The sequence below is a fragment of the Streptomyces sp. NPDC005151 genome (assembly GCF_053599875.1).
Genome location: NZ_JBSFYR010000019.1, coordinates 56222 through 100717, shown reverse-complemented (window position 1 = coordinate 100717; position 44496 = coordinate 56222). Strand labels below are relative to the sequence as shown.

Here is a 44496-nt window from a genome sequence, read left to right as displayed (position 1 = left end):
ATCTCCCCGGCCCATTCCCCCTGCATGCTCACAAGACTGGCCCCGGACCTGCCGGTCCGGGGCCAGAACGCAAAAGATTTTCAGCAGTCTTCTAGCATGAAAGTGATGACTCCGGCCCCGGCACGTGGACACAGACGAGGAGGAGCGAGCGTCATGACCATCGCCCCCGACGACGCACGGCGACGGAACGCCTCCCTGTACCTGACGATGCGGGAGTTCGTCTCCTCCATGGACGACGCCCTCCCCGGCAAGTTCGAGATCACGAAGGAAGGGATCGTCCACGACATGATGGCGCCCGCCGGCCCGCACGAACTGACCGTGCTCCGCGTGCGGAAGCGGCTGGAGAGCGTGATGCCCGACGAGCTGGTCGCCCACACCGGGACACCCGATGTGGAGGATCCCGCGGAAGGGATCATGCGTCATCCGGATGTCATGGTGATCGCCGAAGCGGACATGGAGGGTCAGGGGTCTTTCGACCCCCGCTCCCTCATCGCCGCAGTCGAGGTCGTCTCGCGGTCCAACCCGGACAACGACTGGGTGGGCAAGATGCGCGACTACCCCCTGTTGCGCATTCCCGAGTACGCAATCTTCGATCCGCGTACGGGATCGGGAGCGGTGTTCTCCGACATCCACCCGACTCCGGACGGTCCGCGCTACGCCACCCGCAAGGATTTCGTGTACGGCGAGGACATCACCATCGGCGAGTGGACCATCTCCACCGAGGACCTCCCCCGGTACGCCCCCGAGGCCCAACAGGGGGGGTAGCCCCACTGTGCCGGGCCCCTTCGCTCCGTACCGTAGGAGCATGGAAGCCCGTGACTCCGAGCTCAAGAGCGAGCTCAATGCCACCCTGCAGGCCCGCAGTGAACTGGGGCCGGAGTACGAGTCCGCGCTCATCGACTCGTTCCTGGAGAAGGTCGACCAGCGTCTCGACGTCACGCTCGACCGGCGGGTGCGGCGGTATCTCGCCGAACAGCAGCTGGTGGTCGCCCGGGGGGCCCGGGCGCCCCAGGCGCCGCTGGGGAACTTCGGTGAGCGGTTCGGGTTCGGGGTCATCTCATTGATCCTGGCCGTCCCGCTGTCCGCAATCGGGGTCACGAACGCCGGGATCAACGGGCTCGTCGTGGCCTGGCTGGGGATCGTTGGGGTGAATGTCGCCCAGGCCGCCCGTAGCCGGCCGTTGTTCCGGCGTTCGGAGGAGCGCACGAAGTCCGACTGGGAGGACTGACGGCCTACCGCGGGGGAGGCCGTGAGCGGCCGGCGGTTACGCCTGGCGCGTGGGGAGCACGATCAGCCGGCGCAGGTTGACGTGACGCGGGCGGCCCCCGACCAGTCGCTGGTCGTCTATACCCCGGAGCCGGATACCGAGACTGCGGAGCGGATCGCGCTGCTGGCGAGCCGGGCGGTCGCGCCCGCCGGATGAGCGGCCCTTGGCCGCTGGTGGACGCCCATAGAGGTATGTCGCGAGGACCGCCGCACCCCCGGATTCCCAGGGGGCGGGACGACGGCGGTCCCCGCGAGGGACGCGGGTCCGGGTCAGGGCCGGGTGCGCGCGTCCTGGCGACAGTGGAGGTCCGGGAGCCGCTCCGTAGTCCGCGTCGCCGTCTTGGGTGCCGGCGGGTTTCCCTGCCGGCACCCACCAATGTGCCGGAGCCGTGTTAAGCCGGTGCTGCGCGTACGTGTCGTGCTCGTACCGTTTTCGCGAAGCCCCGAATCGCTCCCTACTGCTTCGGGCCGGCGTCCTTCGCCAGGAACGCCAGCAGGTCCTGCCTGCTCACGACGCCCTTCGGCTTGCCCTCCACCAGCACGATCGCCGCGTCGGCACCGCCCGCGCCGCCGAGCACCGACATCAGGTCCTCGACCGGTTCGCCGGAGCCGACCTGCGGCAGCGGCGGCGACATGTGCTTCTCCAGCGGGTCGGTGAGCGAGGCGCGCTGTGCGAACAGTGCGTTCAGCAGTTCCCGCTCCACGACCGAACCGATGACCTCGGCGGCCATCACGTCCGGGTGGCCGGCGCCCGGCTTCACGATCGGCATCTGCGAGACGCCGTACTCGCGCAGGACGTCGATCGCCTCCCCGACGGTCTCCTCCGGGTGCATGTGGACGAGCGTCGGCAGCGGACCGTCCTTGTGGTCGAGCACGTCGCCGACGCGGGCGGACGTACCCGTGTCGTCCAGGAAGCCGTAGTCGGCCATCCACTCGTCGTTGAAAATCTTGCTCAGGTAGCCGCGGCCGCTGTCCGGGAGGAGCACGACGACCACGTCGTCCGGTCCGAGGCGCTGCGCGACCTCCAGGGCCGCCACGACCGCCATGCCGCAGGAGCCACCGACGAGCAGCCCCTCCTCCTTGGCGAGCCGCCGGGTCATCTGGAAGGAGTCCTTGTCGGACACGGCGACGATCTCGTCCGTGACCGTCCGGTCGTACGCGGTCGGCCAGAAGTCCTCGCCGACGCCCTCGACCAGGTACGGACGACCGGAACCGCCGGAGTAGACCGAGCCCTCCGGGTCCGCGCCGACGATCTTGACCGAGCCGCCGCTGACCTCCTTCAGATAGCGGCCGGTGCCGGTGATCGTGCCACCGGTTCCCACGCCCGCCACGAAGTGGGTGATCTTCCCGTCCGTCTGCTCCCACAGCTCGGGACCGGTGGTCTCGTAGTGCGAGCGCGGGTTGTTCGGGTTCGAGTACTGGTCGGGCTTCCAGGCACCCGGCGTCTCCCGGACCAGCCGGTCCGAGACGTTGTAGTACGAGTCCGGGTGCTCGGGGTCAACGGCCGTCGGGCAGACGACGACCTCCGCACCGTAGGCGCGCAGCACATTGATCTTGTCCGTGGACACCTTGTCCGGGCAGACGAAGATGCACTTGTAGCCCTTCTGCTGGGCGACGATCGCCAGGCCGACGCCCGTGTTGCCGCTCGTCGGCTCGACGATCGTGCCGCCGGGCTGCAGCGCGCCGCTCTCCTCCGCGGCCTCGATCATGCGCAGGGCGATCCGGTCCTTCACCGAACCGCCGGGGTTGAAGTACTCGACCTTGGCCAGCACCGTCGCCTGGATGCCGGCCGTGACACTGCGCAGCCTCACCAGCGGGGTATTGCCAACGAGACTGATCATCGAATCGTGAAATTGCACCGTGTTACTCCGGGGTCTCCGAGATGGTGCGGCCAGGGTATGCGTACGGGCATGAGATTGGGCGAAGCGATTGGGCGACGGTCGTTACGGGGCAGTTAGCTGTAAGTACGGCGGTACGGCAACGAGGAGGTGGACCGGACTGTGTCGAGAGCAAGGGTGGCACGGCGGATCGCGGCGGGCGCGGCCTACGGCGGCGGCAGCATCGGACTGCTCGGCGCGGCGGCGGCAGGCGTGTTGGTGGCGGAGGTCCAGCTGGCGAAGCGGCAGGTGGGCGGCGGTATCGCGCCGGTTCCACCCAGTGCGGACGGGCGGTACGGGGTGGCGTTCACCGGGCCTGCGGAGCCGCTGCGGCTCGGGCTGCTCGGTGACTCGACCGCGGCCGGCCAGGGGGTGCGCAGGGCCGGGCAGACGCCCGGGGCGCTGCTCGCCTCGGGGCTCGCGGCGGTGTCGGAGCGGCCGGTGGATCTGCGGATCGTCGCGCAGCCGGGGGCCCGGTCGGACGATCTGGAGCGGCAGGTCTCGCTGCTGCTGGCCGACACGTCCCGTACGCCGGACGTCTGCGTGATCATGATCGGGGCGAACGATGTGACGCACCGGATGCCCGCCACCCAGTCGGTGCGGTACCTGACCACCGCCGTGCGCAGGCTGCGTACGGCGGGTGCGGAGGTGGTCGTCGGGACCTGCCCGGATCTGGGCACGATCGAGCCGGTCTACCAGCCGCTGCGCTGGCTGGCCCGGCGGGCGAGCCGTCAGCTGGCGGCGGCGCAGACGATCGGTTCGGTGGAGCAGGGCGGGCGGACGGTGTCGCTGGGCGACCTGCTGGGGCCGGAGTTCGAGGCGAATCCGCGCGAGCTGTTCGGCCCGGACAACTACCACCCGTCGGCCGAGGGGTACGCGACGGCGGCGATGGCACTGCTGCCGACCCTGTGCGCCGTGCTGGGGCTGTGGCCGGAGTCCGACCGTCTCGACGGGTCGCGGCGCGAGGACATGCTGCCGGTGGCCAAGGCGGCGTCCCAGGCGGCCCGGGAGGCCGGTACGGAGGTCACGGGGGCGCGGGCACCGTGGGCTCTCCTCAAGCACCGCAGGCGCAGGCGTCTGCCAGCGGCCACGGAGCCGCATCCGCACCCGGAGCCGGCTGTACGACACTCGGATACAGAGCACCTGGACGGCCGGCACCCGGAGGTCCAGCCCCCGGAGGTCCAGCACCTGGACGGCAAGCACCTGGACGGCCTCGTCCCGGACGGGAAGCGCCCGGACGTGCCGCTGGACAGGGACCCTCGCGCAGGCGGGGACGCGGGCACGGACCCCGCGCCCCGGACCGCCTGAGCGGTCGCTTAGAAAAGAGGCCCGCATCACACAGCCTGCCGGGTGACCTCGGCGATACGTACAGGTAACTTCCAAGACAGTCCTGCTGAGCTTTGCTCAGCCTGCCGAGCCTCCCGCTCGGTCCTGCTCAGCTCAACAGCCGGACAGCCCAACAGCCAGACAGCCTTCCAGCCCTCATGGAGCCGCGTGATGCCCGAAGCCGTGATCGTCTCTGCTGCCCGTTCCCCCATCGGCCGGGCCTTCAAGGGGTCGCTGAAGGACCTGCGGGCGGACGACCTGACCGCCACGATCATCCAGACCGCGCTGGCCAAGGTCCCCGAGCTGGACCCGGAGGACATCGACGACCTGATGCTCGGCTGCGGCCTCCCCGGCGGCGAGCAGGGCAACAACCTGGGCCGCATCATCGCCGTGCGGATGGGCATGGACCACCTTCCCGGCTGCACGGTCACCCGCTACTGCTCGTCCTCGCTGCAGACCAGCCGCATGGCGCTGCACGCCATCAAGGCCGGCGAGGGCGATGTCTTCATCTCCGCCGGTGTCGAGATGGTGTCCCGTTTCGTGAAGGGGAACTCGGACAGCCTGCCGGACACGCACAACCCGCTCTTCGCCGAGGCCGAGGCCCGTACCGCCGCCCGCGCCGAGGAGACCGGCGCGGGCTGGCACGACCCGCGCGAGGACGGCCTCGTCCCGAACGCGTACATCGCGATGGGGCAGACCGCCGAGAACCTGGCCCGGCTCAAGGGCGTCACCCGTCAGGACATGGACGAGTTCGGCGTGCGGTCGCAGAACCTCGCCGAGGAAGCCATCAAGAACGGCTTCTGGGCGCGCGAGATCACCCCGGTGACGACCCCCGACGGCACCGTCGTGTCGCAGGACGACGGCCCGCGCGCGGGCGTCACCCTGGAGGGCGTGCAGGGCCTGAAGCCGGTCTTCCGCCCCGACGGCCTGGTCACCGCGGGCAACTGCTGCCCGCTGAACGACGGTGCCGCCGCGCTCGTGATCATGTCCGACACCAAGGCGCGCGAGCTGGGTCTGACCCCGCTGGCCCGGATCGTCTCGACCGGCGTCTCCGGCCTCTCCCCGGAGATCATGGGGTACGGACCGGTGGAGGCGAGCAAGCAGGCACTGAAGCGTGCCGGCCTCACCATCGACGACATCGACCTGGCCGAGATCAACGAGGCGTTCGCCGCCCAGGTGATCCCCTCCTACCGCGACCTCGGCCTGCCGCTGGAGAAGGTGAACGTCAACGGTGGCGCCATCGCCGTCGGCCACCCCTTCGGCATGACCGGTGCCCGGATCACCGGCACGCTGATCAACAGCCTGCAGTTCCACGACAAGCAGTTCGGTCTGGAGACCATGTGCGTGGGCGGCGGCCAGGGCATGGCGATGGTCATCGAGCGGCTGAGCTGAGCTGCAGCGGAGGGTAGGGGGCGCCTGAGGTACGAAGGCGACACCTGCCCGCAGCGGAAGCGAACGCGACCGCGGGTTCGAGCGGCTGAGCTGAGCCGGCGGCGCGCCACTGAGCGGGTGTCCCGAGCCGACGAGCCGGCCGGTTCCGAGCCCAGACCGTGACCGAATCTCCCCCAGGATGTGACCTATCTCCTGGGGGAGAGCCATTTCCGCAGGTCACACCCGCATCAGGGGTAAACCCCAGGCATAAAGACCTGTCCAATTCGTGACGTAATGCACTGACACCGGGCGCAGGCAGAGGACAAGCTGATGTAGGAAGTCGGGGGATCGATTGAAACCGGGAGTATGTCAGTGAGCGCCATGCCTCTTGCCCTGTTGCTGACCACCGCCGCTGCCACGGCCGTGGGCGCTGCTGCTCTGCACGCTGCTCACGGGCTGCGCAAGCAGGTCACGGCCCTGCGGATGGAGCTGGCTGCCGGCCGCGCCCGTACCGCCGCCGTGCCCCAGCAGGTCCGCAGCACCGCCACCCCCGCCGCCGAGATACGTGCGGCCGTGGCCGAGGCACTCGCCGAGGAGCGTGAGCGCGAGCTCGCCGAGGCGCGTGCGTTCTGGGCCTCCCAGGAGGCGCGCGACGCCGCGGACGCCCCGTCCCTGCTGGGCGGCCTGTCCGGGATCGGCGAGGACGCGCCGTTCTTCATGCCGCGCCAGGCGGACTTCGCGGGCCTTGAGGCGATGGACCTCGACGCCACCGAGGCGCTCGAGGAGCTGACGGAACTGGCCGAGTCGGCCGACACAACCGAGTTTCCGGAGATAGTGGAGTTCGCCGAGGACTCCCCCGAGCTGGCGGCGGCCCGTCGCCGTCACCCCTCGCACCCCGACTTCGTACCGGTGCAGACCCCGGTCGTCACCGACCACGAGCGCACCGTGAGCCGACTGGAGGAGCTCGCCGACAGCCGGACCGAGCTCGCCGACGTCCGCCCCGGCCCGCTCGGCACGCTCGATGTCTACGTCTTCGCCGACGGCACCACGCTCTGTATGACCCCCGGCCACCGCGAGACGGCCGAGCGGCTCGCCGAGGCGCTGCTGGCGGGTGAGCACCCGGTACTGCTGGGCGGTTCCGGTGTCTCCGGCGCGTACGCCCTGACCTTCTCCTGCGGCAGGGAGAACGTCTACATTCTCGCCGACCGCGTCATCGCCTCGCTCTGACCCGCGGGAACCCCCGGTTCCCGCGCAGCGACCCTCGTCGGCCGCTGCCACGACCTCCCGTACGGGACGGCCGCTACGCGAAAGCCCGGGCGGTCGCTTCCTCGACGAATCGCACGGCCTCGTCCAGTTCGACGGATGGGGCCCTTTCCAATGCCACTGCCAAGTCCCGGCCCGCGACCGCGACTTGGTCGCCGATCGCGAACATCCCCGTGTCCGGCATGATGCGCGGCTCGCGGCCCGGTGCCTCAATGCGCTGGGCCCGTACGGCCAATTCCCTGGCCGCGGCCAGCCCTTCGACGGCCGCTCCGCGCTGCAGCCTGCTCTGCGGGGCGGCGCGCAGCCGGTCGGCGAATCGGTCCACGACGGTGACCAGCGGGGTCGTATCGAGCATGCCGCGACCCTACGCGCCCTTCCCGTGGTGGTTGCCAACGGGCCGACGCTCAGGCACGGTGTCGGGAAGGACCAGCAACGCGCAATGCGTCGGAGGCGCCGATGACCCATGTCTTCTCCGAAGAGACCCATCGCAATCTGCTCTCCAGAATCCCTCACTGCACCGGTCGTGAAGTATCCGACTGGCTCCGCACCGTCGAAGACGGCCCTGCCCTCCGGTTCGACGAGAAGGTCAGCTGGCTGCGGAGCGAACACGACCTCGCCTACGGACACGCGAAGGCGCTCGTCCACGAGTACGACCTGAGGCGGGCGGCGCGAAAGCTGCTCTAGGCGAGCGGAACCCGGACCGACGGAAACGGCCCGCAGGCGGTGAGCCTGCGGGCCGTTCCGTTGGGCGGAGCGTGCGTACGGTCAGTCGTCGCCGCTCAGGATGGAGAACAGGCGCAGCATCTCCAGGTAGATCCACACCAGGGTCATGGTGAGGCCGAAGGCCGCCAGCCACGACTCCTCGCGCGGGGCGCCGAACGCGATGCCGTCCTCGACCTGCTTGAAGTCCAGGGCCAGGAAGCATGCGCCGAGGATGATCCCGATGACGCCGAAGAGGATGCCGAGACCGCCGGTGCGGAAGCCCAGGCCGTCACCTCCGCCGAAGACGGAGAACAGCAGGTTGACCACCATCAGGAGCATGAAGCCCACGGCGGCGGCCATCACGAAGCCGTAGAAGCGACGGGTGACGCGGATCCAGCGCATCTTGTACGCGACGAGCACACCGGCGAAGACACACATGGTGCCCAGCACCGCCTGCACCACGACGTCCATGCCCAGGGCGGCGTTGACCGCGCTGGAGATCACCCCGAGGAAGATGCCCTCGAAGGCCGCGTACGCGATGATCAGCGCCGGAACGGGCCGGCGCTTGAAGGACTGGACCAGCGACAGGACGAAGGCCACCAGGGCGGCGCCGATCGCGATGCCGTACGACTTGCCGATGTTGGCGGGGTCGACCGGCAGCAGCGCCCAGGCGAGCGCCGCGGTGAGAACGACGGTGCCCAGCGTCAGCGCCGTACGCGACACGACATCGTCGATCGTCATCGCGCCGGTACGCGCGGGCGCCTGCGGGGCGCCGTACTGGGCGTCCGGCTGGGCGTAGGGATTGGTGGCGTACGGGTTGGCGGCGGTGCCCTGCGCGAACGGGTTGGCGCCCGCGGTAGCGGCCCCGGCCTGCGGCGCCGCGTTGAAGCCCGCGTAGCCGTTGTCGCGGCTGAACCCCCGTCGCGAGAAGACCGGGTTGCTGCTCCTCATCTCACTCCTTCATGGCCACCCTGCGTGGCCTTGCCACAAGAGTAATGGGTAGGCAAAAGAAGCACCCTAGTGCCAGAGGAGGATCTTTATGGAGGTTGATCGCTGAAGTAACGTCCGGTCGATCGGCACCGTCACTGAACGTCGCAGTGGTGCCCGGAGCCGGACTCGAACCGGCACGCCCCCGAGGGGCAGCGAGGTTTAAGCTCGCCGTGTCTGCGTTCCACCATCCGGGCTTGGCGCGCGGCTCCACGTTGGCACCTGACCCTATCCGGGGGTGTCCCCCGATCAGCGGAACAGTGGCGCGATGTTGTCTTATTTTATTGACAGTTTGAGGGGCCGTCAGCACAGCATGAAAGGCATAGTCACCTGCCTGGGCGGGGCGGCGGGCGTCCGGACCCATAATCGGGAATGACGGAAACTCGCCTCCCCAGGACGCCCCTGAGTGCCATGGGCCCGCCACCCGCCGGGCAACGGCCTCACCGGCACTTCTCGCTCCCGGACGATCTCCGGCACCCGTGGGGCCGCGGACACACACGTGTCACGTGGATCACAGCACCGGCCCCGGGTCTGCGACGCACCTCCTGACCCGTCCGCCCCGTCGGGCGGAATCAGCCGATCGAGCGACGCAGTCATGCGTCGGCACAGTCGTGCGAGGGGTGAGCGGGGCGCCGCGCCCGGTCCGCCCGACCCTCACTCTGTGTGATCTTCGGATCCGGGTGTGCGCGCTGCGGAGGGACCGGTTCGGCGTACGACAGGCTCTCAGGGTCGGTGTCATACCCGAGGAGGACGAATCACCCCTCCGGTGCGACTCAAGTGGCCCTCCGGAACGGGCACGGGGACTGACGACCGGCAGCGGATCAGCGCCGACGATGGAGTAGTCCGCTTCCGGACCCCAAACCGAAGTCCTGAACAGGAGTGTCCCCGTGACCATCACCTCCACCGCTCACCGCGCCACCGCGGTGGCTGCCCGCGCCACGGATCTGTCCAAGGTCTACGGACAGGGCGAGACCCAGGTGAAGGCCCTGGACCGGGTCACCGTGGACTTCCCGCAGGGCGAGTTCACCGCGATCATGGGCCCGTCCGGCTCCGGCAAGTCCACCCTCATGCACTGCGTGGCCGGTCTCGACAGCTTCAGCAGCGGTTCGGTACGGATCGGCGAGACGGAACTCGGTTCCCTCAAGGACAAGCAGCTCACCCAGCTCCGCCGGGACAAGATCGGTTTCATCTTCCAGGCGTTCAACCTGCTGCCCACGCTGACCGCGGCGGAGAACATCACGCTGCCGATGGACATCGCGGGCCGCAAGCCCGACGCCGAGTGGCTGCACAAGGTCATCGAGATGGTGGGGCTCTCCGACCGGCTGAAGCACCGGCCCACCGAGCTCTCCGGTGGCCAGCAGCAGCGTGTCGCGGTGGCCCGCGCCCTGGCCTCGCAGCCGGAGATCATCTTCGGTGACGAGCCCACCGGCAACCTGGACTCCCGCTCCGGCGCCGAGGTGCTGGGCTTCCTGCGCAACTCCGTGCGCGAGCTGGGGCAGACCGTGGTGATGGTGACCCACGACCCGGTGGCCGCCTCCTACGCGGACCGGGTGATCTTCCTGGCGGACGGGGCGATCGTCGACCAGATGATGCGCCCCACCGCGGACGGGGTCCTCGACCGGATGAAGGCGTTCGACGCCAAGGGCCGTACCAGCTGAGCACGGACCACCCCCGCGCCCTCTTCCGGAACCCCTCCCCATCCCAGGACTGACAGACATGTTCCGTACTGCCCTGCGCAATGTGCTCGCGCACAAGGCCAGGCTGCTGATGACCGTTCTCGCCGTGATGCTCGGCGTGGCCTTCGTCTCCGGCACCCTGGTCTTCACCGACACCCTCGGCAACGCCTTCCGCAACCAGTCGGCGAAGAGTTACGACGACGTCGCCGTCGCCGTCACCACCCACGCGGACCAGCGCGACGACAAGGCCTCCGGCATCGACGCCGCCACGCTCAAGAAGATCCAGGGCCTGGACGGGGTGGCCACCGCCACCGGCCGGGTCTCCGGCTTCGCCGGGGTCGCCGACCCGGACGGCAAGCTGATCGGCAACGGCTGGTCCAACACCGGCGCCAACTTCTCCCCCGGCAAGAACGGCAAGGACGCCTCGTACACCTTCGTCGACGGCACGGGTCCGGCCGGCGACGACCGGATCGCGCTCGACAAGGAGACCGCGAAGAAGGGCAAGTACCGGGTCGGCGACCGGATACGGGTCGCCACGAACGGCCCGGTGAAGGAGTACACCCTCTCCGGTGTCTTCACCACCGAGGACGGCGCGGTCAACGCGGGCGGAAGCCTGGTCCTCTTCGACACCCCGGTCGCCCAGCAGCTCTACCTCAAGCCCGGCTGGTACCAGGACGTCACCGTCACCGCCGCGGCCGGCGCCTCCGACCGGAAGCTGCTGGACGCGGTGGGGCCGCTGCTGCCCAAGGACGCCACCGCCCAGACCGGCCAGGTCCTCGCCGATGACCAGGCGAAGCAGATCGAGAGCGGCCTGAGCAACCTCAACACGATGCTGCTCGCCTTCGCGGCCATCGCCCTGTTCGTCGGCATCTTCCTGATCGCCAACACGTTCACCATGCTGGTCGCCCAGCGCACCAAGGAACTGGCGCTGCTGCGCGCCGTCGGCGCTTCCCGCCGGCAGGTCAAGCGCTCCGTACTCCTCGAAGCGGCCGTGGTCGGCGCGCTCGCCTCCGTGATCGGCTTCCTGCTCGGTCTCGGTCTCGCCACCGGACTGCGCTCGGCGATGAGCCTGATCGGCGGGAAGATCCCGGCCGGACCGCTGGTGATCTCTCCCGTCGCGGTCGGCGCCGCGTTCGGCGTCGGCATCCTGATCACCGTGCTGGCCGCCTGGCTGCCGGCCCGCCGCGCCGCGAAGATCCCGCCGGTTGCCGCGATGAGCAGCGTCCACGCGGTGGCCACCACCAAGTCGCTGGTCGTACGGAACTCGATCGGCGGGGTGCTCACCCTGCTCGGCGCGGCCGGGATCGTCGCGGGTGCGGCGGCCGGTTCGGACGGCCGGACGTTGATCGGCATCGGTGCCTTCGTGGCGCTGATCGGTGTCATCGTGCTGATCCCGCTGCTGTCGCGGCCGGTCATCGCCCTGGTGCGGCCGATGCTGCTGAAGCTGTTCGGGGTCTCGGGCAAGCTGGCTGCGCAGAACGCGGTCCGTAACCCGCGGCGTACCGGGGCAACCGCTTCCGCTCTCGCGATCGGTCTCACCCTGGTCACCGGCATCTCGGTGCTGGGCGTCACGCTCGGCCAGGCGGTCGACCGGATGACGACGGACAACATCAGGGCCGACTACTTGATCTCGATGGCGAGCGGCGACTCGCTCGACGAGTCGGCGCTCACCGCCCTGGAGAAGTCCGACGCCGTCGTCGCGGTCTCGCCCCAGCAGGCCGCCTCCATCAAGGTCAAGGGCACGTACCACTCGGTCTCCGGGGTCACGCCCGGCGATGTGCAGAAGGTCTTCTCCCTGAAGACGGTCTCCGGTTCGCTGGACTCGCTGGGCGACGGCGAGATCGCCGTCGGTGACAAGACCGCGAAGTCGAACGGCTGGAAGCCCGGAACCTCCCTCCCGGTGACGTACGACGACGACAAGAAGGGCACCCTGACGGTCGGCGCGGTCTACGAGGAGAACGAATTCCTCTCACCGGTCCTGATGCCGAAGGACATCCTGACCGCGCATCAGAGCCACCCGGACATCCGCGAGATCTGGCTGAGGACGGACGGCGGCGCGTCGAAGGCCAACGAGCAGGCCGTGGTCGACGCCCTGGGTGACAACCCGGCGATGTCCGTCATGGACCGGCAGGACATCCGGGACAGGTTCGGCGGCTTCATCAGCATGGCGCTGAACATCATGTACGGGCTGCTGGCGATGGCCCTGATCATCGCGGTGCTCGGGGTCATCAACACCCTGGCGATGTCGGTCTTCGAGCGCCAGCAGGAGATCGGCATGCTGCGGGCGATCGGTCTGGACCGGCGCAAGGTCAAGCGCATGATCCGGCTGGAGGCCGTGGTCATCTCGGTGTTCGGTGCGGTGGTCGGCGTCGCGCTCGGTACGTTCCTCGGCTGGGCGATCGGCCGGACGCTGGCCTCCTCCATCCCGGACTACGCCCTGGTGATCCCGTGGGACCGGATCGCGGTCTTCCTGGTGCTGGCGGCCCTGGTGGGCGTGCTGGCCTCGCTCTGGCCGGCCCGCAGCGCCGCGAAGCTGAACATGCTGACGGCGATCAAGACCGAGTAGCGAGTGAGCCCCCGGCAGTGAGCCCCTGATACGGAGGGCCGGTACCCGCAAGCTGGAGCTGCGGGTACCGGCCCTCTCTGCGCTCGTGCGTGTTCAGCCGGCCGCGGACGCCTTCCATTCGCGGGCGCGCAGCGGCATCCGGGAGGACCCGTCGTCCAGCGGACGCACCACGAGGATCTGGTTGACCCCGATCCTGTTGCGCTCGAAGGACAGGGCGGAGGCGGCCATGTAGAGGCGCCAGACCCTGGCCCGGCCGGGCGAGGTCATCGTGACCGCCCGGTCCCAGTGCTTCTCCAGATTGGCGACCCAGCGGCGCAGGGTCAGTGCGTAGTGCTCACGGATCGGCTCGACGTCGCGGACCTCGAAGCCGGCTTGCTCGAGCGTGGCGACGGTCCGGCCCAACGGGGCGAGTTCGCCGTCAGGGAAGACATACGCGTCGATGAACTCGTCCACATGGTAAGCGGACTCGTCCCGTTCGGGGCGGCGGGCGATCTGGTGGTTGAGCAGCCGGCCGCCCGGCTTCAGCAGGGCGTAGAGGTCGTCGGCGTACTCGCGGTAGCGGACCGAGCCGACGTGCTCGGCCATGCCGATCGACGAGATGGCGTCGTACGGGCCGTCCCTGACGTCCCGGTAGTCCTGGACCCGGATCTCGATCCGGTCGGTCAGTCCTTCCTCGGCGATGCGCTTGCGGGCGTATGCGGCCTGTTCGACGGAGAGGGTCACCCCGCTGACCTGGGCGCCGTACTCGCGGGCCGCGTGGATGGCCATGGAGCCCCAGCCGCAGCCGACGTCGAGGAGGCGGTCGCCCTCCTTCAGCGCGAGCTTGCGGCAGACCAGGTCGAGCTTGTCGCGCTGGGCGTCCTCCAGGCTTCCGTCGTCCTCCCAGTAGGCGCAGGAGTAGACCATGGACGGGCCGAGGACCAGTTCGTAGAAGTCATTGCCCACGTCGTAGTGGTGGCTGATGGCCTCCTTGTCGCGGCGCTTGGTGTGGAGGGGGCCGGTGCGGCGGCGGATCTCCTCGGCGGGCGGGGGCGGCGGCGGCCAGGGTCCCGCCAGGTGCAGCAGGCTCCGGGCGGCGGCCCGGAGCTTTGGGTTCCGGACCGGGTGAACGGTGTCCTTCGCGTCCACGCCGCGCTCCCAGAGGAGTCCGGCCATCAGATCCAGCGTCTCGTAGAGATCGCCGTCGATGTCGAGTTCGCCGGCCACCCAGGCGCGGGCCAGGCCCAGTTCGCCCGGCTTCCAGAGCAGCCGGCGCAGCGCGCGGCGGTTCCGGATGACGAGAACGGGGGCGCCGAGCGGTCCGGATTCGCTGCCGTCCCAGGCCCGGATCCGGACCGGCAGGGGTTCTTCCAGCAACTCCTCGGCGAGAGCGGTCAGCCGCAACGCGGCGTCTGCCATGGCGTACACCTCCGTGATGGTGTTTCCCAATGAGCTCAAACATGCCCAAACATGCCTCGAACCACGCCATGCACCCGTGGTGCCACGACGAGGTACCCTCCGTCAACACTCTCCGGTGCCAACGCCATCCCGCAGTGGCGCAATGGAACGACAAAATACCTGTACACCACACGCATTTGTCGGGCGGTCACTCCCGGCCTCCGGACGCGCCGAAGGGGCCGCCCGCACCACGGATGGCGGGCGGCCCCTTCGGGCGTCGTACGGAGAGGATCCGGCGGACCGGAGCCCGCGCTAGGAGGCCTTGGCCTTCTCGCCCTCGGCCTTGGCTGCGGCCGGAGCCGGGGCCGGCTTGGCGGCCTCGTAGAACTCCTCGCGCGGCGTCTCCATGGCGCCGAGCGAGACGACCTCGCGCTTGAGGAACATCGCAAGGGTCCAGTCGGCGAAGATCCGGATCTTACGGTTCCAGGTCGGCATCGCCATGCCGTGGTAGCCACGGTGCATGTACCAGGCGAGACGGCCCTTGAGCTTGATCTTCATCTTGCCCATGACGATCATCGCGACGCCCTTGTGCAGCCCGAGACCGGCGACCGCACCCTTGTTGGCGTGGCTGTATTCCTTCTGCGGGAAGCCGCGCATCCCGGAGATGACGTTGTCGCCGAGGACCTTGGCCTGACGCAGCGCGTGCTGGGCGTTCGGCGGGCACCAGGCGTTCGGGTTACCGGCCTTGCGGCCGACCATGTCCGGAACCTGGGCGTTGTCGCCCGCGGCCCAGATGTAGTCGGTGCCCTGCACCTGGAGCTTCTCGGACGTGTCCACGTGACCGCGCGGACCGAGCGGCAGGCCGAAGCGGGCCAGCGCCGGGTTCGGCTTCACGCCGGCCGTCCACACGATGGTGTTGGAGTCGACCTCGAGGCCGTTCTTCAGGACGACGTGACCGTCGACGCAGGAGTCCATGGAGGTCGAGAGGAAGACCTCGACGCCACGGGACTCCAGGTGCTCCCGGCCCCAGGTGCCCAGCTTCGGGCCGACCTCGGGAAGGATCTTGTCGGCGGCGTCGACGAGGATGAAGCGCATGTCCTCGCGCTTCACGTTCGTGTAGTACTTCGCCGCGTCACGGGCCATGTCCTCGACCTCGCCGATGGTCTCCGCACCGGCGAAGCCACCGCCCACGAAGACGAACGTCAACGCCTTGCGGCGGACGTCCTCATCGGTCGTCGAGTCGGCCTTGTCCAGCTGCTCGAGAACGTGGTTGCGCAGGCCGATGGCCTCCTCGATGCCCTTCATGCCGATGCCCTGTTCGGCCAGGCCGGGGATCGGGAAGGTACGGGAGACGGCGCCCATCGCGATGACGAGGTAGTCGAAGGGCAGCTCGTAGGCCTCGCCGACCAGCGGCGCGACCGTGGCGACCTTGCGGTCCTGGTCGATGGTCGTGACGCGGCCAGTGAGAACCTCGGCCTTCGGCAGCACGCGTCGCAGCGGGACGACGACGTGCCGAGGCGAGATGCTGCCTGCGGCGGCTTCGGGGAGGAAGGGCTGGTAGGTCATGTACGACCGGGGGTCGACGACCGTGACGGTCGCCTCTCCGTAGCGCATCTTCTTCAGAATGCGCCGAGCTGCGTACAGGCCTACGTACCCACCGCCTACTACGAGGATCCTGGGACGCTCCGTGGTGCTCATGCCATCGAGTATCCACCCCCCTCGGGGGGCATGCTCGTGAGCCCCTTCACAAGGTATCGCCCACCCTCTGCTACACTTCGCCGCCCACGTGAGCCAGGTCATGGCGCCGCAGGGGAACCACGGTGCAGCGGCGAACGTTGTTCACCGCTTGTGAGCTGGCCCTTGAGCCCCGCGAACGGGGTGAAGCACCCCTTCGATCAACACTGCAGCAACACGTCCGGAACCATCCCGTATGCGCAGCGAGCGGATCCGCGGACGGTCACGGGGCCCCGTACGGAGCAGAAGTGCGCACCAAGGGAACGAATTCCTTGTGAAGAAGTTCACGAACTTCGTCGCGGGGTGTCTCTGGAAGAGGTCCCGGAGGGGCTCCCGACGAATCAAAGGTGCAGGCGGGAGTGCGCATGAGCGCGCTTTCGGCGCCTCTTGCCGCACCCCCGCGAACAGCCTTTCGGGCACCCTTTCGAGCGGGCTGCCGACGGCCTCCCGGCTACGCGATGGACCAGGCGATCCCGTCGAGAATGTCGTGCTCGCTGACGACGATCTCGCCGGCCCCGGTCCGCTTCATCACGCCCAGCAGGACGAGCGCCCCGGCGGTGATCACGTCGACCCGCCCCGGATGTATCGCGGGGATCGCGGCTCGCTCGGCGTGGGTCGAGGTGACGAGCCGTCCGGTGATCTCCTGGACCTGCTCGAAGGAGATCCGGGAGTGGTGGATCGCCTCGGAGTCGTACTCCTCCAGTCCCAGCGCGATCGCGGCCACGGTGGTGACGGTGCCGGCGAGGCCGACGAGCGTGGCGGCTTCGGTGAGCGGGACGGTCTCCTCGGCCAGATCGAGGGCGGCGTCGATGTCCGCGCGGATCGCGGTGATCTGACCCAGTGTGGGCGGGTCGGTGACGACGCTGTCACGTACGAGATGGCGCTCGGTCATCCGTACGCAGCCGATGTCCACCGACCGCGCGGCCAGGACCCGGTCGTCGCCGACGACGAACTCGGTGGAACCGCCGCCGATGTCCACCACCAGGTAGGGCTTCGGCAGGTGCTCGCTGCCCGCGAGCTCCTTGGTGGCGCCGTCGAAGGAGAATTCGGCCTCCTGGTCGCCGCTGATCACCTCGGGCTCGACGCCGAGGATGTCCAGCACGCCGCGGACGAACTCGTCCCTGTTCTCCGCGTCGCGGGAGGCGGAGGTCGCGACGAAGCGGATCTTCTCCGCGCCGTACTCCTTGATGACGGCCGCGTACTGGCGGCAGGCGGCGAAGGTCCGCTCCAGCGCCTCGGGGGCGAGCCGGCCGGTGCGGTCCACGCCCTGGCCGAGCCGGACGATCTCCATCCGCCGGTCGAGCTCGGTGAGCTCACCCGTGGCGGCATCGGCGTCGGCGACGAGCAGTCGGATGGAGTTGGTACCGCAGTCGATGGCGGCCACGCGCGTCATGAGTACTCCTGTGTCTTCAAGCCCTCCGGCGCCGGTCCAAGCCCCTCCGACGCCGATTCGAGCCCCTCCCGGCGGTCGAGGGGCGGGGTGCCCGGGGGCGGCGCCCCCGGGCACGGTCAGCCTTCGTCCGCCTCGTCGGCCGGCCGGAAGGCGAAGTGGCCGCCTTCTCTCTCGGCGACCGTCCAGCCCTCCTTCTCGTCCGGCGGCCCGCACGGCGTCACGCAGGCCCCCTTGCGCCACCACTCCGGCAGCATCGCAATCGCCTCGTCGCCCAGCGGGTTCACGCCCGGCCCCGCCGCCAGCGAGTGCCCCACCAGCACGTGCAGGCACTTCACCCGGTCCGGCATGCCGCCCGCACTGGGAAAGCCCTCCAGCACCTCGATCGCGTCGCGCCGGGCGATGTAGTCCTCGTGCGCGGCACGGTATGCAGCCGCCAGCTCCGGGTCCGTGGCCAGACGCTCCGTCATCTCCTTCATGACGCCGTTCGCCTCCAGCGTGCCGATCGCGGAAGCCGCGCGCGGGCACGTCAGGTAGTACGTCGTCGGGAACGGCGTACCGTCCTCCAGCCGCGGGGACGTCTCGACCACGTCCGGGTTGCCGCACGGGCAGCGGTGCGCGATCGCGCGCAGCCCGCGCGGCGGGCGGCCGAGCTGCTGCTGGAACGCGGCGATGTCCGCCTCGGTGGGTGTGGTGGACTCGGTCTGGGGAGGGGGCGTTTCCATGCCTGCCTTGGATCTACTCGGATGCGTGAACTACGGCTCCGCACAGTGCTGCGGAGACGAGGTGAACAAGGAAATGAGAAGTCAGTTGCGGTCGGCGCTGTCCACGCCGTCCCACAGGTTGGAGTGCCACGGCCGGTCGGTCTCCTTCGCCGCTGCGCTGCGTTCCTTCGCCGCGTCGGGGTCGATCACCGTGTAGCTGGTCTCCCCGGGACGCACGTAGTGCAGGTGTTCCCGGGCCAGCCGCCGGATGTACGCGTCGTCCTGGAGGCGCGCCTTCTCGTCACGCAGCTCCTCGGTGTGCTTCTCGGCCTCCTGCGCCAGCCGCTCCTGGTCGGCGATCTCGTCGCGCTGCGACACGTACTGCCGCATCGGGTACGCGAGCGCCACCACCAGGGAGCAGACGACCAGGGCGAGGAACGCGGCCCGGCCGGTGAGCCGGGAGCGGCGGTCCTGGCGGCGGTTCTGGGACCGATAGACGCGGGCGGCGGTCTGCTCACCGAGCAGTCGCAGCCGGGTCGCGGTGGAGAACCGGTCCCGGTCCTTCGCGGCCATGTCTCCGCCTCCCCACTACGCACGTCCGTCCCCGCACACGGTACGGGACCGAGTGCGGGGACGGACGGAGGCCGGGGCCTTTGCCCGGTACCGGGCCTGCGATCAGCCCTTGCTGTGCTGATCAGTTCGCAGAGCGCTGTGCTGATCAGTTCGCAGAGCGCTGTGCTGATCAGTTCGCAGAGCGCTGTGCTGATCAGTTCGCAGAGCGAAACCGCGGGAACGCGGAGCGGCCCGCGTACACCGCCGCGTCGTCGAGGATCTCCTCGATGCGCAGCAGCTGGTTGTACTTGGCGACGCGGTCCGAGCGGGCCGGGGCGCCGGTCTTGATCTGGCCGCAGTTCACCGCGACGGCGAGGTCGGCAATGGTGACGTCCTCGGTCTCGCCGGAGCGGTGGGACATCATGCACTTGAAGCCGTTGCGCTGGGCCAGCTCGACGGCGTCCAGGGTCTCGGTCAGCGAACCGATCTGGTTGACCTTGACGAGCAGGGCGTTGGCGGAGCCCTCCTCGATGCCGCGGGCCAGGCGCTCCGGGTTGGTGACGAACAGGTCGTCGCCGACGATCTGCACCTTGGCGCCGAGCTTCTGGGTGATGACGTTCCAGCCGGCCCAGTCGTCCTCGTACAGCGGGTCCTCGATGGAGACCAGCGGGTACGCGGAGACGAGCTCCTCGTAGTACTCGGTCATCTCGGCGGCCGAGCGGGACTTGCCCTCGAACTCGTACTTGCCGTCCTTGTAGAACTCCGAGGCGGCGACGTCGAGCGCGAGCGCGATGTCCTTGCCCGGGGCGTAACCGGCTTCCTTGATGGCCTCGAGGATGAGGTCCAGGGCAGCGCGGTTCGACTCCAGGTTCGGCGCGAAGCCGCCCTCGTCGCCGAGACCGGTCGACAGGCCCTTGGTCTTCAGGACCTTCTTCAGCGTGTGGTAGACCTCGGCGCCCCAGCGCAGGGCCTCGGAGAAGGACTCCGCGCCGATCGGGGCGATCATGAACTCCTGGATGTCCACGTTGGAGTCGGCGTGCGACCCACCGTTGAGGATGTTCATCATCGGGACGGGCAGCAGGTGCGCGTTCGGGCCACCGAGGTAGCGGAACAGCGGCAGGTCCGAGGCCTCGGACGCGGCGTGCGCGACGGCCAGCGAGACGCCGAGGATGGCGTTGGCGCCGAGCGAGCCCTTGTTCTCGGTGGCGTCCAGGTCGAACATGGCCTGGTCGATCAGCCGCTGCTCGGTGGCGTCGTAGCCGACGAGCTCCGGGCCGATCTGCTCGATCACGGCGAGGACGGCCTTCTCGACGCCCTTGCCCTGGTAGCGGTTGGGGTCACCGTCGCGAAGCTCAATGGCCTCGAACGCACCGGTGGAGGCGCCGGACGGAACAGCAGCACGGCCCGTGCTGCCGTCGTCGAGGCCAACCTCGACCTCGACCGTGGGGTTTCCGCGGGAGTCGAGGATTTCCCGGGCTACGACGACGTCGATGGACGGCACGAGGCATCTCCTTCTGGGATATGACGCTGGTTGTGCAGGATCGCTTTGGCCTTGCGACAAGAGCCTATCCGGCTGGGCCGTCTCGGTCCGCCGACTGCCCGCCTCCTGGGACGAAAAAGGACCCAAGGACACTCATAGCAGGGCAAAGGTCCAGATTTCTACTGGACGGTAACGACAACAGTTGAACAGTGGATGCGGAAACCCCGACCCGGCGCGTACGGGGGAATCCGCGCCGGATCGGGGTGCTCGGGGAGGAGAGAGCCCGTATCTACGGAGAGCCCGTGTGCACGAGCGCCCGTCCTACTTCGTCAGGTGGAGCTGCTGACCCGGGTAGATCAGGTCGGCGTCCTTGACGATGTCCTTGTTCAGCTTGAAGAGCTGCTGCCAGCCGCCCTTCACCTTGTGCTGCGCGGCGATCTTGCTGAGCGAGTCGCCGGACTTCACCTCGTACTCGCCGTCACCCTTGGCGACCTTCTCGCCGGTCGGCGTGGTGACGGTCTTCTTGGGGGCGGTGCCGCGGTCCGCGCGGGAGGCGGCGGGGGCCTCGGTGCGCTCGGCCGGCTTCGGCGCGGCCTGCTTCGGCACGGCCTGCTTCGACTCCTGCGCCGGGGCGCTCTGCTGCGCGGTGGAGCCGTTGTCGACGCCCGGGTCGACACCGTCGTTGGTGAGGCGACCGGCGCCGGCACAGCCCCAGGCACCCGGGCCCTGCATGTCGAGGAGCTTCTCGGCGGTGGCGATCTGCTGAGCCTTGGTGGCGAGGTCTGCACGCGGGGCGTACTGCGTACCACCGGCGGCGGCCCAGCTGGACTGCGAGAACTGCAGGCCGCCGTAGTAGCCGTTGCCGGTGTTGATGGACCAGTTGCCACCGGACTCGCACTGGGCGACGGCGTCCCACGTGGCGACGGAGGCGGCGGAGGCACCGGTCGCACCGATCAGGGGAGCGGCGATGGCGGCACCGGTGACACCGGCGAGCGTGGCGACACGGACGACCTTGGACGGGCGACGGTGCTTGCCCTTGCTGTTCAGCAGCATGGAACTTCTCCTCACCGACGCCTACGAGGTGAGCTGTCGGGTTCGGGCCAAGTGAGTTGCCCGGTCGCATGTCCTAGCACGCGACTTCACCCCGAGCCGGTCCTGACGGTCTTTCGACCATCGGGCCCGGCGGCTTACCTGGGTCCCCCGCTCCTGCCTACGGCGCTTTACGCGTCTGTTCCCTTCGACCGACGGCAGGATTCGGCGTGACGGTCGACGGGGCCCGCGGTGCGAGCGGTTCCGACCGTAAACGTATGCAACCTCGACATTCAAAGATGGGCATAACGGACAATCAGTCCTTACCTGCATCTGACTGCGCAGCGTTTTCGCAGGTGAGGGGCGATGCGGACAGACCCGACAGACGCGACACGCCAGTTGACGCAAAGAGACCCATGTCTCACTTACGCATAAGCGGACATAGGTCCCTGAACTACCCCGGTTTTTGGGGTGCTTTTAGCTGTTTATCGGACTGCTCTCACTTCGACTTCACGCCGAGACCGAGGCTCTGGCCAGGCAGGATGAGGCCCGGGTCGCTGCCGACCGCACCCTTGTTCGCCTCATAGAGAGCGGGCCATCCACCGGGAACCTTCTGTACGTCAGCAATCGCCCAGAGGTTGTCGCCCGGCCGGACGGTGTAATCGCCGTCGGCTGCCGCCGCGCGCGTGTCGCGCCCCTCACTGTTACCGCGGGAAGCATGCCGGCCCGAGTCCCGGTCGCCGCCCCTGTCCGTGTCCTGGCTCACCTCGGGGGCCGGCGCGCCGCGGTGCTTGCCGCCCGCCTCACTGTCGGACGAGCCGGATTTCTGGGGCGAGTCGGATGAATCGGACTTCTTGGATGGCGATGTGGCTGACGGCTCTGCCGACGGCTTGTGCGACGCCTTGCCCGAAGGCGTGGCGGACGCCTTGCCCGAAGGCGTGGCGGACGCCTTGGCGGACGGTGCCTCGGACGCGTCCCCGCTCTCCGCCGGTTCGGCCGACGGCACGATTCCCGGGTCGACCCCCGGCAACACCCCGTCCTCCGTGAGCCCGGAGATGGCCACACAGCTGGGCCACGCCTTCGGCCCCTGGTCTTCCAGGACCTTCTCGGCGACCGTTATCTGCTGCGAGCGGCTGGCGAGGTCGGCGCGCGGGGCGTACGCCTCACCGCCGTACGACTTCCAGGCGTCCTGCGAGAACTGAAGACCGCCATAGAAGCCGTTGCCGAGGTCGGCGCTCCACATGCCGCCGCTCTCGCACTCTGCGACCCGGTCCCAGGTCGTGGCGTCGGCGGCGTGCGCACCGGCCGCGCCGAGCAGGGGGATGGCGATGGCCGAACCGGTCACGCCTGCGGCGACGACGATCGCGGGTGCCTGGCGAGGGCGACGGTGCCTGCCGTTCGCGGAGCCCATGGGGTTGCCTTCCGTGTGACTGACGAGTGACTGGTGAGTCGAACGGTGAACGTAGCGGCACTCGAACGCTTGTCACAAGTCGATGCAGCGCAGATCACGTGAAAGTCACAGAGTTGACAGAGTGTCACCCTCATCGGAGTGCCGGCCGGGACCGAACTCCACCGGAAGCGTGCGCAGTCCACGCATGATGAGTCCGCCACGCCATCGCAAATCGGTAGGTTCCACCGCAAGCCGCAGGTCCGGGAGGCGCCTCAACAGCGTGGCCAGGGCAGCCTGTCCCTCCAGTCGGGCAAGCGGTGCTCCCAGGCAGTAATGGATGCCGTGCCCGTATCCGAGGTGCTGATTGTCACGCCGCGCGAGGTCCAGCGTGTCCGGGTTCGCAAACCGTTCCGGGTCCCGGTCTGCGGCGGCGAGCACCACCAGTACGGGGTCACCCGCCGCGATCCGCTGCCCGCCGAGGGTCAGCGGCTCGGTGGCGAACCGCCAGGTCGCCAGCTCCACCGGACCGTCGTACCGCAGCAGTTCCTCGATACCGGTCTCCAGCAGCCCTGTCTCCCCCGCGTCGAGCGAGCGCTGCAGCCGCTCCCGCTGCTCCGGATTGCGCAGCAGGGCGTACACCCCGTTGCCGATGAGGTTGACCGTCGTCTCGAATCCCGCGAAGAGGAGGATGAAGGCCATGGCGGCGGCCTCGTTCTCGGTGAGGTGCTCGCCGTGGTCACTCGCCCGGATCAGCCCCGAGATCAGGTCCTCCCCCGGGTTCTCCCGCTTCCGGTGGATGAGCTCCGCGAGATAGCCGCGCATCTTCTTCACCGACCGGGCCACGCCGCCGCGCGGACCGCCGCCGTGGCGGATCATCATCCCCGCCCAGTCCCGGAAGTCGTCCTGGTCCTCGCGCGGGACGCCGAGCAGGTCGCAGATCGCATAGATGGGGAGCGGGAACGCGAAGTCGTGGATGAGGTCCGCGGATCCCTCCTCGATGAAGTCGTCGATGAGGCGGTCTGTCAGCTCCTGCACACGCGGGGCGAACTCGGCGACCCGGCGCGGCGTGAACGCCTTCGAGACCAGCCGGCGCAGCCTGGTGTGGTCGGGCGGGTCGATGTTCAGCAGATGCGTCATCAGCTCCGCCTTGCGCTCGCCCGGGATGCCGGTCTTCCCCTTGGCGTGCGCCGGTTCGTCGTGGTGCGCAGGGTTCTTGGAGAGCCGGGCGTCGGCGAGGGCCTGCCGGGCGTCCTCGTACCGCGTCACGAGCCATGCCTCGACCCCGCTGGGCAGGGCGGTGCGGTGCACGGGGCTGTGCTCGCGCAGCCAGGCGTAGGCCGGGTACGGGTCGGTGGCGAACTCCCAGGTGAAGAGTTCGGGGGCGTCGGCGGGGCTGTCGGCAGGGCTGTCGTTCACCCCCTGACGTTATCCGCTGGCCTCCGCGGCGAGGATCGCGTCCCGGTAGGCGCGGCCCGCAGCGCGCAGGGCGGCCTCGGGGTCCGTGCCGTCCTGTTCCGCGCGTACGGCCAGGGCGAGGAGTTCGTAACCGATGCTGTCGCCCGTCGGGAGCGGCACATCGAGTCCGGCGGCACGGACCCGGCTCGCCAGCTTCGCGGCCAGCGCCAGTCCGGGCTGCCCGAGCGGGACGCCGTCCGTGACCGAGTCGCGCTGCTTCTCGATGGCCTTGGTACGCAACCAGTGCGCGTGAACGTCCTCCGGGGTCTCGGCGGTCTCGTCACCGAAGACATGCGGATGGCGGTGGATCAGCTTCTCGACGAGGGTCGCGGCGACATCATCGACGGAGAACGGCTCGTCCGTGTCCTCCTCCGCGATCCGGGCGTGGAAGACGACCTGGAGAAGGACGTCCCCGAGCTCCTCGCGCAGTTCGTCGCGGTCGCCGTCCTCGATCGCCTCGACGAGTTCGTACGCCTCCTCGATGGCGTACTTGGCAAGCCCCTCATGGGTCTTCTGCGAGGTCCACGGGCACTCGATCCTGATCCGGTCCATGACCTGGACGAGGTCGAGGAGGCGGGCGCCGGGCAGATCGTACGAACCGGGCAGCAGCTCCAGGTTCGGCATCTGCACCCGGCCCGAGCCGGCCAGCCGGGCCAGCCCGTCGGTCAGCGGCTGGTTGCCCTCACCACTGGTCACGACCACGACGGTCCGGCCGCCCGCGCAGGCGTCGACGAGTTCCTGCGCGGTGGGCGCGGTGTGCTCGACGGTGACGCCGGCCTCGCGCAGGTACGGCAGCTGGGGGTGGTCGGACTCGGCGCAGAGCACCCGGTCGGCGGCGTGCAGCGTCTGCCAGGCGGGCCAGGACAGCAGTCCGGGCGCGACCCGGTGGCTGGTGGTGAGCAGGACGATACGACCGGGGTCTTCAGCGTTCACCCCACCAACCTACTAGTGCCGTGACCGGCAGTGTTTGCCCGGCGACGGGGCAAAGCTTGCAGGGAGGGGCACCAGTGCCGTGACCGGCAGTGTTTGCCCCATGAGGAGCGTCGTCCAGTGCGTGCGATCGCAAGGCGGCCGGACGTCCCCCAGTGGGGTCTCCCCTGCTCGAACGAAGGTGAGAGCTTGGGGAAGGAGCCACCAGGGCTTGTGGCCAACGCGGCGAGCGGGCGTGCTGGGCGGCGCGACGGGGCAAAACTTGCCGGGAGGGGCACCAGGGGGTGGGCGACCGGGCCGACCGACCGGACGCCTCTCGTTCGGATCATGCCGGGCTCGCGGGGTCCGGCATGATCCGAACGAAAGACCCTAGGCGCCGGCTGCGGCTCCCTGCGGGGCCGGCTTGGTGACCTGGGTGATCCACGGGGCCTTGTAGTTGGCGAGCTGGGTCTGCTTGTTGTCCCAGGTGCCGAAGCGCGGGTTGACGTCGATGTGCAGCGACTTCGACGCCGCGCTGAGCGCATCGCCGACGGCCTTCTGCCCGGCGGGCTGCTGCAGGTCGGCGCCGAACGTCTGGGCGAGCTTCGACAGCTGGACCTGCTCGCGCAGGACGGCATCGATCTGGTTCGGGGCGACCCAGCTCTGCTGCAGCAGCATCGCCTGCAGCTGTGTCTCTCCCCCGGACTGGGAGGCCGCCGACTGCCGCATCTCCTGGACCTCCTTGCGGCTGACCCTGACTCCCGCGTCCGCGGCGGCCTTGTCCAGGATCCGGTCGAAGATCATCCCGTGCAGCTTGGCCCGGCTGAGCTGCCCGGACTTGTTGATGAGCTGGACGGACTGGTCGGACTCGCTCTGCGCGGTGCGTACGTCCGCCACCTGGGCCTGCACGGTGGACACCTCGATGCGGTTTCCGCCGACCACGGCTGCGGCACCTGGGTGGGCCTGGTTGCCACAGGCGGAGAGAAGCGGCGCCGCGACGAGCATGGCGGCGGAGACGACGAGCGCGGTGCGACGGCGGCGGTGCAAAGGAGCCTCCCGGGGAGATTGAGACAGCAGGTGCGGCGCGCCGCGCCCCCTTGCGGGGTGGTGGCCGGGCGACGGGCGGGCGCACAAGACCTTGCGATGATCGATGTTAGGCAGTGGGCGTGATCCCGGCCACTGATTCGACCAACGATTCGGGAGGAGTTGGGGATGTGGGCCTGTTCACCGCCCCTCCATGGCCGTTTCCGGCCGCAGCATGATCGCGCGGGAGACCACGAACGTGATCGGGATGGCCGCCACCGCCGCGACCAGCGGTGCGTAACGGCTGCTGAATCCGGCGAGGTCGATCAGCAGCCAGACGCCCCCGGTCGTGATGGTGAAATTGGCGGCGTTGGTCAGCGGGAAGAGCAGGAACTTCCGCCAGGTGGGGCGGGTCCGGTAGGTGAAGTACGAGTTCAGCAGGAACGAGCCGGTCATGCTCGACGCGAACGCGATCACATGCGCGGCCAGATACGGCAGCCTGGTCAGCAGGGCCAGATAGCAGCCGTAGTACGTACCGGTATTCACGACGCCGACGAGTGCGAAGCGGATCATCTGCGCCCGGACCGTCATCGGCGTACGAACTCCCGGTCCTGCTGATTCGGTACGGCGGTATTGCTGGCCTTCACCAGGAAGTGCGGACGCCGCTTCACCTCGTAGTAGATGCGGCCGACGTACTCACCGACCACACCCACTATCACCATCTGTACCCCGGCAAGAGCCGTGACCACGACGATGAGCGTGACATAGCCGGGCGTGTCCACGCCTTTCAACAGGGCGAATCCAACGATCCAGGCGGCATAGGCGAGGGCGACGGACATCAGTACCATGCCCAGGTATAACGCGGCGCGCAGTGGCTTGTTGTTGAACGAGAGCAGCCCGTCGAGTCCGTAGTTGAGGAGCTTCCCGAAGGTCCAGGCGGAGCTGCCCTGCTCGCGGACGGCATTCTCGTAACCGAAGGTCGTCGTCGGGAATCCGACCCAGGCGAACAGTCCCTTGGAGAACCGGTTGCACTCGGTGAGTTCGAGGACGGCGTCGACGGTACGCCGGGACAGCAGCCGGAAGTCGCCGACGCCGTCGACCAGTTCCACGTCCACCAGGCGATTGATCAGCCAGTAGTAGGCGCGGGCACCGAGGGTACGGGTGAGACGGTCGCCCTTGCGGGTGCGGCGGGCGATGACCTGGTCGTAGCCGTGGGCGTGCTCGTCCAGCATGCGGCCGATGAGCTCCGGCGGGTGCTGGAGGTCGGCGTCCATGATGACGACCGCGTCGCCGTCGGCGTGCTGGAGGCCGGCGAGCATGGCGGCCTCCTTGCCGAAGTTCCGGCTGAAGGAGAGGTAGCGGGTCCGCGGGTCGGCGGCGGCCAGCTCCTCCAGAACCGGAAGCGTGCGGTCCACGCTGCCGTCATCGACGTAGACCAGCTGGAAATCATGCCCCAGCCGCGCCATCTGCTCCGTGACACGCGCATGGAAGCGTCCGAGGATCTCCTCCTCGTTGAAACAAGGCACCACCAGCGAGATCAGCACGGGAGTAACTCACCCTGTCGTTCAGTCAGATATATATGCGTCACATGGATAGTGAGCAACCATTACGTGAATTGAACTATGGAGGAAACACTTCGACACTGTTCACTCGCCCGTGGCTGCCATATTCCTCCGTATGCCGACCTTCCGCCCGCGCACGGCCGCAGCCGAACTCGCCGCACTGATCACCGCCGTCACCGTGTGCGCGGGCGATGCGGCGGCCCGCAGCTTTCCGTTCGGGCCGCACACCAGGAGTGTCAATGACCTCGGAAATCAGTTCGTTCCGTTCCACATCCGGCTCTGGGACCTGCTGCACGGAAACGCCGACGGCGGGCTGTTCCTGAATTGGTCGTCCGGATACGGGACCAGCTTCCTGCGGGCCTCGGCACCTATCTGACCAGCCTGTTCGCGCTGCTCGTCGGGGTCTTTCCGCGGGACCGCACCGACCTCGCGGTGTACGTGCTGACGGTCCTGAAGATGGCGTCGGCGGCGGCGCTGATGGCCCTGCTGCTGACACTGCGCAGCGGGCGCCGGTGGGCGGCGGGGGTGCTCGGTGGTTCGTACGCGCTGTGCGGCTGGTCGGTCGTCGAGGCGTCGTACAACCCGATGTGGCTGGACGGCCTGGTCGCGCTGCCGCTGCTCTGCCTGGCCGGGGAGCGGTCCCGGACGGGGCGGCACCGGATCGCCGCACCCCGCATCGCCGGCTGGAGCTGCCAGGGCCGCCCCGCCGACAGCCATCCGGGCCTGGTCTCCACCCCGGTCCCCGCCCACGGCACCGCCGTCGACTGCTCGTTCCGGCCACCCGGCCTGCGGGCGGGTACGGCGGTCGGCGCGGGCGCGGTGCTCGCCCTGCTGGCGACAGGGGTGTGGGGGGCGCGGCGGCGATGCGACCCGGCCCCGCAGTAGCTAGCCGGCCACGATCGCGACCGGGGCGTCCCAGGCGTTCCGGTCGATCGTGAGCGTGCCCCCGGTGTGCGTCACCTTCTTGTTGACGGCGTACTGGTGGCCGCGGCGGTGCCCGGTGTACAGCGTCGAGGCGTACGGATAGCCCTTGGTGGTGGAGTACACGTCGTCGTAGCGGGCGTACCAGAGGATCTCCGGCAGGTCCGTGCGGTTCGTGGCGTTGGCCACGACGGCGGCACTGGAGTTGCTGAAGCCGTAGAAGCCGGACCAGTACCCCTTGGCCTTGACCGTCTTGTCGAACGCCCGGATATAGGTGAGCACCGTGTTCACGCAGGAGGTGTTCTTCGGGTCGAAGTACTCCATGTCGAGGTAGACGGGGCTGCCCGGCTTCATGCCGAGCGCGGCCTCCTTCGCCACGGCGTCGTTGGCGTCGGTGACGGCCAGTGAGGCGGCGTTGGTGGCGGTCATCTTCTCGGGGTTGGCGCTCGTCTGGCACGGCGGCTGCGCGCCGACGTACAGCGGGACCAGCTTCCACCCGGTTGCGCTGACGGACTTCACCCAGGACGCGGTGAGATTGGGCTGCGCGCAGCCGCGGTTCTTCCCGCCGACGTACACGGCGGCACCGTGGTAGACGGAGGAGCTGTACCAGCCCTTCATGGTGGTCAGCGACGGCGCAGTGCAGGTGTCGAAGACAGGCCCGGTGTAGATCTTCGGCGCGGGCCTGGAGACGGTGGTGGCGGTGGCGGCCTCGGCGGCGAACGCGCCACCGGCGAGAACGGCGACGCCGGCCACGGCCAGGGAGATACGGCGACGCTTCTTGGATATGCGGTGAGAAGGCACAGAGACCTCGACAGTGCTCGGAAGAAGTGTGAGGCCGACGGGGCAGGCGGGTCGTCAGCCGCCCCGGCGGCAGATCACGGTCTCATGTCGCGGTCGGCGGTTCGCCGACGAATGAGGCATTCCGTACAGCCATTACAGAAATTTGGCGTGCTCATTGCCTTCACCGCCTACGTCGGGGCCCGTCGGCCCTCTCCAGGCGAGCGCCAGACCTCGGCTCTGCCGGTTCCTACGCCGGCGCTACGAGCCATGGCGGAGCCATGGTGATTGACGACAACGCCGCGAGGTGCGTGCCCCAGCCCCGTGACGCCGCCCCCCAATTACCGGTCGGTCTCAGCACCCCGGACCGGCTGGAGATCTCCCCCCTCTGCCGGTCCCTGGTAGGTCCCCGTCAGCCGCCGCGGACCTGCAGCTGCCGGTCGAGCTGGCGGCGCAGCTCCACCGGCAGCGGATGGTGCGGCCCGTACATCCGCTCGGTGTCGTGGAGCAGTGCCTGAAGCTGACCGCGCGCCGCCGCATGGTCACCGACCGCGAGCAGCAGATACCCGATGCGCTGACGGATCTCGAAGGACCGTGCCGGGTTGTTGCCCGTCGCGTACTGGTTCTCGTAGTACGGCAGGACCGACCGGTACTCCGCGAGCGCGGCCGCCGGTTCGCCCAGCTGTTCCAGGCAGTGCGCCGCGTCGTAGCGGTACTGCAGCGTCTGCGTGTCGGCCGGTCCGGCCTCCACCGCGCGGTCGTCGGCGAGGCGCCGCAGTTCGGGCAGGGCGCGGCGATACTGCCCGTCGTCCATCAGGGTCGCCGCGTACTGCTTGCGCAGGATGCGGACCACCGGCGAACCCTCGCCGTGCTGCTCGGCGGCGGCCGGGAGAATGCCGCCGAGGATGTCCACGGCCTGGGTGATCCGGCCCTGCCCGAGCAGCTGCTTGACCTCGTCGACCGCGGCTGCGACATCGGGTTTCGGGGCCACCGGCGCGGGCTGCGCGGCGGGCGGGGTGGTGACGCGGTCGGGCCACGGTGCGTGCGGCCGCAGGAACGGGCGGGTCGGGTCGAGCGGGCCGGTCGGCAGCCCTGTGCCGCTCGACGGAAGGAGCGGGGTGAGGTGTTCGTACACCTCCTGGGCGCTCGCCGGTCGGTGCTGCGGGTCCTTGGCGAGGAGCCGCAGCACGAGCGATTCGAGGGCTTCCGGGATCTCGGGCCGGATCTGACGGACCGGGAGCGGCGGCTCGTAGAGGTGGCGGTGCAGCACCCCGAGGGCGGTGGAGCCGGCGAACGGCACATCCCCACTGAGCAGTTCGTGGAGGAGCACGCCGAGCGCGTACAGATCGGTGTACGGGCCGACGGCGCCTCCCATCGCCTGCTCGGGCGCCATGTAGGCGGGCGAACCGATCGGCGTACCGGTGTGGGTGAGGCGGGTGGTGTCGCTGTCCAGGACGGAGGCGACGCCCAGGTCGAGGACGGTGACCGTGCCGTCCGGACGCACCATCAGATTGCGGGGTTTGAGGTCGCGGTGGACGATCGGCACGGCGTGCACGGCGGAGAGCGCGGCGCAGAGCTGGGCGGCGACGGCGACGGACCACTGCCAGGGGTACGGGTCATGCTCGGCGAGATGGTCGGCGAGGTCGGAGCCCTCGACGTACTGCATGACGAGGAACAGGTCGTCGCCGTCGCTGCCCGCGTCATGGACGGTGACCAGACCCGGGTGGTCGACCTGGGCGGTGACCCGGCACTCGCGGACGAACCGGCGCCGCAGCTCGTCGACCGCGTCGCTGCCGGTGGGACCCGCGACCCGGTCGGGCCGGAGCAGTTTCACCGCGACCCGGCGGTCGAGGCGCTGGTCGTACGCCGTCCAGACCTGGCCCATGCCGCCCTGGCCGAGGATGGTCGCCAGCTCGTACCGTCCGGCGATGACGCGTCCGCTCATCGGTCCTCCTCATGACGGAGGAGGTCGCTCAGTTCGTCGAGCTCGGCACGGACCTGGTCGATGCGGTGGGGCGGGGTGGGCGCGGGTGCGTGCTGCACGGGCTGGGGGTGCGGCTGCGGCTGGGGGTGCGGCTGCGGCTGGGGGTGAGGCTGCGGCTGCGGCTGGGGGTGAGGCTGGGGGTGAGGCTGGGGGTGAGGCTGGGGGTGAGGCTGCGGCTGGGGCCGGTACTGAGGCGGCTGCGGTTGCGCGTACTGCTGAGGCCGAGGGGGCAGCGGCTGGTGCACGAGCGCGGTGGTCGTGTACCCGTACCCCGGCACCGGGGGCGGATACCCGCCGCCGAACTGCTGCTTCGTGAGCTGCTCGTAGTGGCGGATGTCCCCGTACAGGTAGTACGCGCAGGCGGCGACGATCGCCACGAGCAGCAGCGGTATGAAGAAGAAGTCGACGCCGTTGGCATCGGGGTTGGTGTCGTCCCTGCCGATGATCGGCAGGAGCACGCAGAGCAGCACGAAGCCGGCCCCGGTCAGCCACCAGTCGGACGCGCGGCGGCGCACGATCGCCAGCCGCAGCAACGGCGTCCACAGCAGCAGACCGACCGAGCCCACCGCGAGCACGACGAACAGCACACGCATCGAGACGATCCAGGCCCGGCTGGGGACCCGGCGCTGCGGCGTCGGCGGATGACCCGGGGCGTACATGGCTGCTCCTGGTACGTGGTCGTGGGGGTCCCGCGCGCACGCGTACGTACCCGTGCGGGTATGTGGACACGTGCGCGCGCAGATCTGGCAGATCTGAGCGTAAAGGGCGACACCGACAACGACCCCCGGGTTGTACGGAACCGTTGTGGTTCAGCTCACTCCGGAGTGACCGTACCGTCCGTCAGACCGTCGTACATCCCCTGGACGAGCTGTCCGCCGAGCCTGCCGGTCAGCCGGAGCGCGTCCTCGAACGCGGCCAGGGCGCGGAACCGTTCCCCGTACCGCTGCTGCTCCGCCAGTGGCAGCCGCGGCAGTTGAAGACGGCGGGCGTCGAGCCGGGTGGCGGTGGACGCATAGCTGCTGGCCTGACGGTTGTTGGCGGTGCCACGCAGGAAACCGGCGAGGAACCACGGGTCGACGGCGGCCGGATCGGGGCGCAGCAGCTGAAGGTTGCGGCCGAGCGCGGCGCCCGCGGTCACCTCGTCGATCACGCGGGCGACGGAGCCGCCGCCGAGTACGGGGACGACGACATCGCCCGGCTCGACCAGGACCGGTTCCTCGGGCGGTCCCTCGGAGCCGGCGGGGGCGGTGGGGAGTGTTCCCGAGGGGGCGGTGGAGCCGAGGACGTCGTGTTCCGTGAGCACGGGGACGGGGGTGGCCCCGGTGCCGGTGCCGGAGCCTCCGGTACGGAGGTGAAGGGCGCCCGCGCGGGCGAGTTCGCCGACGGTGGTGAGCGGCCAGTGCGCCGGTCCCGAGACGTCCGCGGGCGGCGGGGTGAGGGTCGCGGTCAGTCGCAGCGTCTCGGTGAGCCGGTCCCGTACGCGGGTGAGTTCGCCCGGTCCGCCACCGGCCGCCGGGGACGGCAGATGGCGGGCGGGGGCCAGGTCCACGTCGTCGTCGAGGAGTTCGATGACGGGGACGACCCGGCTGACGCCCGGCCGGTCCTGCCCGACCGCTTCGGCGGGGACGTCCGGCTCGGAACGGGTCCGCCCGTCGAACGGCTCCCAGGCATCCAGCACGACACTGCGCACCGCCTGCCAGTCGAGGCGGTCGCGCCCACCGGACGCGGGGGCGGATGCGGGCGCCGTGGGCGGTTCGGCGGGCTCGGCGGTGTCCACGAGCAGCAGTTCGGGCGAGGGGCGGACACCGGCGCCGGGCTTGCGGAGCACCCAGAGGTGGAGCGGGATGCCGTACGGGGGAGCCGCGCCGGCCGGGAGGGCGACGACGGCACGCAGCGCGCCGCGGCGCAGCAGATCGGCGCGGATCCGCCGGCCGGAGCGGCGTGATGCCGCAGCCGGGGGCATCAGCAGGACGGCGGTGCCGCCCTCGCGCAGATGGGCCAGGGCGTGCTGGACCCAGGCGAGTTCGGACTCCGTGCGTGCGGGGAGGCCGTACTCCCAGCGCGGGTCGTAGGCGAGCTCGTCGTGTCCCCAGTTGCGTTCGTTGAACGGCGGGTGGCAGAGCACGGCGTCGACGGTGAGCTGCGGGAACGCGTCGGCGCGCAGCGTGTCGCCGGTCCGCACGGCGAGCGCGGTGGGGTTGCGGCCGTCGGAGTGCAGGGCGAGGCGGAGGGCGCTGAGCTCGGCGAGATCCGGGTCGGCGTCCTGGGCGTACAGGGCGGCCGGACTGCTGACAGCGCACAGCAGGGCGCCGGTGCCGGTGGCTGGATCGAGGACCGTGCGGGCGGGCCGGTCGCCGGTCCGCACGAGCGCGGCCATCAGTTCGGCGAGGCCGGGCGGGGTGAGGGTGAACTGACGTGGATTGGCGGCGAGCTGACGGCCGAGGAGGAATTCAAAGGTCTGGCGGGCCCCTGTCCCGGCAGCGAGTTCGGCGGCCGCCCGCAGCAGGGGGACGGACGGGAGCAGTTCGTCGGCGGTGGGAGTGTGAACAGCCCGCTCGTATCCGGTTCCGCCGCCACCGTCGCTTCCTTCCGCACCGCCGGTGGCAGGTCCGAAGCGTGCGGTGAGCGTGCTGTTCAGGGCGAGGTGGAGCACCTTGGCCATCCGCGCGTCCGACACGGCGGTGATCTCCAGCCAGGCGGTGGGCCTGTCCCGGACGAGAAGCAGGGCGCAGCCCGTGTGCACGAGGGCGGGGACGGCGCCGGCCGGGTGTCCGGCCAGCTGCTGCCAGACTCGTTCACGAAGTGGGACTTCCGCGAGTTTCCCCTGGTCGCGGAGCCACTGTTCGACTTCGGGAAGAGCGAAGGACGGACTGGTCTCGGTGCCGCCGACCGGCTTGGGGAAGTCTGCGTGGCGGCGGCGCCAGTTGCTGACGGCGGCGCGCCCCACCCCGGCGAGCCGGGCGATTCCGGCCGCGGTCACCTCTGTCGAGTTCTCCGGCACTGGCTCTCCCTGGTCCTGATGCGTCCATACGGATCCGCGCTGCCTGCTGTGTCCGCGAGCATACCGACCCCTTCGCCCGCCACGGATTCACAGTGTGCACGAAGTCATTTTCCGTGAATCGTGTTGACTCGGTTCACAAGCTCTGCTGTTATTGACCTGTCACTACATCAGGTGGCGCAACGAACCGCTCACCACTCATCCCTGCACTTGCCGGAGGGCACAGCCATGTCCCAGTTCACGCAGCCGCCGCAGTCCCCGCAGCCCCAGCAGCCGTACGCCCCGGCCCAGACGCCCGGCCTGATCCCGGCCCGCAACGGGCTCGGCATCTCCGCGCTGATCCTCGGCATCGTCGGAGCCGTCTCGGGCCTGATCCCGTTCCTCTTCTGGCTGGCGGGCATCCTCGGCCTCATCGCCCTGATCCTCGGCCTGGTCGGCCGGGGTCGCGCCAAGCGCGGCGAGGCCACCAACAAGGGCATGGCCACGTTCGGCGCCGTCCTCGGCCTGATCGCGCTGATCCTCTCGGTGGTCGGCGCGGTGATCACCTTCAAGGCGGTGGGCGACGCGGTGAACGAACTCGACAAGGCGGTGTCGGACACCACCGCCTCCGCCCGGCCGAAGGCGGGCGGCACGGACACCGCCGAGGGCAAGGACAAGAAGAAGGACGCCGGGAAGGCGCTGGAGGCCGGCGACTCGGCCGTGTACGACGACGACCTGACGGTCACGGTCGGCGACGCGACCTCGTACACCCCCGACGCGTACGCCGCCGGTCACACGAAGGGCAACAAGGCGTACCGGATCGCGGTCGTCATCGAGAACGCGGGCAAGGAGAAGTTCGACGCGGCGCTCGTGAACGTCGAGGCGCGGGCCGGCAAGGACGGTGTGGACGCCGAGCAGATCTTCGACGGCAAGGTCGGCGAGGGCTTCAGCGGCACGGTCCTGCCCGGCAAGAAGGTCACCGTCCAGTTCGCCTTCGACGCCCCGGCGGACGCGAAGAACCTGACGGTCGAGGTCAACCCCGGCTTCACGTACGACGCCACCCAGTGGGACCTCACGCTCTGATCCCGCCCCTCCCCCTCCCCCCAGGACGGAGCCCGCCCATGCGCCCCCCAGCCGGCATCGCCGCAACCGCTCTCCGCACCGCGACGGCGTCCCTCTGCGCGGTCACCGCCCTGGGAGTCACGGCCTGCGACACGGTGTTCGCCCAGCAGCAGGACCCCGCGCCGTTCGCCCGGCTCAGCGGCCCCGAGGTCGTCAACAAGGCCCTCTCGGCGACCCGGGCGGCCAAGTCGGTACGTATCGCCGTCGCGACGAACTCGCCGGACGGCGCCCCGGTCCAGGCGTACGTCGCCACCGACATCAGGGGTGAGTGCACAGTCACCCTGTCCATGGGCGCGGCGGGCACGATGCAGCTGGTCAGAACCGGCGGCACGGTCTACACCCAGTCCGACGAGGCGATGCTGCGGGCGGCGGACGCGGGCCGATCCCGCACCACGGTGGACACCGAGGTCAAGAAACTGACGGGCCGCTGGGTGAAGGCACGCCCCTCCGACCGGTACACGGCGGAGGCCCTGAGCTACTGCGACCGGAAGGGGTTCCTCGGCCGCCTGGCGGGGAACAACGCCACCGCCCACAAGGGCCGGGCGACCACGGTCGGCTCCACGCCCGCGCTGTCCCTCACCGGCACGGCGGGCCGGGGGACATGGACGGCGGCGGTCGCCACGGCGGGCCGGCCCCACATCCTGAAGCTGGGCTTCAGCACCGGAACCCCGGTCACGGTCGAGTTCTCCGAGTTCGACAAGCCGTTCACGGTGAAGAGACCGGCCGTCTGACACCTGAGGAACCCGCCCGCCCGGGCGGGTTCCCGCTGCGTTCAGATGCCGTGCCGCACCCACAGAACGCCTGCGAGAGACCGAGGACGACCTCACGGCCGCCAGAGCCGGACTCCGGCGCGCCATGCGGTCCGTACCCCCACGCCGACTTCTATGAGGCCCAACCGGCGCGACCGAGGAGGTCGGCCGCTGCCATCCTGACATTCGGGTTCTCATCGTGCAGGAGCGCACGGGCTGCGGAACCGTATGCAGCCTCGTCGTCGGTGACCTGCAGCAGATAGACCATGGCTCGTCGTCTGACCCAGTGGTCCGGATCGCTCAGCGCCTGCGCAAGTGCCGCTGCCGCCCCCCTGTACAGATCTGCCAGAGTCTTCGCTGCCTCCATACGGACTCCGCGGTCGGGATCGTCGGCGAGGGCCGCGAGCAGCGCGTCCCGGGCACGACTGCCCAGCGGATGACGACCGCCCAAGGTGTAGGCGGCAGCAAGTCGCTCGCAGACAGAATCCGACTCAGCCAGTTGGTCAATGAGTTCCTCATTGCTGCCCTGGGACTGGCCGCTGAAGTCAGGAGGAAGCCTCCCCTCCGGCAGCCCGTCCAGCCAGTGCTCGTACCAGCCGAGAAAGTCCGGCTGATGGTGGAACACCGGGGGCGTGGCCAGGTCTCCGAGGTTGGCGTCGAGGAGTCGGCCTCGGGCGGGCCCGGTAATGACCAGCAATGTCATCTCCAGACAGCCCCGGTGGACGACGAGATGGGTTCCCGCGCACGGATCATCCTGATCAGCACAGAGGCGCGCCCACTCCTCGGGTACACAGCCGGTCGGATCCAACGCGAAGGTCCGCCCCAGTCGCTGGCGGGCATCAGGGATGTCACGGATGTTCCAGCGGGTGAGCGGCAGAAGCCCGCAGTCGGGGCCTATGCCTCCGTTGCCGACCTCGCGCAGGAATGTGCGATATGCGGAGGGGAGGCGGATGCCATGAACCGTCTCGAAGGCTGCCACCCGCTGCTCGCTGAGCGGGAGACCCAGCCGTCGCCCGCCAGGTGCTCGCACGAAGGTCCGCGGACGAGGAACCGGCTCCGAGCACGCTGCGGACAGCTTGGCGTGAATGCGGGCGACTATGTCGTCCATGGGCGCTTCTTCTCAGATGCAGCGACACCCTGCGTGTGCTGCTTTCGCCGACATCCTAAGCGGAGGCGGCCCAGGAGCAAGCGCGCCGCCTGTCAGTTCCGTTCTGCCTCAACTGCCGCACTGCCTCAGCATCATCTGCTTGTCCGCCACAGTCACAGGCAGCTCGTACTTGAGAGAGACCTGAGCGAACCGTACCGAGTACGAGCAACGGATCTGCTTGTTCGGCGGCAGCCAGGACGCCGGACCGGAATCGCCCTTGGAGCCGTTGGTGGGTCCGTCGACCGGGATGAGATTGAGGGGGTCGTTGGCTATCTGCTGCCGCTTCGCCTCGGGCCAGCGGGCGGCGCCCATCTGCCAGTCGTACGACAGCGGCATGACGTGGTCGATCTGGACCTTCGTCGCCTGCTGCTTGCGCCAGTCGATGGTCGAGCCGGTGTACGGATCCTTGAGGGTCATCGACACGACCACGCAGTCCGAACCGGAGCGGAACTTCACGTCCTGGCCGTCCCTGGCGAGCAGGTCGTTACGGGTGTCGCAGCCGTTTCTCGCGAGCGGTATCCCGTCGACCGAGTCCTTCCAGGCGTACCCGAACTTGTCCCGCGCGTAACCGGTCTTCGGTCCGCGCCCCTTCGTCGCCACCTTCTCGATGATCTTCCGGCCGGCCGCCTTGTCCGCCTCGGAGGCGAGGGGGGCGAGCCCCGGCTTCGTACCGTCGGCATTGTCGAGCGGACTGGCCCCGAACCCGGTGACGGCCGGTCCGCCGCCCTCCGCCCCGCTGCCCTTCTGCCCGGAGCCGGAGGCCGTCTGCTCGGGGTCGCAGCCGGCCAGGGCCAGCACGGCCGCCACGCTGAGGGCGGGCAGCATCACTCGGTACGTACGGGGAGATATCACTCGAAGCCGTCCTGACGGGAAGAAAGCCGAACCTGGGAATCGTACGGATGTCTTCCCCCCACGAGGCATGCACACGTCCACGGTTCGGGCGGATGCGGCCTGAATCACACGCCGGTCGAGCCGCCGGGCCACGGCGGGTCGCCGCCGGGGGCCACAGCCTGTTCACCGATGCCCTCGGCCATCGGGCGACGTAACATACATCTATGTACGTTACGTCAATGTATGATTCACTCATACGCGCTCTCTGAAAGGTCCGGAAGGTAGACGCATGGGCTTCTACGGCCGTCAACGCACGCTCGCCGATCTGGAACGCCGCATACTGCGCATCCGGGAGTCCGGAACGGGACAGCTGCTCGCCGTACGCGGGCGCCGGCAGGTGGGAAAATCCCGGCTCTTCACACGCTTCGTCGAGCAGTCGGGGCTGCCCTACCTCTACTTCTCCGCAGTGAAGAACGCACCGCCTGCCACCCAGCTCCAGACCCTCACAGCCGAGCTGCACACCTCGACGACCCCGCTCGCCGATGCCGATTCACTCTTCTCCGCTCCCCCCAGCGACTGGCGGGACGCACTGGGCAGGATCGCCGTCGCATGCCGCAGCACCCCCTCCGTCGTCGTCATCGACGAGTTCCCGTGGGCCGCCGCGGCGGATCCGGCCCTGGAGGGGCAGCTCCAGAACGCCTGGGACCGCCAGCTGGAGAACACCCCCGTTCTCTTTGTGCTGATCGGCTCCGACGTCGCAATGATGGAGCGGCTGACCGAGCACGACAGGCCGCTCTACGGCCGGGCCAGGAGCACCACCATCGCCCCCTTCGACCCCGCCGAATGCGCGGAGGCCCTGGGCAGCGGCGGGGACCCGCTGACTGCTTTCGATACCGCGCTCATCACCGGGGGCTACCCACGCCTCGTGCTGGACCGCGCACGCGCGCGCAGCACGAAGGCGTTCGTGCACGAACAGCTCGGTGATGAGAACAGCGATCTGGCTGTGATGGGGCAGCGGTCCCTCGACGCCGAATTCCCCGACGCACAGCAGGCGCGGCGCGTCCTGTCCGCGATGGGAGGTACCGATATCGGAGTCAGCACCTTCACCCAGGTCGTCGGAAGGCTTCCCGAGGAAGGAAGCACCGCGCACACAGCGGTCACCAGGGCCATAAAGGTGCTCGCCGACAAGGGGGTGGTCAGCATCGACGTACCAGTGGGCGCGCCCGCGAACAGCAGGCTGCGGCGCTACCGCATCGACGACCCGTATCTGCGCTTCTGGTTCCGTTTCGTCGAGGAACAGCAGGCCCACATCGCCCGTGGCCGGGCGGACATCGCCCGCGCCGCCTTCGACCGGGGCTGGCCGAGCTGGCGGGGCCGCGCCATCGAGCCACTCGTCCACGAGGCGGTGTACCGGCTCAGCCCCGAGCTGCCGGGGCTGGAGGACGCCGGGCAGGTGGGAAGTTGGTGGAACCGCGACAACAGCCAGGAGTACGACATCGTCGTCCCCGCCGCCTCGGGGAAGCGCACGCTCCTCCTCGGCTCGGTCAAGTGGCGTGAGACCAAGCGCTTCAGCGACCGTGAGCTCTCCCGTCTCGCCGAGGCCCGGTCCGCCGTACCGGGCGCGTCGGCGGCCCCTCTGCTGGCGGTGTGCCCGGCAGGGGTCGAGGACGGCGTACGCCCGGACCTGACACTCACTCCTGCGGATCTGCTGGCCGCCTGGCGCGCATGAGGAGTTCTTCTCCGAGACGTTGCTCCATTGCGCACGCAGTGGCACCCGATCCCACGCCCGTCACGCCGGTCGCGTTCCTCACGATCCCAGGATCGTCGTGAGGAACTCCCCCGTCCACGCCAGCAGTTCGCGGCCCACGACCGGCTTGCCGCCGATCTTGCCGGTGGTCGGGCGAGGGACCAGGATCTGGTGGAGAGCCGGCTTGATCACCGTCTTCGGGTAGAGGCGCTTCAGGCGCAGCTCCTGCGACTCGCGCAGCTCCACCGGGGCGAACCTGATGTTCGGGCCCTGGAGCACGATGTCACCGACGCCGCAGGCGCGGGCCAGCATGCGCAGGCCCGCGACCAGGAGGAGGTTCTCGACCGGCTCCGGGAGCTTGCCGTAGCGGTCGGTGAGTTCCTCGCGGACCGCCTTGATGTCGTCCTCCGTGGTGGCGGACGCGATCGCGCGGTACGCCTGGAGGCGCAGCCGCTCGCCAGGGGCGTAGTCGTGCGGAACGTGTGCGTCGACCGGGAGCTCGATCTTGACCTCCAGCGGCGGCTCCTCCTCGACGCCGCCTTCGAGCGAGGCCCGGTAGTCGGCGACGGCCTCGCCGACCATGCGTACGTACAGGTCGAAGCCGACGCCCGCGATATGGCCGGACTGTTCGCCGCCCAGAAGGTTTCCGGCGCCGCGGATCTCGAGGTCCTTCATCGCCACGTACATGCCCGCGCCCATCTCGGTGTGCTGGGCGATCGTGGCCAGGCGCTCGTGGGCCGTCTCGGTGAGCGGCTTCTCCGGCGGGTACAGGAAGTACGCGTAACCGCGCTCGCGGCCACGGCCGACGCGGCCGCGCAGCTGGTGGAGCTGGGAGAGGCCGAAGTTGTCGCCGCGCTCCACGATCAGCGTGTTGGCGTTGGAGATGTCGATGCCGGACTCGACGATCGTCGTGGAGACCAGGACGTCGAACTTCTTCTCCCAGAAGTCCACGACCACCTGCTCCAGCGCGTGTTCCGACATCTGGCCGTGGGCGGTCGCGATCCGCGCCTCGGGAACGATCTCGCGCAGGCGCGCGGCCGCTCGGTCGATGGACTCGACACGGTTGTGGATGTAGAACGCCTGCCCCTCACGCAGCAGTTCACGCCGGATGGCCGCGCCGATCTGCTTCTCCTCGTACGGGCCGACGAAGGTCAGGACCGGGTGGCGCTCCTCGGGAGGTGTGGTGATCGTCGACATCTCACGGATGCCGGTGACGGCCATCTCGAGCGTACGGGGGATCGGCGTCGCGGACATGGTGAGGACGTCGACGTTGGCCCGGAGCTTCTTCAGCTGCTCCTTGTGCTCGACGCCGAAGCGCTGCTCCTCGTCGACGATGACCAGGCCCAGGTCCTTGAACTTCGTCGAGAACAGGCGGTGCGTGCCGATGACCAGGTCGACGGAGCCCTCGCGCAGCCCCTCCAGAGTCGCCTTCGACTCGGTGTCGGACTGGAAGCGGCTCAGCGCCCTCACGTTGACCGGGAATTGGGAGTAGCGCTCGGTGAACGTGCCGTGGTGCTGCTGGACGAGGAGCGTGGTGGGGACGAGGACGGCGACCTGCTTGCCGTCCTGGACCGCCTTGAATGCGGCGCGCACCGCGATCTCCGTCTTGCCGTAGCCGACGTCGCCGCAGATCAGCCGGTCCATCGGGACGGACTTCTCCATGTCCTCCTTGACCTCGGCGATCGTGGTGAGCTGGTCCGGCGTCTCCGCGTACGGGAAGGCGTCCTCCAGCTCGCGCTGCCACGGGGTGTCGGGGCCGAAGACATGGCCGGGCGCCGCCATCCGCGCCGAGTACAGCTTGATCAGGTCGGCGGCGATCTCCTTGACGGCCTTCTTGGCGCGTGCCTTGGTCTTCGTCCAGTCGGCGCCGCCGAGCCGGTGCAGGGTGGGCGCCTCGCCACCGACGTACTTGGTGACCTGCTCCAGCTGGTCGGTCGGGATGTAGAGGCGGTCGCCGGGCTGGCCGCGCTTGGCGGGGGCGTACTCGACGAGGAGGTACTCGCGGGTGGCGCCCTGCACCGTGCGCTGCACCATCTCGATGTAGCGGCCGACGCCGTGCTGCTCGTGGACGATGTAGTCGCCCGTCTCCAGCGTCAGCGGGTCGATGGTCTTGCGGCGGCGGGCCGGCATCCGGCCGAGGTCCTTGGTCGCGGTGCGCTGACCGGTCAGGTCCGTCTCGGTGAGTACGGCGAGTTTCAGCGCCGGGTCGACGAAGCCGTAGTCGATCGCGCCGCACGACACATGGACGACGGACGGCGAGAGCTCCGCCAGGTCCGGGTCGAGGCGGGCCGGGATGCCTTCGCCGGCGAGCACCTCGACGGTACGGGTCGCGAGCCCCTGCCCCTCGGTGACGTACACCGTGCGCCAGCCGTCGGCGAGCCAGCCCTTGGTGTCGGCGAGCGCACGGGCGGTGTCGCCGCGGTAGGACTCCGGGGCGTGCATCGTGAGCTTCAGGGTGTCTTCGTCGGGCTCGGCGTCGGCGGCGAACGGGGAGACCGACCACCACATCATGTCCAGCTCACGGGCCCGGTCACGGACGTCCGCGATGCCCCGCAAGGAGGCGGCGCCGACATCGATCGGCGCCTCGCCACCACCGGCGGTCGCCGCCCACGACGCCTGGAGGAACTCCTGGCTGGTGGCGACCAGGTCCGCCGCCCTGGTGCGGACCCGCTCCGGGTCGCAGACCAGCGCCATCGAACCCTTCGGCAACACGTCGAGCAGCAGCTCCATGTCGTCGACGAGGACCGGGGCAAGGGACTCCATGCCCTCCACCGCGATCCCCTCGGCGATCTTGCCGAGCAGCTCGCCCAGCTCCGGGTGCTGTTCGGCGAGGGCGGCGGCCCGTTCGCGCACCTGGTCGGTGAGCAGGAGCTCGCGGCAGGGCGGCGCCCAGAGGCCGTGCTCGGCGATCTCCAGCGACCGCTGGTCGGCGATCTTGAAGTACCGGATCTCCTCGACGTCGTCGCCCCAGAACTCCACCCGGAGGGGGTGCTCCTCGGTCGGCGGAAAGACGTCCAGGATGCCGCCGCGGACAGCGAACTCGCCGCGCTTCTCGACCAGTTCGACCCTGGAGTACGCGGCCGCCGCAAGCGCCTCCACGGTCTCGCCGAGATCGGCGCTCTGGCCGATGCGCAGCGCCACGGGCTCCAGGTCCCCGAGCCCCTTGACCTGCGGCTGCAGCACGGACCGCACCGGCGCGACGACCACGCTGACCGGCCCGGTCTCCGGGTCGTCGGCCCTCGGGTGCGCGAGGCGGCGCAGCACGGCGAGGCGGCGGCCGACCGTGTCCGAACGCGGCGAGAGCCGCTCGTGCGGCAGGGTCTCCCAGGACGGGAACTCGGCGATGGTGTCCGGGGGCAGCAGTGTCCGCAGGGCGGCGGCCAGGTCCTCGGCCTCCCGCCCGGTCGCGGTCACGGCGAGCACGGTCCGCCCGGCCTCGCGGGCCAGTGCGGCCACGGCGAAGGGGCGGGCGGCCGCCGGGCCGACGAGGTCGACATGCATCCGGTGACCGTCGGTGGCGGCCTTCACCGCTTCGGCGAGCGCCGGGTCACGTACGACGACATCCAGCAGACCGTGCAGGCTCATGAAGGGCTTCCGTCCGGGTAACGAGGGAGATTCCAGCAGCCGGCTGCTGCCAGGGGGCAACACGAAGGGCCCGACACGTATCACGGGCCGGGGGTTCCAGCGTACGACGCCGGTGTGTCACCCGCGCGAGGGAACGCCGTTGCCGTGCGGTGAGACCGGAGCTAGCCTTAGTCCACACCTAGTCCGATCTACTTCCCTGCGAGGCAGTCGTGGAAGCAGCACGGCAGTACAACGTGCATGAGGCCAAGACCCACTTTTCCCGCATACTGCAACAGGTCGAGACCGGGGAAGAGGTTGTGATCAGCAGGGCGGGCGAGCCCATCGCCAAGGTCGTGCCGCTGCACCCCAAGGTCAACCGGACCGACTACGGGGCGCTCCGGGGGCAGATCCACATCGCCGAGGACTTCGACGAACTCCCCGACGACATCGCCGATGCATTCGGGATGCGCGGGTGAAACTGCTTCTGGACACGCACGTCGTCCTGTGGTGGCTGGATGCCTCCCCCGAGCTGTCCAACGACCTCAAGGACCTGTTGCGCACCGAACCTGAGGTGTACATCAGCGCCGCAACCCCGTGGGAAATCGCGATCAAGCAGGGTCTCGGGAAGCTGGAGGGCTCTGGAGACCTTGCGGAACGGGCGCGGGACATGCAGTTCACCACGCTGCCCATCACCGCCGCACACGGCGTTCGCGCCGGACGCCTCCCCCGGATTCATCGAGATCCCTTCGACCGGGTTCTCGTCGCACAGGCCCAGCTCGAAGCGATGACACTCGTCACGCGCGACATGTGGATCCCGAAGTACGACGTCCCTGTCATGCGCGCCTGACCGTGCCGCCGAGGGCACAAATCCGGCCCCGGGGTGTTTGGAGGAACACCCCGGAGCCGGATCAGTCATCCTACGTGGATCTCCGCGACCACTATTCGGTCGCGATCGCGTTCAGCACGTTCATCCGGCCCGCCCGGAACGCCGGGACCAGGGCGGCGAACAGGCCGACGAAGGCCGAGCCGACGAAGACC

The 44496-nt window shown here is 69.5% G+C and carries 36 protein-coding genes, 1 tRNA gene, 2 pseudogenes and 1 riboswitch (1 of these 40 running past the window's edge); of the genes and pseudogenes, 14 read left to right on the top strand and 25 right to left on the bottom strand.

Annotation, left to right across the window (positions count from 1 at the left end):
* Positions 1-153: 153 nt before the first annotated feature.
* Both ACWD6R_RS13755 and ACWD6R_RS13750 read left to right on the top strand, forming a co-directional pair.
* Positions 154-765 carry a Uma2 family endonuclease gene (locus ACWD6R_RS13755; protein ID WP_451818863.1) on the top strand — a complete coding sequence of 204 codons (612 nt, stop codon included), beginning with the start codon at positions 154-156 and terminating at the stop codon, positions 763-765.
* A 40-nt stretch (positions 766-805) separates the two neighbouring features.
* Positions 806-1228, top strand: coding sequence for a hypothetical protein (locus ACWD6R_RS13750; RefSeq protein WP_451818862.1), 423 nt, complete (start codon positions 806-808; stop codon positions 1226-1228).
* Between the two features lie 493 nt (positions 1229-1721).
* Here the strand turns inward: ACWD6R_RS13750 and ACWD6R_RS13745 are convergent, their stop codons facing one another.
* Complete coding sequence (locus tag ACWD6R_RS13745; protein ID WP_451818861.1) at positions 1722-3125, bottom strand: cystathionine beta-synthase; 1404 nt, start codon at positions 3123-3125, stop codon at positions 1722-1724.
* A 156-nt stretch (positions 3126-3281) separates the two neighbouring features.
* Between ACWD6R_RS13745 and ACWD6R_RS13740 the strand changes: the two are divergent.
* From ACWD6R_RS13740 to ACWD6R_RS13730, 3 genes and pseudogenes are all read left to right on the top strand, one after another.
* Positions 3282-4271 (top strand): annotated as a pseudogene (locus ACWD6R_RS13740) (SGNH/GDSL hydrolase family protein); the annotation flags it as partial.
* 369 nt (positions 4272-4640) lie between these two features.
* Positions 4641-5861 (top strand): acetyl-CoA C-acetyltransferase, encoded by a 1221-nt coding sequence (locus ACWD6R_RS13735; RefSeq protein WP_451818860.1) that lies wholly within the window; start codon positions 4641-4643, stop codon positions 5859-5861.
* A gap of 345 nt (positions 5862-6206) precedes the next feature.
* Positions 6207-7067 carry a hypothetical protein gene (locus tag ACWD6R_RS13730; RefSeq protein WP_451818859.1) on the top strand — a complete coding sequence of 287 codons (861 nt, stop codon included), beginning with the start codon at positions 6207-6209 and terminating at the stop codon, positions 7065-7067.
* A 73-nt stretch (positions 7068-7140) separates the two neighbouring features.
* On the opposite strand, the gene ACWD6R_RS13725 is transcribed toward ACWD6R_RS13730, so the two are convergent.
* Complete coding sequence (locus tag ACWD6R_RS13725) at positions 7141-7458, bottom strand: hypothetical protein (RefSeq protein ID WP_451818858.1); 318 nt, start codon at positions 7456-7458, stop codon at positions 7141-7143.
* A gap of 101 nt (positions 7459-7559) precedes the next feature.
* Here ACWD6R_RS13725 and ACWD6R_RS13720 point away from each other — a divergent pair, with 101 nt between their 5' ends.
* Positions 7560-7787, top strand: coding sequence for a DUF4287 domain-containing protein (locus ACWD6R_RS13720; protein ID WP_037697864.1), 228 nt, complete (start codon positions 7560-7562; stop codon positions 7785-7787).
* Between the two features lie 81 nt (positions 7788-7868).
* On the opposite strand, the gene ACWD6R_RS13715 is transcribed toward ACWD6R_RS13720, so the two are convergent.
* Positions 7869-8756: a Bax inhibitor-1/YccA family protein gene (locus ACWD6R_RS13715; RefSeq protein ID WP_451818857.1), complete on the bottom strand. Its 888-nt coding sequence runs from the start codon at positions 8754-8756 to the stop codon at positions 7869-7871.
* A 147-nt stretch (positions 8757-8903) separates the two neighbouring features.
* A tRNA-Leu gene (locus tag ACWD6R_RS13710) sits at positions 8904-8989 on the bottom strand.
* A 690-nt stretch (positions 8990-9679) separates the two neighbouring features.
* On the opposite strand from ACWD6R_RS13710, the gene ACWD6R_RS13705 reads away from it, so the two are divergent.
* Together ACWD6R_RS13705 and ACWD6R_RS13700 are read left to right on the top strand one after the other, a co-directional pair.
* Complete coding sequence (locus ACWD6R_RS13705; RefSeq protein ID WP_451818856.1) at positions 9680-10450, top strand: ABC transporter ATP-binding protein; 771 nt, start codon at positions 9680-9682, stop codon at positions 10448-10450.
* A gap of 58 nt (positions 10451-10508) precedes the next feature.
* On the top strand, positions 10509-13034 hold the full coding sequence (locus ACWD6R_RS13700; protein WP_451818855.1) for an ABC transporter permease: 2526 nt from the start codon (positions 10509-10511) through the stop codon (positions 13032-13034).
* A gap of 93 nt (positions 13035-13127) precedes the next feature.
* Here the strand turns inward: ACWD6R_RS13700 and ACWD6R_RS13695 are convergent, their stop codons facing one another.
* From ACWD6R_RS13695 to ACWD6R_RS13635, 13 genes are all read right to left on the bottom strand, one after another.
* Positions 13128-14432: a class I SAM-dependent methyltransferase gene (locus ACWD6R_RS13695; RefSeq protein ID WP_451818854.1), complete on the bottom strand. Its 1305-nt coding sequence runs from the start codon at positions 14430-14432 to the stop codon at positions 13128-13130.
* Between the two features lie 291 nt (positions 14433-14723).
* On the bottom strand, positions 14724-16109 hold the full coding sequence (locus ACWD6R_RS13690; protein ID WP_451818853.1) for an NAD(P)/FAD-dependent oxidoreductase: 1386 nt from the start codon (positions 16107-16109) through the stop codon (positions 14724-14726).
* Positions 16110-16596: 487 nt separating this feature from the next.
* Positions 16597-17538, bottom strand: a complete 942-nt coding sequence (locus ACWD6R_RS13685) for a Ppx/GppA phosphatase family protein (RefSeq protein WP_451818852.1) — start codon at positions 17536-17538, stop codon at positions 16597-16599.
* Between the two features lie 116 nt (positions 17539-17654).
* Positions 17655-18260, bottom strand: coding sequence for a DUF501 domain-containing protein (locus ACWD6R_RS13680; protein WP_451818851.1), 606 nt, complete (start codon positions 18258-18260; stop codon positions 17655-17657).
* An 81-nt stretch (positions 18261-18341) separates the two neighbouring features.
* Positions 18342-18812 carry an FtsB family cell division protein gene (locus ACWD6R_RS13675; RefSeq protein ID WP_451818850.1) on the bottom strand — a complete coding sequence of 157 codons (471 nt, stop codon included), beginning with the start codon at positions 18810-18812 and terminating at the stop codon, positions 18342-18344.
* Positions 18813-19005: 193 nt separating this feature from the next.
* Positions 19006-20292 carry a phosphopyruvate hydratase gene (eno, locus tag ACWD6R_RS13670; protein ID WP_037694928.1) on the bottom strand — a complete coding sequence of 429 codons (1287 nt, stop codon included), beginning with the start codon at positions 20290-20292 and terminating at the stop codon, positions 19006-19008.
* Positions 20293-20592: 300 nt separating this feature from the next.
* On the bottom strand, positions 20593-21324 hold the full coding sequence (locus ACWD6R_RS13665) for a transglycosylase family protein (RefSeq protein ID WP_451818849.1): 732 nt from the start codon (positions 21322-21324) through the stop codon (positions 20593-20595).
* A 3-nt stretch (positions 21325-21327) separates the two neighbouring features.
* Positions 21328-21499: riboswitch (cyclic di-AMP (ydaO/yuaA leader) on the bottom strand.
* A 300-nt stretch (positions 21500-21799) separates the two neighbouring features.
* Entirely contained in the window at positions 21800-22711 is a 912-nt protein-coding gene (locus ACWD6R_RS13660; RefSeq protein ID WP_451818848.1) for a transglycosylase family protein, read from the bottom strand.
* Positions 22712-22816: 105 nt separating this feature from the next.
* The gene (locus tag ACWD6R_RS13655; RefSeq protein ID WP_451818847.1) at positions 22817-24106 is read right to left on the bottom strand and encodes a cytochrome P450 family protein; all 1290 of its coding nucleotides are present in this window, start codon (positions 24104-24106) and stop codon (positions 22817-22819) included.
* A 9-nt stretch (positions 24107-24115) separates the two neighbouring features.
* Positions 24116-25078 carry a nucleoside triphosphate pyrophosphohydrolase gene (locus ACWD6R_RS13650; RefSeq protein ID WP_451818846.1) on the bottom strand — a complete coding sequence of 321 codons (963 nt, stop codon included), beginning with the start codon at positions 25076-25078 and terminating at the stop codon, positions 24116-24118.
* A 366-nt stretch (positions 25079-25444) separates the two neighbouring features.
* The gene (locus tag ACWD6R_RS13645; protein ID WP_451818845.1) at positions 25445-26101 is read right to left on the bottom strand and encodes a SurA N-terminal domain-containing protein; all 657 of its coding nucleotides are present in this window, start codon (positions 26099-26101) and stop codon (positions 25445-25447) included.
* Positions 26102-26278: 177 nt separating this feature from the next.
* Positions 26279-26668, bottom strand: coding sequence for a GtrA family protein (locus ACWD6R_RS13640; protein ID WP_451818844.1), 390 nt, complete (start codon positions 26666-26668; stop codon positions 26279-26281).
* Positions 26665-27621: a glycosyltransferase family 2 protein gene (locus tag ACWD6R_RS13635; RefSeq protein WP_451818843.1), complete on the bottom strand. Its 957-nt coding sequence runs from the start codon at positions 27619-27621 to the stop codon at positions 26665-26667. Before ACWD6R_RS13635 ends, ACWD6R_RS13640 begins: the two co-directional genes overlap by 4 nt.
* Before the next feature lie 133 nt (positions 27622-27754).
* Here ACWD6R_RS13635 and ACWD6R_RS13630 point away from each other — a divergent pair.
* Positions 27755-28302, top strand: a pseudogene (locus ACWD6R_RS13630) (YfhO family protein); the annotation flags it as partial.
* A gap of 222 nt (positions 28303-28524) precedes the next feature.
* Here the strand turns inward: ACWD6R_RS13630 and ACWD6R_RS13625 are convergent.
* The 4 genes from ACWD6R_RS13625 to ACWD6R_RS13610 form a co-directional block, all read right to left on the bottom strand.
* Positions 28525-29361 carry a glycoside hydrolase domain-containing protein gene (locus ACWD6R_RS13625; RefSeq protein ID WP_451818842.1) on the bottom strand — a complete coding sequence of 279 codons (837 nt, stop codon included), beginning with the start codon at positions 29359-29361 and terminating at the stop codon, positions 28525-28527.
* A gap of 388 nt (positions 29362-29749) precedes the next feature.
* Positions 29750-31282, bottom strand: a complete 1533-nt coding sequence (locus ACWD6R_RS13620) for a protein kinase domain-containing protein (RefSeq protein ID WP_451818841.1) — start codon at positions 31280-31282, stop codon at positions 29750-29752.
* On the bottom strand, positions 31279-31980 hold the full coding sequence (locus tag ACWD6R_RS13615) for a hypothetical protein (RefSeq protein WP_451818840.1): 702 nt from the start codon (positions 31978-31980) through the stop codon (positions 31279-31281). Before ACWD6R_RS13615 ends, ACWD6R_RS13620 begins: the two co-directional genes overlap by 4 nt.
* A 155-nt stretch (positions 31981-32135) precedes the next feature.
* A complete protein-coding gene (locus ACWD6R_RS13610) occupies positions 32136-34322 on the bottom strand; it encodes an N-6 DNA methylase (protein WP_451818839.1) in 2187 nt (728 codons plus the stop codon).
* 225 nt (positions 34323-34547) lie between these two features.
* Between ACWD6R_RS13610 and ACWD6R_RS13605 the strand changes: the two genes are divergently transcribed.
* Together ACWD6R_RS13605 and ACWD6R_RS13600 are read left to right on the top strand one after the other, a co-directional pair.
* Positions 34548-35381, top strand: coding sequence for a DUF4190 domain-containing protein (locus ACWD6R_RS13605; protein ID WP_451818838.1), 834 nt, complete (start codon positions 34548-34550; stop codon positions 35379-35381).
* A 38-nt stretch (positions 35382-35419) separates the two neighbouring features.
* Positions 35420-36151, top strand: coding sequence for a hypothetical protein (locus ACWD6R_RS13600; protein WP_451818837.1), 732 nt, complete (start codon positions 35420-35422; stop codon positions 36149-36151).
* A 151-nt stretch (positions 36152-36302) separates the two neighbouring features.
* Here ACWD6R_RS13600 and ACWD6R_RS13595 read toward each other — a convergent pair whose 3' ends face one another.
* Complete coding sequence (locus ACWD6R_RS13595; RefSeq protein WP_451818836.1) at positions 36303-37277, bottom strand: HEAT repeat domain-containing protein; 975 nt, start codon at positions 37275-37277, stop codon at positions 36303-36305.
* 108 nt (positions 37278-37385) lie between these two features.
* Positions 37386-38168, bottom strand: coding sequence for an HNH endonuclease family protein (locus ACWD6R_RS13590; RefSeq protein WP_451818835.1), 783 nt, complete (start codon positions 38166-38168; stop codon positions 37386-37388).
* Between the two features lie 268 nt (positions 38169-38436).
* Here ACWD6R_RS13590 and ACWD6R_RS13585 point away from each other — a divergent pair, with 268 nt between their 5' ends.
* A complete protein-coding gene (locus ACWD6R_RS13585) occupies positions 38437-39876 on the top strand; it encodes an ATP-binding protein (RefSeq protein WP_451818834.1) in 1440 nt (479 codons plus the stop codon).
* 78 nt (positions 39877-39954) lie between these two features.
* Here the strand turns inward: ACWD6R_RS13585 and mfd are convergent, their stop codons facing one another.
* Complete coding sequence (gene mfd / locus ACWD6R_RS13580) at positions 39955-43479, bottom strand: transcription-repair coupling factor (RefSeq protein ID WP_451818833.1); 3525 nt, start codon at positions 43477-43479, stop codon at positions 39955-39957.
* A gap of 209 nt (positions 43480-43688) precedes the next feature.
* Here mfd and ACWD6R_RS13575 point away from each other — a divergent pair, with 209 nt between their 5' ends.
* The gene (locus ACWD6R_RS13575) at positions 43689-43934 is read left to right on the top strand and encodes a type II toxin-antitoxin system Phd/YefM family antitoxin (protein ID WP_451818832.1); all 246 of its coding nucleotides are present in this window, start codon (positions 43689-43691) and stop codon (positions 43932-43934) included.
* Complete coding sequence (locus ACWD6R_RS13570; RefSeq protein ID WP_451818831.1) at positions 43931-44305, top strand: type II toxin-antitoxin system VapC family toxin; 375 nt, start codon at positions 43931-43933, stop codon at positions 44303-44305. The genes ACWD6R_RS13575 and ACWD6R_RS13570 overlap by 4 nt, the downstream gene beginning before the upstream one ends.
* 91 nt (positions 44306-44396) lie before the next feature.
* Here ACWD6R_RS13570 and ACWD6R_RS13565 read toward each other — a convergent pair whose 3' ends face one another.
* Positions 44397-44496 carry the 3' portion of an ABC transporter permease gene (locus ACWD6R_RS13565; protein ID WP_451818830.1) on the bottom strand. The gene runs 2483 nt beyond the window's last position, so 100 of the gene's 2583 nt are visible here — the last part of the coding sequence; the start codon falls outside the window, past its right edge — the gene reads right to left on this strand; the stop codon is at positions 44397-44399.

Excerpts from the sequence above, each read along its gene's own strand:
- ACWD6R_RS13595 (WP_451818836.1), bottom strand. The coding sequence starts at position 37,277 with ATGGACGACATAGTCGCCCGCATTCACGCCAAGCTGTCCGCAGCGTGC.
- ACWD6R_RS13675 (WP_451818850.1), bottom strand. The coding sequence starts at position 18,812 with ATGGCCGCGAAGGACCGGGACCGGTTCTCCACCGCGACCCGGCTGCGA.
- ACWD6R_RS13735 (WP_451818860.1), top strand. The coding sequence starts at position 4,641 with ATGCCCGAAGCCGTGATCGTCTCTGCTGCCCGTTCCCCCATCGGCCGG.
- mfd (WP_451818833.1), bottom strand. The coding sequence starts at position 43,479 with ATGAGCCTGCACGGTCTGCTGGATGTCGTCGTACGTGACCCGGCGCTC.
- ACWD6R_RS13615 (WP_451818840.1), bottom strand. The coding sequence starts at position 31,980 with ATGTACGCCCCGGGTCATCCGCCGACGCCGCAGCGCCGGGTCCCCAGC.
- ACWD6R_RS13640 (WP_451818844.1), bottom strand. The coding sequence starts at position 26,668 with ATGACGGTCCGGGCGCAGATGATCCGCTTCGCACTCGTCGGCGTCGTG.
- ACWD6R_RS13755 (WP_451818863.1), top strand. The coding sequence starts at position 154 with ATGACCATCGCCCCCGACGACGCACGGCGACGGAACGCCTCCCTGTAC.
- ACWD6R_RS13730 (WP_451818859.1), top strand. The coding sequence starts at position 6,207 with ATGTCAGTGAGCGCCATGCCTCTTGCCCTGTTGCTGACCACCGCCGCT.
- ACWD6R_RS13660 (WP_451818848.1), bottom strand. The coding sequence starts at position 22,711 with ATGGGCTCCGCGAACGGCAGGCACCGTCGCCCTCGCCAGGCACCCGCG.
- ACWD6R_RS13715 (WP_451818857.1), bottom strand. The coding sequence starts at position 8,756 with ATGAGGAGCAGCAACCCGGTCTTCTCGCGACGGGGGTTCAGCCGCGAC.
- ACWD6R_RS13720 (WP_037697864.1), top strand. The coding sequence starts at position 7,560 with ATGACCCATGTCTTCTCCGAAGAGACCCATCGCAATCTGCTCTCCAGA.
- ACWD6R_RS13585 (WP_451818834.1), top strand. The coding sequence starts at position 38,437 with ATGGGCTTCTACGGCCGTCAACGCACGCTCGCCGATCTGGAACGCCGC.
- ACWD6R_RS13695 (WP_451818854.1), bottom strand. The coding sequence starts at position 14,432 with ATGGCAGACGCCGCGTTGCGGCTGACCGCTCTCGCCGAGGAGTTGCTG.
- ACWD6R_RS13690 (WP_451818853.1), bottom strand. The coding sequence starts at position 16,109 with ATGAGCACCACGGAGCGTCCCAGGATCCTCGTAGTAGGCGGTGGGTAC.
- ACWD6R_RS13685 (WP_451818852.1), bottom strand. The coding sequence starts at position 17,538 with ATGACGCGCGTGGCCGCCATCGACTGCGGTACCAACTCCATCCGACTG.
- ACWD6R_RS13600 (WP_451818837.1), top strand. The coding sequence starts at position 35,420 with ATGCGCCCCCCAGCCGGCATCGCCGCAACCGCTCTCCGCACCGCGACG.
- ACWD6R_RS13620 (WP_451818841.1), bottom strand. The coding sequence starts at position 31,282 with ATGAGCGGACGCGTCATCGCCGGACGGTACGAGCTGGCGACCATCCTC.
- ACWD6R_RS13725 (WP_451818858.1), bottom strand. The coding sequence starts at position 7,458 with ATGCTCGATACGACCCCGCTGGTCACCGTCGTGGACCGATTCGCCGAC.
- ACWD6R_RS13680 (WP_451818851.1), bottom strand. The coding sequence starts at position 18,260 with ATGGAAACGCCCCCTCCCCAGACCGAGTCCACCACACCCACCGAGGCG.
- ACWD6R_RS13700 (WP_451818855.1), top strand. The coding sequence starts at position 10,509 with ATGTTCCGTACTGCCCTGCGCAATGTGCTCGCGCACAAGGCCAGGCTG.
- ACWD6R_RS13665 (WP_451818849.1), bottom strand. The coding sequence starts at position 21,324 with ATGCTGCTGAACAGCAAGGGCAAGCACCGTCGCCCGTCCAAGGTCGTC.
- ACWD6R_RS13750 (WP_451818862.1), top strand. The coding sequence starts at position 806 with ATGGAAGCCCGTGACTCCGAGCTCAAGAGCGAGCTCAATGCCACCCTG.
- ACWD6R_RS13605 (WP_451818838.1), top strand. The coding sequence starts at position 34,548 with ATGTCCCAGTTCACGCAGCCGCCGCAGTCCCCGCAGCCCCAGCAGCCG.